This window comes from Streptomyces sp. NPDC048644 (assembly GCF_043199105.1).
Classification (GTDB): domain Bacteria; phylum Actinomycetota; class Actinomycetes; order Streptomycetales; family Streptomycetaceae; genus Streptomyces.
This window is the reverse complement of record NZ_JBICVO010000007.1, coordinates 338,851-396,521: the sequence shown is the minus strand read 5'-3', so window position 1 is coordinate 396,521 and position 57,671 is coordinate 338,851. Positions and strand designations below refer to the sequence as shown.

The window sequence follows — 57,671 nt, the reverse complement described above, 5'->3', positions numbered from 1 at the left end:
GACCACCGGCGGCCGGGTCGTCGTGGTGCCGGACGACGCCCGGTGGGACGCCGCCGCCCAGCGCGCCCTGATCCGCGCGCACGGCGTCACCCACGTCCAGGCCACCCCGTCCGGCTGGCGGCTGCTCATCGCCGCCGGGTTCGGCCCCGAGGACGCCGTCGCCGTGGGCCTCGTCGGCGGCGAGGCGCTGCCCCGGCCGCTCGCCGCGGAACTCACCGCCCGCGTGCCCCGCCTGGTCAACGTCTACGGCCCCACCGAGGCCACCGTCTGGGCCACCCACGAAGAGGTCGACGCCGGCGAAGGCGAGGTCACCATCGGCCGGCCCCTGCCCAACACCACCGCCTACGTGCTCGACGAGACGATGCGGCCGGTGCCGGTCGGTGTGCCGGGCGAGCTGTATCTGGGCGGGGCCGGGGTCGGGCGCGGCTACCACGCGCGCCCCGCCCTGACGGCCCGCGCCTTCGTGCCCGACCCCTTCGGGCCACCGGGCGCGCGGCTGTACCGGACCGGCGACCTCGCGGCCCGCCGTGCGGACGGCCGGATCAGGTTCCTGGGACGCGACGACCACCAGGTCAAGATCCGCGGCCACCGCATCGAACTCGGCGAGATCGAGGAGGCCCTGACCCGCCACCCCGACGTCGCCACGGCCGCGGTGACCGTCCGACGGGACACCACCGGCGAGGAGTTCCTGGCCGGCTACCTGGTGGGCAGCGCCCCCGACCCGTCCGATGTACGCGCCTTCCTGCGCACGGAGCTGCCCAGGGCCATGGTGCCCGCCCGGATGACCGTCCTGGAACGGATGCCGCTCAACGCCGCAGGCAAGATCGACCGCCCTGCCCTGCCTGCCCCCGAACCGGCCGCACCCGACACCCGGGTCGCCCCGCGGACCCCCGCCGAGCAGACCCTGGCCACCATCTGGTCGCAGGTACTCGGCGCCGCCGAAGTCGGCGTCCACGACGACTTCTTCGCCCTCGGCGGCAACTCCATGAAGGCGGTCCTGGTCGCCGCGCGCGCCAGGGACGCCGGACTGCCCGTCACCACCCGCCGCCTCTTCGCCCACCCGACCGTCGGGGCACTGGCCGCCGCGCAGCAGGACGCCCCCGCCCCGGCCCCCGCTGTGGCCACCCGCCCCTTCGAGCTGTCCGGGCTCGACGAGGAGACGCTCGACGCGCTCCGCCACGCCACCGGGCGCCAGGACACCGAGGACGTGCTGCCCCTTTCCCCCCTCCAGACCGGGCTGCTGCTGCACACCCTCGCGGAGACGGGCGACTACGTCCGCACCTTCGCCGTGGACATCGACGGTGCCTTCGACGCCACCGCCTTCGAGGAGTCGTGGGCCCGCATCGTCGACCGGTACGCGATCCTGCGGTCCTCCTTCCGCTGGGCCGGACTCCCGCACCCGGTACAGGTCGTCCACCGCTCCGCGCCGCCCCGCTTCGGCCACGCCGACCTGTCCGGGCTGCCCCCGCACCGCAAGGAGGAGCGCCTCACCGCACTGACCGAGGCGGAAGGACGGACCGTCTTCGACCTCGCCGCCGCGCCGCCCGCCCGCTTCCTGCTGATCCGCGTCGCCGACGACCGCCACCGCTTCGTGTGGACCACCCACCACATCGTCTTCGACGGCTGGAGCCTGCACACCCTGTTCACCGAGGCGTTCGACTCCTACCGCACCCGGCGCGACACCGGCCGCCTCCCCGACACCCCGGCACCGCCACCGTTCCGCGACTACCTGCGCTGGCTCGGCGCACGCGCCGCAGCCGACGAGGCGGGCGCCGAGGCCGCCCACTGGCGCGCCGTCCTGGCCGGTTTCATCCGGCCCACCCCGCTGCCCGGAAGCCGTCCCACCGGCGACACCGACGGGGTCTGGACCGCGCGCCGCACCCTGCCCCCCGGCCTCATCGCCGCCCTGGAACGCACCGCCCGCCGCCACCACGTCACCGTCGGCACCCTCGTCCACACCGCCTGGGCCCTGCTGCTGGCGCGCACCAGCGGCGAAGGGGACGTCGTCTTCGGCACCACAGTCTCCGGCCGCTTCGGCGACGTCGACGGCGTCGAACGCATGGTGGGGCTGCTGATGAACACCCTGCCGCTGCGCGTCGCGGCCCGCCCCGACCGCCCGTTGGCCGACCTGCTCGGCGACGTCCACGCACGCGTCACGGACGTCGCGGGACGCGCCCACGTCGCGCTCCCCGACGTCCGGCGGGCCGCCGAAGTACCCGCGGGACGCGAACTGTTCGACAGCCTGGTGGTGTTCACCGACACCGGCGGCGCCACCCTGCCGTCCGGGGTCCGCCCGGTCGCCGAGACCCGGGCCCGCAGCACCGGCTACCCGCTCGTGCTGGAGGCCGCGCACACCGACGGGCTCACCCTCGAAGTCGGCTGCGCACGCACCCACTACGACCGGTACACCGCCGAGCGGCTGCTCACGCAGACCGCGGCACTGCTGAAGGGCCTGTGCGAGACGGAGCACGGCACCGCGGCCGACGTGCCGATGCTGTCGCCCGACGAACGCGACCAGGTGGTCCACGGGTGGAACGCCACCACCACACCGTTCCCCGACGACCGCACCCTGCACTCCCTCATCGAGGACCAGGCCACCGCCACCCCGGACGCCATCGCCGTCCGCACCGCCACCGACGCACTGACCTACGCCGAACTCAACACCCGGGCCAACCGCGTCGCCCACCGGCTGCGCCGGGCGGGCATCGGCGCCGGATCGCTGGTGGCGCTGTGCACCGAACGCTCACCGGAACACGTCGTCGGCCTGCTCGGCATCCTCAAGTCGGGCGCGGCCTACGTGCCCGTCGACCCCGAACACCCCGCGGCACGCCAGGCGTACCTCCTCGACGACGCGGGCGCGCAGGCGGTGCTCACCCAGACCCGCCTGCGGAAGGGACTGCCGGACGGCGGGGCGACCGGCGCACCCGTCCTGGCCCTGGACGACCCCGCCCCCTGGGCGGACGAGCCCGACCACGACCCGGAACCCCTCGCGCAACCCGCCGACCTGTGCTCCCTCTACTACACATCCGGTTCCACCGGCGCACCCAAGGGCGTCGCCTCCCACCACGCCGGCTGGGTCAACCGGATGGCGTGGATGCAGCGCCGCCACGGGCTGCGGCCCGGTGACGCGGTGCTCCACAAGACGACGCTCACCTTCGACGACGCGGCCGTGGAGATCCTGTGGCCGCTGCTCAACGGCGGCCAGGTCGTCCTGCTGGCGCCCGGCGCGCACCGCGACGCGCACGCCATCGCCGAAGCCGTCGCCGGGCACGCGGTCGTCCACGTGCAGTTCGTCCCCAGCGTCCTGGAGGTGTTCCTCGACGTCCTCACGCCGCGCCGCGCCGCGGACATGACCGCACTGCGGTCGGTCCTCACCAGCGGCGAGGCGCTGCGCCCCGCACTGGTGCGCCGGTTCAGGGAACTCTTCGGGGACCGGGTGAGCCTGGACAACACCTGGGGCGCCACCGAGGTGTCCATCGACTCCACCTGCCGGGTGTGCACCGCCGATGACGCCGCCGCTGAGAGCGGCGCGGTCAGCCTCGGACTGCCCATCGACAACAACACCGTCCACGTCCTCGACGCGGATCTCGCGCCGCTGCCGGTCGGCGTCACCGGCGAACTGTTCATCGGCGGACCGGGGTTGGCCAGGGGCTACCACAGGCGTCCCGCACTGACCGCCGAACGGTTCGTGCCCGACCCGTTCGGGCCGCCGGGCAGCAGGCTCTACCGGACCGGCGACCTGGGCCGCCGACGCGCCGACGGCGCCCTGGAGTTCGCCGGCCGCAACGACCACCAGGTCAAGCTCGGCGGTGTACGCGTCGAACTCGGGGAGATCGAGGACGCCCTGCGCCGGGTGCCAGGAGTCCGCGACGCGGTCGCCGACGTACGGGCGGTGGACGGCGCGCGGCTGCTCGTCGCCTACCTGACCGGCGACGCCGACCCCGACCAGACCCGGGCCGCGCTGCGCGCCGAACTGCCGGACGTGATGATCCCCAGGGCCTTCGTGGTCCTGGACGCCCTGCCGCTCACCGTCAACGGGAAGACCGACCGGGCCGCCCTGCCCGACCCGGAGCCCGACGGCGCGGCGGCCGGCCAGGACGCGCAGGTCGCACCCCGCACCCCGACCGAACGGGCACTGGCGGAGATCTGGGCCCGTGTCCTGCGGGTGCCGCAGGTCGGGGTGCACGACAACTTCCGGGTGCTCGGCGGCGATTCGATCCTGCTCATCCACACCGTGGCCCGCTGCCGCGAGGCCGGCCTGACCGTGACCCCGCGCATGGTGTTCGACCATCCCACGGTCGCGGAACTCGCCGCCGCCGCGGACGCCGAGTCCGCCCGCGGCCAGGTGCCACTCCACGCCGAACAGGGCCGCGTCACAGGGGAAGTGCCCCTCGGACCGATCCAGCACCACTACGCGGAACTCGGCCCGCGCGACCGCTTCAACCAGACTCTGCTGCTGCACGTCGACCCCGCCGTGACCGCCGACACCCTGCGCGCGGCACTCCTGGCTCTCGTCGAGCACCACGACGCGCTGCGGCTGCGCTGGACCCGCGAGCCGGACGGCTGGCACCAGCACCTGGCCGCCGGTACCCCGGACGACGACCCGCTGCACGTGGTGCGCGACCCGGCGGACACCGATGCCGCCGTGGAGGCCGCCCATTCCGGGCTCGACCTGGCCGGTGGCCGCCTGCTGCGGGCCGTCCTGGACGAGCCGTCGGGCCGCCTGCTGCTGGTGATCCACCACGTCGCCGTCGACACCGTCTCCTGGAACATCCTGGCCGAAGACCTCACCACCCTGTGCGGCGGCGGGCGCCTGCCGGCCAAGACCACCTCCGTGCGCCACTGGGCGCGACGGCTCCAGGAGCACGCGGACAGCGAGGAGTTCGCCCCCGAGGCCGCCTACTGGGCGCTGCCCAGGCCCGCGGTGAAACCCCTCCCGGTGGACCGCAGCGGTGCCCGCAACACCGAGGGCCGCTCCCGCACCGAGCGGGTCGTGCTGCCAGCCGTGCCCACCGATGCCCTGCTCCGGCAGGCCGCAGCGGCATACCGCGCCGAACCCGAACACCTCATGCTCGCCGCCCTGGCCGACACCCTCACCGAGTTCACCGGCGGCGACACCTGCGCCATTGACGTCGAACGCCACGGCAGGGAGCCGCTGTTCGACGACGTCGACCTCTCCCATACCGTCGGCTGGTTCACCAGCGTGCAGCCCCTCGTCCTGACCCGTCCCGCTTCCGGTGACACCGCCGACTGGGTCGCCGTGGTGGGCGAGCACGTCCGCACCCCAGCGGGCCGGGGCATCGGCCACGGAATCGCCCGCCACCTGCGACGGACCGCCACCGGACCGTCAGGACCCGAGGCACAGGTCGCCTTCAACTACCACGGCCGCCGGGACGCCACCGGGCCGTCGGGCGCGCCGCTGCGCCCCGTGCCGCACACCCTCGGCACCCCGGTCGACCACGGACAGCGCCGCTCGCACCTCCTAGAGGTCGACTCGGCTGTCCTGGCCGGCGCACTCCACATGGAGTGGCGCTACGCGGGGGACGTCTTCGACCCCGCCACCGTGCGCGACCTCGCCGCACGCACCCTGCGCCGGCTGGCGGGACTGGTGGCGCGCGGCACCGCGCCGCATCCGCCGCGCCGGCCCGCCGAACCGTTCGTCGCGCGGCTCTTCCCCGGGACGCCGGTGCCGCTGCTGCCGATGCTCAGGCACCGGGTGCCGGGCGTGGGCATCGCGGTGATCGCCGACGGCGAGATGCACGGAGCCTGGGGCTTCGGCACCCTGGGGGCCGACGACCCCACCGGAGTGGACGACCGCACCCTCTTCCAGGTCGGCTCGGTCAGCAAACACGTCACCGCGCTGGCCGTGCTGCGGCTGGTGCAGGAGGGCAGGCTCGACCTCGACGCGGACGTCAACACCCGGCTGACGTCGTGGCGGCTGCCAGGCGACGGAGTCACCCTGCGCCACCTGCTCAGCCACACCTCGGGCCTGGGCGCCCAGGCGTACCACGGCCACCGCGCGGACGAGCCGGTCCCCACGCTCCGCGAGATACTCGACGGCCGCCCGCCGGCCCCCACGCCACCGGTCCGCCCCGACGGCCCGCCCGGCTCCCCGTACCTGTACTCCAGCTCCAACTACACCGTCGTCCAACAGGTGTTGGAGGACATCACGGGCCAGGACTTCGCCACCCTGATGCGGGCCCTGGTGCTCGACCCGCTGGGCATGCGCGACAGCGGCTTCGCCCTCGACGCGCACCGGCGCCACGACGGCACGGTCGCCCACAACCACGACGCGGCGGGGCGCCTCTACGCCGAGGGCCCGCACCTGTACTCCGAGGCCGCGGCCGGCGGCCTGTGGTCCACCCCGCGGGACGTGGCCCGGGTCGCGGTCGAGATCCACCGGGCGGTCACCGGCGGCCCGTCGGCCTTCCTCGGTGCCGCGGCGGCGGCCGAGATGCTCCGCCCGCACCCCGGCACCCCGGGCGGCCTCGGCGTGATCGGCAAACCGTACGGCGACCGCCGGTGGTTCGGGCACACCGGAGGCGTGCCCGGATTCCGCGCGCTGACCTGGTCGGATCCCGACCGCGGCCACGGCCTTGTCGTCGCGTCCAACTCCGACGCCGGCGAGGACTTCCTGCGGGAACTGCTGCACGAGCTGGGCGTCGGACTGGAGGACGCACGATGGTGACGATCGACGAAGCCTTCCGCCACTGGGTGGCCCGCACCCCGGAAGCCGTCGCCCTGCACGGCGACGACGGCAGGCTCACCTACCGCGAACTGGACGCGGCGGCCACCCGCCTGGCGGGCCGGCTGCGCCGCCTCGGCATACGGCACCAGGAACTGGTCGGCGTCGCCGCCGTCCCGTCACCGCAGTTCGTGGTGAACATCCTGGCCGTCCTGCGGGCTGGTGCCGCATACGTACCGTTCGATCTGGCCTACCCGGACGACCGGCTGGCCCACATGCGCCGGGACAGCGGCATCCGGGTGCTGATCGCCGACGCAGGCGATGCCCTGCCCGCCGGTCTTGCCGGCTGCCGGGTCATCGACCCGGACCGGCCCGGCGACGACGGAGCCGACCGCGCGCCGCAGCGGCCCGTGCCCGCCGCGCCCGACGACCTCGCGTACGCCATGTACACCTCCGGATCGACGGGGTTGCCCAAGGCCGTCCTGGTCGAACAGCGCAACGTCACCGCCTTCTGCCGGGCACAGGACTTCGCCGCGCGCGGCCTCGGCCGCACGATGCTCCAGAGCAGTTCGTTCTCCTTCGACGCTTCGGTCCTGGAAATCTGGGGCGTGCTCCTCAACGGAGCCTGTCTGGCCTTCCCTTCCGATCACGTACTGGGTGCGGCCGACCTCGCCGAGGCGGTCAAGGCCAGGGGTGCCACCGGCCTGTGGCTGTCGGCCGGACTCTTCCACCAGATCGTGGACGAGGACCCGACGGCACTCGCCCCCCTGCACACCGTCGTCACCGGCGGCGACGTGGTCTCGCCCGCCCGGGTGCGGCGCGCGCTGACAGCCAACCCCGGGCTCACCGTCGCGCACGTCTACGGGCCGACCGAGACCACCGTGATCGTCTGCCGCCAACTCCTCGGTGACCCCGAGCAGTTGGAGTCCCCGCTGCCCCTTGGCACGCCGCTGCCCGGCGTCCGCTTCCACATCGTCGACGCGACGGGCCGCCCGCTGCCGCCGGGGGAGACCGGCGAAATCCTGATCGCAGGGGACACCGTCTCCCGCGGCTACCACAACCGCCCCGAACTGACCGCCCGGCGCTACGTTCCCGAACCCGGAACGGGCCGCCGCGCCTACCGCAGCGGCGACCTCGGCCGCCTGCGCACGGACGGCACCCTGGAGTTCGCGGGCCGCGCCGACCAGCAGGTGAAGGTGCGCGGCTACCGCGTCGAGCCCGGCGAGATCGAGGCAGCCCTCGGCGAGGTATCCGGCGTGCGCGCCTGCCTGGTCGTCGCCCGCCCGGCACCACCGGGCGACAAGCGCATCGTCGCCTACGTCGTCCCCGACCCCCGCACCCCGCCGACCGCGTCCGCCATCCACCGCTCCCTCGCAGGGCGGCTGCCCCGGCACATGCTGCCCGCCGAGTACGTGGCGCTCGACGCCCTGCCCATCGACGCCAACGGCAAGGAGGACCGGCGCCGGCTGCCCGAGCCCCAGTGGGGGCGCGGCATCCTCGCCGCACTCGACACCGTCACCGCCCCGCACACCGCCACGCCCGAGAGGATCTGACCGATCGTGACCGCCGCCCTCGGCCCCACCGGGGTCCAGGTACCGCTCAGCCGGGACCAGGAACGCACCTGGTTCGTCGACCAGATGAGCAGCCACCCGTCGGACTACCTCATTCCGCTACGGCTGCATCTCGCCGGTCCCCTCGACGTGCAGGCCCTGCGCCGGGCGTTCACCGCACTCGTCACCCGGCACGAGGTCCTGCGCACCGCCGTCGTCGCGCACGGCGACGCGCCCGTCGGGCTGGTCCTCCCGCCCGATTCCTGCACCCTCCGCGAGACGGACGCCACCGACCCCGCCGCCCGCGAACACGCCCTCTCCCAGGAGGCCACCACCCCCGTCGACCTCGCCACCGAACCCCCGCTGCGCGCCCTGCTGGTGCGCCAAGGACCCGATGAGCACACACTCGCCCTGACGGTCCACCACGTCGCCGCCGACGACTGGTCCTGCGCCCTGCTCTACGACGAACTCGCCGCCGACTACGCGGCGTTCACCGACGGATCCGCATCCCCGGTGCCCGCACCCGCCGAGCCCTACCGCACCGCCGCCGCCCGGCTCGACATGCGGGCCGCCGCCGAGGCGCGGGACGGGGGACTCGCCCACTGGCGCGAAGTCCTCGCCGACCTCACCCCGTTCGAGGTGCCCGGCGACCGGCCGCGCCCGCCGGTACGCGCCGGACGCGGCACCGGCAGGACCGCCTTCGTGCTGCCGCCCACCGTGGCGGACCGGCTCACCGCGCTCGGCCACACCCTGGGCGCCACCCCCGCGATGCTGCTGACCGCCGCCGTCCAGGCCGTCCTGCACCGCTACACCGGCCGCACCGACGTGACCACAGGCACGACCTACGCACGCCGCGACGACCCCGCCACCGAACGCCTCGTCGGCGTCCTCATCAACATGCTGCCGCTGCGCGGCCTGCCGCACCCGGACCTCTCCTTCCAGGAATACGCCGAGCAGCTCCGCGACGTCGCGCTGGACGCGTACGACCACGCCGAGGTCCCCTTCGACCGGCTGGTCGACGAGATCGCACCCGAACGCGACCCCTCCCGCACCCCCCTCTTCCAGATCCTCGTCAACTTCCGCAGCGGACGCCGCCGCGCACCCCGGCTGCCTGGCCTGACGGTGACGGAACTGCCCCTGCCGTTCGAGGGCGCCAAGTACGACCTCTGCGTCAGCTTCGAGCACCTACCCGACGGCCTGTGGTGCGGCGTCAACTGGGACACCGACCTCTACGACGACGCCACCGTCGACCGGCTGGCCGACTGGCTGGAAAGGCTTCTGCGGCACGTCGCCGAACACCCCGGCACTCGCATCGACGACATCCCGCTGCTGTCCGACGCCGAACAGGAGAACCTGCGCGCCCGGACGCTGCGCCCGCCCGCCGACACCCCGCGCGCGGGCCTGCACGACCTCATCGCCCGCCGGGCCGCGGCCACCCCCGACGCGGTGGCGCTGGCCGCCGACGACGGCACCACGACGACGTACGCGGCGCTGGACGCCGCCGCCAACGCCGTCGCCCACCGCATCGCCGACCACGGAGCGGGGCCCGACGCGCCCGTGGGCCTGCTCGTCGACCGGTCGGCCGAGATGATCGTGGGCCTCCTGGGCATCCTCAAGGCCGGCGCCGCCTACCTGCCCGTCGAGACCGCCACGCCCCCCGCCCGCGTCGCCACCCTGCTCACCGACGCGCGGGCCGCGGTCTGCCTGGTCTCGCCCGACCACGCCGACACCGTGACCCGCGCGGGCTCCGTCGCGCTCACCGTCGACCCCACCGCCGCCGCAGGCCCGCTGCCTGTGACCACGCACCCCGACGACCTCTGCGCCGTCTACTACACATCGGGCTCCACCGGCCGGCCCAAGGGCGTGGCCTGCACCCATCGTGGCTGGGTCAACCGGATGACCTGGATGCAGCGGCGGCACGGACTGCGGGCCGGCGAGACCGTCCTGCACAAGACGACCCTGCCCTTCGACGACGCCGCCGTGGAGATCCTGTGGCCACTGATCGAGGGCGGCACCGTCGCCCTGCTCCCGCCAGGACTGCACCGTGACCCGCGCGCCCTCGTCGACGCCGCGATCCGGCACCGCGCCGTGCACGTGCAGTTCGTGCCCAGCGTGCTGGAACTGTTCCTGGACGAACTGACCCCCGCGGACATCACCGCCATCCGCCGCCACCTGCGCAGCGTGCTCTCCAGCGGCGAGGCGCTCCGCCCCGCCCTCGTCCGCCGGTTCCGCGACGCGTTCGGTGACACCGTCAGCCTCGACAACACCTGGGGTGCCACCGAGGTGTCGATCGACTCCACTTTCCACGTCTGCGGGCCGGGCGACACCGAGGGCACCGGCGCGGTCCGGCTCGGCCGCCCCATGGACAACAACGAGGTACTCGTCCTCGACCACCGGCTCAGCCCGCTGCCGCCCGGCGTCCCTGGCGAACTGTGCATCGGCGGCATCGGACTGGCCCGCTGCTACCTCGGCGACCCGGCCAAGACCGCAGGCGCCTTCGTCCCGCACCCCTACCGGCCGGGCGAGCGCCTGTACCGCACCGGGGACCGTGGACGGCTGAACCCGGACGGCACCTTCTCCTACCTGGAACGGATGGACCGCCAGGTCAAGGTGCGCGGGGCACGCGTGGAACTCGGCGAGGTGGAGGCCGCGCTGCGCGCCCACCCCGCCGTCACGGACGCCGCGGTGGTCACCCGCCGCGCCTCCGGCGACCTGCGCCTGGCCGGGTACGTCGCCCTGGGCGCTCCCGCGGTCACCGCCGCGCAGATCCGCGACCACCTGACGGCCCGGCTGCCCGGATACGCGGTGCCAGGCACCCTCACCGTGCTGCCCGCGCTGCCCCGCTCGGCCAGCGGCAAGCTCAACCCCGGCGCGCTGCCCGAACCCGATCCCACCGACCACCCGCAGACCGACTACCTCGCACCACGCGACGAGGTCGAACGGATCCTCGTGGAGATCTGGTCCGATGTGCTCGGTGTGCCCCGACTCGGCGTGCTGGACGACTTCTTCGGCCTCGGCGGGCACTCACTGCTCGCCACCCGCGCCATCAACCGCATGCGGGGGGTGTTCGCCACCCACCTGCCCCTCAGCGTGATCTTCGAGTGCCCCACGGTCGCCGCCGCGGCGGAACGCACCCACGACCTGGTACTCGCCGAGATCGAGGCCATGTCCGACGACGAGGCCAGGCGCCTGCTCGCCGGCCCCGCCGAGCCCACCCTCCCCGTGGACAGCGAACGAGGTACCCCACGATGAACAACCCGCTGCTGCACGAGGCGTTCCTGGCGCACGCCGCGCGCACCCCCGACGCCCCCGCGCTGCTCTGGGCGGGCGGCACCGTCACCTACGGCACCCTGGAGCGCCGCTCGGCCGCACTCGCCCGGCGGCTCGCCGCCGCTGGTGTCGGCCCCGAGACCCTGGTCGGCGTCTGCGTCGGCCGCGGCCCCACCCAGGTCACCGCCCTGCTCGCGGTGGCGCGCGCGGGCGGCGCGTGGGTTCCGCTGGACCCGGCCTACCCCGAGGAACGGCTGGCGTACATGCTCCGCGACTCCGGCGCCGCCCTGGTGATCGCCGACGCCCCTTCGGCAGCCCAACTGCCCGATGGTGTACGCCTGTTGAACCCCGAAGGGCCCGTACCGGCCGACGCCTCGCCCGCCGACGCCCTGCCCGCCGGGGCGCCCGGACGCCTCGCCTACGTCATCTACACCTCAGGATCCACCGGCCGCCCGAAGGGCGTCCTCGTCGAACACGGCTCCGTCGCCGCCACCGTCGCCGGCATGCGCGTCGCGTACGGCGTCACCGCCACCGACCGCGTCCTCCAGTTCGCCCCGTCCGGCTTCGACTCATCCGTCAGCGAGGTCGGCATCACGCTGACGGCGGGCGCGGCCCTGGTCCTGGCCGGACCCGACGACGTCATCCCGGGCCCCGGCCTGCTGGACCTGCTCGCGGGCACCGGCACCAGCGTCGCCGTGCTGCCGCCGTCCGTGGCCGCCGCCCTGCCCGACGCCGAACTCCCCGCACTGCACACCCTGGTGTGCGCGGGGGAGGCGCTGCCCGCCGAGGTCGCCGCCCGATGGCGCCGCGGCCGTCGCATGGTCAACGCCTACGGGCCCACCGAGACCTCCATCTGCGCCACCACCGGCGTGGTCACCGGCGCCGGGCGACCCGACATCGGGCACCCGCTGCCCGGCGTCCGCGTCGACCTCATCGACGCCGAAGGACTTCCCGTACCGCACGGCGAGACCGGCGAGATGGCCGTATCGGGCGCCGGCGTCACCCGCGGCTACCTCGGCCGCCCGGCCCTGACCGCCGAACGCTTCGTCCCCGTCGCGGGCGGCCGTCGCGCCTACCGCACCGGCGACCTGGCGCGGCTGCTGCCCGACGGCCGCCTCGCCTACGTCGGCCGCGCCGACCACCAGGTCAAGATCCGCGGCTTCCGCATCGAACCCGGCGAGATCACCGAGGTGCTCCGTGCCCACCCGGCGGTCGTGGACGCCGTAGTCGTCCCGCGCGACGGAATCCTCGTCGGCTACGCGGCAGCCCCCGACACCCCCACCGACGCGACGGAACTGCGCGCCTGGTGCGCCCGCACGCTGCCCGCCCACATGGTGCCTGGCGCCGTCGTCGTGCTGCCCGCACTGCCCCTCAACCCCAGCGGCAAGGTGGACCGCGCGGCCCTGCCGCGGCACGGCAGGACCGGCGCCGGCCTCCCCGAGACCCGCGAGGACGCGGCCACCCCGGCCGAACGGACCGTCGCCGCCCTGATGTCGGAGCTGCTCGGCGGCACCGACGTCGGAGCGACCGACGACTTCTTCCAACTCGGCGGCCACTCCCTGCTGGTGGGCCGCCTCGCCGCCCGCCTCCGCACCGACCTGGGCACCGACATCCCCCTCTCCGCCCTGTTCCGGCACACCACCCCCCGCTCCGTCGCGGCCCTCGTCGACGGCGACCCCACACCGGACGACCACGCCGCGCCCGCGCCGCCCCCGCTGCGGCACGCCGACCGCACCCGCCCCCTGCCCCTGTCGTATCCGCAGGAACGCATCTGGTTCCTCGAACAGATCTCACCCCGCAACGCCGCCTACCGGGTCCAGGCCGCACTCCACCTGAGAGGCCCCCTCGACCTCGCCGCGCTGCGGAGCGCGCTCACCGAACTCGTCCGCCGTCACGAGATCTTCCGCACCGCCTTCCGCGAGATCGACGGCGTACCCGCCCAATGTCCCCTCGACATGGCCGCCATCGACGTGGACGTACCGCTGGTGGACCTCTCCGCGCTCCCCGAAACCGCGCGCGAGGACGCCTGGCAGGACCTCGTCACCCGCGAGAAGGCCCGTCCGTTCCACCTCGACAGGCCGCCGCTGGCCCGCTGGGTCGTGGCCCGCATCGCGCCGGACAGCCACCGGCTGCTGCACCTGGAGCACCATCTGGTGCACGACGGCTGGTCGTTCGCCGTCTTCGTCGACGAACTGACCCGCCTGTACACCGAGTTCGCCGCCGATGGGCCCGCCCTGCCCGCACCCCGCTTCCAGTTCGCCGACCTCGCCGCCTGGCAGCGGGCCTGGCTCACAGGACCCACCCTCGACCGCTACCTCGACCACTGGAGCGACGCACTCGCCGGCGCCCCCGCCGCCCTGGAACTGCCCACCGACCGGCCCCGCCCACCGGAGTTCACCTTCCGCGGCGACGTCGTACGGTTCACCCTCGCCCCCGACGAGTACGCCCTGCTGCGCACCAGGGCCAGGGAGGCAGGCGTCACCCTCTACTCGATGATGCTGACCGCGTTCGCCGCCCTGCTGTCGCGCTACAGCGCCCAGGACGACTTCGTGCTCGGCGTCGGCGTCGCCAACCGCAGGCTCACCGAGGCCGAGCGCCTGATCGGCATGGTGGTCAACACCGTGCCGCTGCGGGTCCGCCTCGACGGCGACCCGGCCTTCCGCACCCTGCTCGCCCGGGTGCACGCCACCGCGGTGGAGGGCTACGCCTGGCAGGACGTACCGCTCCAGAGCCTGGTCAAGGCCCTGGCACCGGTGCGGGACCTGTCGCGCAACCCGCTGTTCTCCGCCATGTTCAGCTTCCACGACTCCGCCGTCCCCGACCTCGACTTCGCCGGGCTGCGCGGCGAGGTGACCGTCGAGCACAACGGGTCGGCCAAGGCTGACCTGAACGTCATCGTCATCCCGCGCGCCGAGCAGCGGGTCGGCCTGCGCCCCAGCAGCGAGGACGACTCCCTGACCGTCCTGTGGGAGTACGCCACCGACCTGTTCGACGCCGCCACCATGCAGCACATGGCGCAGGCATACCGGGACCTGCTGCGCGCCGCACTCGACGACCCCGACCTGCCGGTGTCCCGGCTGCCCCTGACCGGCGCCGTCCCGGACGCGCCTCCCGCCGCCGCGGACCGTGGTCCCGGCGTCATCGAACGGGTGGCACGGCACATCGACGAGCACCCCGGCGCACCGGCACTGACGACAGGCCCGCACACCCTCACCTACGGCGAACTGGGCGCCCGCGCCGGCGTACTCGCCGAGCGGCTCACCGCGGCGGGCGCCGGGCCCGAGCGGCCCGTCGCTGTGCGCCTTCCCCCGGGCGCCGACCTGGCCTGCGCCCTCCTGGCCGCGGCGCGTGCGGGCGCCGTCTGCACCGTCGTCGACGCAGACGAGGAAGCGGACCCCGAAGCGGTCCAGGTCACCTGCGACGACGCCGCCGCGCTCCGCGTGGTCGTGGCCTGGCGGGGAACGGGGGAGGAGCCGGACCCCGCGAGCCCGCCGCCCCGCCCCCCGGACGGGCCGCGCGCCGACGCCGACGTACTCGCCGTGGCCGACGGAGCCGAGGTGACGCACGGCGCCGTCCGGTCCGCCCTCGCCGCGATGGACCTGCCGGGCCTCGGCCCGCAGCGGGTGCTCCAGGCCAACCCGGTGACCGGCTCCGTCTTCCTCGTGGAACTGTGGACCACCCTGGCCAGGGGCGGCACCCTCGTCGTGCCGGAGGAAACCCCAGGATCCGCCGCCGCCGTCGCCGCGCTGCTCGGCGCACGCCAGGAACCGCTCACCGCGCTCCTGCTGCCCGACACCACCGCCAACCGCCTGCTCGCGCACCACCTTCCCGACCTCGCCCACGGCACCGAAGCCCTGCTCGTGCTCGGCCGGGACACCGACCCCTCCGTGCTGCGCGCGGCGGACGGCGCCTGCCGCCTGGCCACCGGACTCGGCGCCCCGGGCCTGCCCCTGGCCCTGTCCCGCGCCCACCACCCGTGCCCGGCTGACCGGGGATCAGCCCTCCCCGTCGGCAGCCCGGCGCCGGGCATCACCGCCCGCGTACTCGACGACCGCGGCGAGCCCCTGCCTCCCGGTGTCCCCGGTGAACTGCACCTTGGGCACGTCGATTCGGGGCCGCTGCGGCCGACCGGGCACCGGGCCCGCCGGACCGCGGCCGGCGCGTTCGACGCGCTCGGCCCGGCCGGCGCCTGGCCGACGGTCTCGGGCTTCCGCGTCACGCCCCACGAGACGCGCGCCCGGCTGACCGCCCACCACGCGATCGCCGAAGCCGCCGTCCTGGCCACCGATGGCGAACTGCACGCCTACCTCGTACCGCACGCCGGAGGCCGCACCCCGGACGACGGCGAACTCGTGGAGTTCCTCGCCGAACGGCTGCCCGACTACCAGATACCCGCCCGCTTCGTCACCGTCGCCGCGCTGCCCGCGCCCCCGGGCCCGCGCGCCACCACGCGAACGGTCGCCAGGACGTGACCACCGCTTCGGGCCCCTGCCCCACCACCCCCAAGGAAGCCATGCCCCTCGGCACCTCCACAGCCCCCGACAGGCCGGCGGTCCGCGTACTCGGCGCCCACCGCAGCACCGGCCACCACGGGGAGATCCTGCAAGGCGTCTTCGAGACCCGCGGAGGGCTGCGGCGCGCCCTGATCACCCTGCCCTGCCCGCTGTACAGCTCCCGGGCCGACTTCGCGCCGTCCCCGACCGCCGACCACGTCACCGTGCACGAACCCTGGCGGATCAAGGCGGCCCGCGCCGCGGAACTCGCCCTGCGCACCCTGGGCGGCCCCTGCGCGGGCGGCACGCTCCGGGTGAGCACCAACATGCCGCCGGGCCGCGGCCTCGGCTCCTCCACCGCCGACGTGCTCGCCGCCATCGGCGCGGTCTACGACGCCGCCGGACGCAGCCCCGACCCCACGCAGAGCGCCGCCCTGGCCATCGCGGCGGAGACGGCGTCCGACGCGCTGATGTACCCGGACCGCGCCGTCCTCTTCGCCCACCGCGAAGGCGAGATCGTCGAGGACCTGGGAGGCGGCCTCATGCCGCTGGCCGTGCTCGGCTTCGGCACCAGCAGGGACGGCGCCGGCGTCGCCACCCTCGACCTGCCCCGGGCCCGCTACACGGTCTGGGAGATCGAGGCGTTCCGCCCGCTCCTCGGCATGGCCAGACGCGCGATCCGCACCGGCGACGCCGGCCTGATCGGCAGGGTGGCCACCGCCAGCGCCCGCCTCAACCAGCGACACCTGCCCGTTCCCGGTCTGGACGACCTGCTCAGGGCCGGTGAGGCGGCCGGCGCCGCCGGACTCCAGGTCGCGCACAGCGGTGACGTCGCCGGCCTCATCTTCGACCCCCGGCTGCCCGACCTCGCCACCCGCACCGACGAGGCCCGCAAGCGGCTCGACGCGCTGGGCATCCCGGAGACCTGGTACTTCACCACCAAAGGATGAGAAGCAGATGCCTTCGCCCGTTCTGTCCGCACCCAGCGACTCCGTCGTCGAAGCGACCGTCCTGCCCCGCCTGATCCGCCTCGGCCCCAACCTGTGCGCAGCCGCGTTCACCCTGATGAAGCTGCTGCCCGCCCGGTTCATGCTCGACCGGGCCGAGCAACGCGGCGAACTCGGCCCGGGAACCACCGTCCTGGAGACCTCGTCCGGCACCTTCGCGCTCGGCCTGGCCATGGTGTGCCGGCTGCGCGGCTACCCCCTGGTGATCGTCGGCGACCCGGCCATCGACCCCGCACTCCGCCGCCGGCTGCTGGAACTCGGCACCCGCGTGGAGATCTGCGCCGAGCCAAGCCCGGACGGCGGCTTCCAACGGGCCCGCCTTGACCGGCTGGAGGAGCTGCGCGCCCAGTACCCCGACCACTACGTCCCGGGCCAGTACCACAACCCGGACAACCCCAACGCCTACGCCGCCGTCGCCGAGCAACTCACCGAATCACTCGGCGTCGTGGACTGCCTGGTCGGCCCCGTCGGCTCCGGCGGATCCACCGGCGGCACCGCCGCCTTCCTCCGGCTGCTCAACTCCGACCTGCGCCTGATCGGCGTGGACACCTCACCGAGCGCCATCTTCGGCCAGCCCGACGGCCCCCGCACCGTGCGCGGCCTCGGCAACAGCCTGGTCCCCGCCAACGTGCGGCACGCCGCCTACGACGAGGTGCACTGGGCGGGCGCCGCCGAGGTCTTCCGCGCCACCCGCGAGCTGCACGCCCGGCACGCCCTCTACATGGGGCCCACCAGCGGCGCCGCCTTCCTGGTCGCCCGCTGGTACGCCGAACGCCACCCCGACGCCCAGGTGGTGGCCCTGCTGCCCGACGAGGGCCACCGCTACCAGGACAGCGTCTACCAGGACGAGTGGCTGGCCGCGCAGGGCTTCACCGACGAGCCGCCCGCCACCGCGCCGCGCACCGTCACCCACCCCGGCCTGGCACTCGGCGGCTGGGCCCGGATGGACTGGCACCGCCGCAGCCTGGACGACGCCCTGCGCGCACCTGACGCCCCCGGCACCAGGGAGCCCCGATGACCCCGCCGCCCCTGGTCCTGGTCGAGTCCAACACCTCAGGAACCGGGCGGCTGTTCGCCCGCCGGGCCCGGGACCTGGGCGCACGTCCCGTCCTGCTGGCCGATGACCCCGGCTGCTACGCCTACGCCCACACCGACGGCATCGACGTGGTCCGCGCGGACACGTCCACACCCGCCGGTGTCCTCGACGCGATTGCCGCGCTGCCGGGACCGCCGCCCGCCGGCCTGACCACCAGCTCCGACTACTTCGTGCCGGTCGCAGCCGCCGCGGCAGCGGCGCTCGGCCTGCCAGGACCCGACCCGGCCGCCGTGGCCCGCTGCCGCCACAAAGGCAGCCAGCGCGCCGCGCTCGCCGCGGGCGGGGTGCCGGTGGCCGCCCACACCCACGTCACCTCCGTGGACGCCGCGCTCGCCGCCACCGACCTGACCGGCCTCCCGGCCGTACTCAAACCGGCCGACGGATCCGGCAGCACAGGCGTACGGCTGTGCACGACCCGGGAGGAGACCGCCGAACACGCCGCGCGGCTGCTGGCCCGCACCCGCAACGAACGCGGGATGCCGACCGCGCCCGGATTCCTGGTCGAGCAGTACGTCGAAGGGCCGGAGTTCTCCGTCGAGGTGTTCGCCCACACCCCGGTCACCGTGGTGGCCAAACACCTCGGCGCCGCACCGCACTTCGTGGAGACCGGACACGACGTGCCGGCCCCGCAGGACGCCGCACCGGCCGATGCCCTGGCCACCACCGCGGTCCTGGCGATCAAGGCACTCGGCCTCGGCTTCGGCGCCGCCCACGTCGAACTGCGCACCGGCCCCGAAGGACCGGTCCTGATCGAGGTCAACCCGCGGCTCGCCGGGGGCATGATCCCCGAACTGATCCGCTCCGCGCTCTCCGTCGACCTCGTCCGCGCCCAGGTCGCCGCGGCACTCGGCCGCCACGAGGACGTGGCGCCGCGCACCGCCCTGCACTCCTCGCTCCGCTTCCTCGTCGTCGACACCCCGGCGACTCTCGGCGAGCCCGCCGTCCCCGCCGAACCGGCGCCCCACCTCACCGAACAGACCCTCACCGGCCGCCGCGGCGAACGGCTGGTCCCGCACCACGACCACCGCGACCGCGTCGGACACGCCATCGCCACCGCCCCCACCGCCGCGGCAGCGGCGCACGCGGCGGACACCGCACTGGCCCGGCTGCGCACCGCACTTCACCCCCTACCGAAGGCCACCGCATGACCGCCCCCACCGCCACCGGGCGGCTGACCTCCGCCGTCGCCCCCGCCGCCGCCGACATCCTCTTCGACCGGCATCTGCGCCCGCCCGCCGACCCGGTGGCCGCCGAACTGTGGCCCACCAGCGACGTCGACCGCGCCCACGTCGTGATGCTCACCGAACAGGGCATCGTCCGCCGGGAGACGGCCGCCGCGCTGCTCGCCGGCATCGACGCCCTGCGCGCCGACGACTTCGCCCCGCTGCGCCACCGCCCGGCCCCCCGTGGCCGCTACCTCGCCTACGAGGGCTATCTCGTGGAAACCCTCGGCGAGCGGACCGGCGGCGTCCTGCACAGCGGCAGGTCCCGCAACGACCTCAACGCCACCGTGCTCCGTCTCCAACTGCGGCGGCCCTACGACCGCCTGCTCACCGAGACCGACGCACTCGGCCGCGCCCTCACCACCCAGGGTCACCGCCGGCACACCGTCGTCATGCCCGCTTACACCCACCACCAGCCGGCGATCCCCACCACCTACGGTCACTACCTCGCAGGCGTGGCCGCCGCCCTCGTACGCGACCTCGACCAGCTCGAACACGCGGGCAGGGAACTCGACGAGAACCCACTCGGTGCGGGCGCGGCCGGCGGCACCACTCTGCCCGTCGCCCCGGGCCGCACCACCGAACTCCTCGGCTTCACCGCACCGTTGGGCAACTCCCTGCACGCCGTCGCCTCCCGCGACCTCGTGCTGCGGCTGCTGTCCGCCTGCTCCGTCCTGGGCGTGCTCCTCACCCGCACCGCCCACGACCTCCAGTCCTGGACCAGCGCCGAGAACCCGCTGCTGCGCCTGCCGGACGACCTCGTCGGCAGCAGCTCGATGATGCCGCAGAAGCGCAACCCGTTCCTCCTGGAAAACATCCAGGGCAAGGCCGCGGCGGCCATCGGCGCCCTCACCGCCGCCACCACCGCCATGTCCACCGCCCGCTTCACCAACGCCATCGCCGTGGGCACCGAGGCCATCGCCCCCCTGTGGCCCGCCCTGGAAGCCACCACGGACGCCGTACTGCTGCTGCGGCTGATCGTCGAAGGGGCACAGCCCGACGACGGCCTCATGCGACGGCGCGCCACCGAGGGCCACACCGCCGCTACCGCCCTGGCCGAACGCCTGGTCGTCGCCGGAGTGCCGTTCCGCACCGCCCACCACGAGGTGGGCGACATCAGCCGGATCGCCCTCACCGCCGGACGGCCCTTCGACGAGGTCGCCGCCGAACGCCTGGCCGGCCACCCGCCCGAGGTGCTCGCGGCCCTCGACCCCGCCTCGATCGTCTCCGCCGCCACGGCGGGCGGAGGCCCGGGACCTGCATCCGTGCTCGCCGCCCTCCAGGACACCACCGACCGCCTCGACGCCCTGCGCACCCGCGCCGCGGACCGCCGCGCACGGTGGCAGGCCGCCGGAGAAGCCCTGACCGACGCCGTGTCAGCCGTGACCAACCGACCGTGAGGACCACTCGATGAGCCCTGTTGTCGAACTGCGCAGCGACACCTTCACGCTGCCCACGGCCCGCATGCTGGAGGCAGCCACCCGGGCCCGCCTCGGCGACGACGTGTACGGCGAAGACCCGACCGTGCGCGAACTGGAGGAACTCTCCGCCGAGTTGCTCGGCAAGCCCGCCGCCTGCCTGATGCCCAGCGGCACGATGGCGAACCTGGCCGCGCTGCTCACCCACAGCCCGCGCGGCGGCAAGGCCGTGGTCGGTGCCGAGTCCGACATCTACGTGTACGAGGCGGGCGGCGCCGCGGTGCTCGGCGGCATCGTCTACGAGCCGGTGCCCACCGCGGCCGACGGCAGCCTGCCGCTCGACGCCGTCGCGGCGGTCTGCGAAGTCGACGCCGACGACCCGCAGTTCGCGCTGCCCGCCGTGCTCAGCGTCGAGACCCCGAACAACAGGCGCGGCGGCGTCCCGCTGTCCCTCGACTACCTTGCCGGGGCCGCCGCCCTGGCCCGTGACCACGGCATCGCCTTCCACCTGGACGGCGCCCGGATCTTCAACGCGGCGCTCGCGCTCGGCGTACCGGCCGCCGACATCGCCGCGCACGCGGACACCGTGCAGTTCTGCCTGTCCAAGGGGCTGTCCGCCCCCGTCGGCTCGATGCTGGTCGGCGACGAGGCGTCCATAGCCACCGCCCACCGTTACCGCAAGATGCTGGGCGGCGGTATGCGCCAGGCAGGACTCATCGCCGCCTGCGGCATCGTCGCGCTGACCGAGATGGTCGACCGGCTCGCCGACGACCACGCCCACGCCGCCCGGCTGGCGTCCGGCCTCGCCGAGATCGACGGCCTGCGCCTCGACCCCGAGCCGCCGCGCACCAACATGGTTCTCTTCGCCGTGGACACCGAGCGCACCACGCACACCACCGCCTCCTTCCTCGCGGGCGCCGAGGAACGCGGCGTGCGGATCGCCGAACTGGGCCGCGACCGCATCCGCGCCGCCACCCACTCCGGCGTCACCGCCGACGACGTCGACCACGCCGTCCAGGTGCTCGCCGACGTCATGGCCGCCGCGCCGCGAGCCGCCCGGTGAGCGTGCCGGGCGAGGCCACCGCGTCCCGCCCGGCCGGCCTGTTCGCGCACCGGGCGTTCCGGATGTTCTGGGCGGCGGACACGGTCGGCCAGTTCGGCACGTACGTCGGCAATACCGTCCTTCCCCTGGTGGCCGCCACGACGCTGGCGGCCACCCCGCTGGAGATGGGCCTGCTCGGCGCCGCCGAGACCGCCGGCTACCTGCTGATCGGGCTGCCCGCCGGGGTGTGGGTCGCACGGGCCAGACAGCGGCGTCTGATGCGCCGGGCCGGCCTCGCCCGCGCCGCACTGATGTGCACGATCCCGCTGGCCTGGTGGTACGGCGCGCTGTCCGTCCCCCACCTGGTCGTCGTGGCCCTGCTGTGCGGTGTCTGCGCGGTCCTCTTCGACGTCGCCTACCAATCCCACCTGCCGGTACTGGTCGACCGCGACCGGCTCCTGGAGGGCAACGCCAGACTCCAGTCCAGCCAGTCACTCGCCCAGATCACCGGTCCCGGACTCGGCGGCACCCTCGTCCAACTCGCAGGCCCCGCCCTGCCGGTGGCCGGTACGGCGCTCGGTCACCTGGCGGCGACGGTGCTGCTGGGCCGGGTGCGCGGGCCCGACCCTGCGGCACCCGGCCCCGGCGGGCACCGGCCGCTCCTCGCCGAGATCCACGCGGGCCTGCGCTTCACCGCCCGGGAGCGCACCCTGCGCGCGATCACCGCCTGCACCGCCACCGCCAACCTGTTCAACGGCGTCCTGGGCGCCGTCCAGGTGTTCTTCCTGACGCGCACCCTCGGCCTGTCCGACGCCGCCGTCGGCGCGACGCTGAGCGTGGTCGGCGTCGGCGGTGTACTCGGGGCGCTGTCCGCACACCACGTCGTGCGGCGCGTCGGCCAGGCGCGGGCCGTATGGCTGGTGCCGCTCGCCACCTTCCCCTGGCTGCTCCTGGTGCCCGTGGCAGGCCCGCAGCTGCTCGCCCCGGCACTCGCCGGGCTCCTCGTCACCGGGTACGGCTACGTCGTCTACAACGTCGCCCAGGTCAGCTACCGGCAGGCCGCCTGCCGCGATGACATGCTGGCCCGGGTCAACGCCACCGTCCGCTTCATGGGCTTCGGCGCCCTGACCGCCGGCGCGCTGCTCGGCGGCGCACTCGGCGAACTCCTCGGGGTGCGCCCGACGTTGTGGATCGCCGCGGCGGGATCCGGTCTCGCCGTGCTCTGGGTGCTGTGCTCGCCACTGCGCGGGATGCGGGACTTCGCACCGGCCGGCGAACCGTCCGCCTGAGGCCGGGCGCACCGCAGGAGGATGCCCGTCCCGTGCGGCAAACATCCGCTATTCCCGTTTCCTTCCCCGTGGGCCTTGGTGACCTGCAACTAGGTGAGCGGACCGGTGCGAGCGGACCGGCCCCGCACCCGTCCAGAATCGACGACGAGGACAGCGGGCCGCCGAACGCGCGGCCCTGCCCGATGACTTCGAGAAGGAGTGTGCACACCATGACACAGCAACTGCCTCTCGTGACCGTGGAGCACGGCACCGCACCCGATGACCCCGACAGCGGCTGGGGAGGCTGCGCGCCGGCCCCGCGGTACGCGCCGTCCGGCAGGCGGTGACGACGCTCGGGTGAAGGGGCGGACGGCGCGCCGCGCCGGGTCGTCCGGCCGGACCGCTGCGCGTGAGGAGGACGGACGGAATGCCACTGCCCGACGGTCAGCTCGACCTGCTCCTCCTGGACGTGGAGCTGTCCCTGGCGGCGTACGGCCGCGACCAGCTCGTCGTGGTGTGGCCGCGCGGCGCGGACCTCTTGGCCCGGAGTGTGACGGACCGGCCCGCCGGATCCCCGGTACCCGACAGTGGCCGCGGCCCCCCGGCCCGCGCCCTCGCGGCCCGGCTGTCGGCCCGGTTCGCCGACCGGCTCGGCGAACCGGTCACGGTCGCCTGGCGGACGCTCGCCGGGCAGCCGCCGGACGGCCGCCCCGAGGTCGCGTACCGGACGGAGTGGGACACGCTCCTGCTGACCGTGCGAGGCGCACTGCGGCTCAGCGCGAGCCCCTTCGACGCCGGCGGGCGCGGCTCCACGCCCCTCGCCCGTGCACGGCCCGGCCCGCTGAGCGTGCGCCTGCGCACGGGCGGGGCCGTCTACGCGCCCCGCGGCTTCATGTGCGAGATGTCCGAGGCCAGCGCACCGACGCTGCTGCTCGAACTGTCCCTGCCCGGCACGGAATGAGCCCCCGCCGCCGTGGCCCGGACCGGCTTCCCGGCCGCGCTCCGGGCCACCGCCCGTCATCGTGGCCAGGTCGGCGTCGGGCAGCGGGTGAAGCCGCGGGATGCGGCCGTCCGTTGGCTTCCAGCGCACCGTTGACGTGTGCACGTGACCAGCCTCACACTGTGCGCGATCTCATCCTCCACCCCAGGAGCACCTGATGCGCGCTCGTACCGCAGCACTCGTCTCCGTCACCGCCGCGTCAGCGATGCTGACGATGACGCAGGCCGGCGCCAGCCCGACGGAAAAGGCCGAGACCCCTGCCCAGTGGTGTACGAGCCAGGGCGGCGAACCGGCCACATACGTCCCCTGGGTGGGCCAGCAGGGGCAGGCCCTTCCGCTGGGCGGGGAGCGCGCATTCTGCCGCTGGGTCGCCAAGGACAAGAGCGAAATGGTCATCGCCGCCGACACGCTCTCCGCCGGCAAGCCCACCCTCGCCGCACTCGCGTACGTCAACAAGCCCAAGCCCCAAGGCGGCGGCACCGGCCAGCCGGCCCACGACTACTGCACCCAGCTCGGCGGCACCTGGAAGTACAGCGACAAGCCCGACGTCGGCGGCTGGGCCGAGAAAGGCGCCGGGAACAAAAACCTCCACGACCCGTGCATGTTCGCCGACGGCTCCGCCATCAGCGCCTGGGGCCTGCTCTACCACACCAACGGCATCATCCGCGGCGCCGACCTGACCAAGAAGTTCAAGGCCGACATCCCGAACTGACCGCTGAGCGGGCCTTCTTGCGCTGCTCAGCAGGCAAAGACCCCGCCATGGAGCGACCGATCCCCACACCTTCGGCATCGATCGTGATCCCAACCCGCATCTGCAGGGCGAAGCCCGCCATCACGGCGGTGAGTACGGTCAGCGAACTTGCCGACCAGCCGGTTGCCCAGGACACTCCCGCTCAGTAGCAAGTGAGTCGTGGGCTTTCCGTGTGGCGGCGTGCACGCGACTCGAAACGATCGGAGATTCAGCTGTGATGCGCTGCAGGAAGTTCCTCTTCACGGGACTCGCGTCATTCTCTCTCCTGGCGACATCGTGCTCGGTGGCGTACGAGCCGCTGCCACCGGCACCTCACTTCACGGCCAGTGAGCTGTCGGGCGAGTGGCGCGGCCCTGAAGGCGCTCGTCTCTCCCTGGGGAAGGCGGGGGAGTTGACAGCAGTGCGACTTCGAGGGCAAGAAGAGGACTTCGAAGATCACTGGAGTATTTCCGGAAAGGGGAGTTGGCGGATCCTCGATTCCTACGAAGGTGGCCGCACCGTAGCCGAGGGGCAATTCGTCCAACTGGTCATAAGGAGCGGGAGATCGCGTGCTGCGCAGGTCGGACAGGCGCAGATCGACGGTTCCGACACCACTCCGGCAGGTCAGAGGAAGAGCCCAACCGCCTACACGTGGGCGCTGAGCGTCGAGAGGGAAGGAAAGGGGCTACGCCTCTACTACGTTGTGGGTGACCCCGACGCGCGATGGCTTTGCCGATTCACCCACACGTAACGAGAATGCGGCGCGTCATACGAAGCCGGGCCACGTACTCGTACAGGCGCCGCCGCACCGGACCCTGCAACGCTGCGATCGCGTCGATGTCTTCCACTCGGCCATTGGAGGAACAGCGCAGGTTGGAGAGAGGGCGACGGACCCCGACGCCTGATGGATGCGTCGGGTGGTGCGGCGTCGCCGACCGCCCCGCCGGGTCACCCGAGGTGCAAGTCGTGGTTGTGGCGGCTGTCGAAGAAGACCAGGGGGGATCCCTGGGTGGCCGGGCTGTGGGAATGCACCCGGGCGACGAACAGGGTGTGGTCGTGCACCTCCACCTCCCGCGTCACCTCGCACTCGAACCGTGCGAGGCTCCCGTCGAGGGTGGAGACGCGGTCGCCGGGTACGAACACGGGCTCGCATGACGGGTTGCGTCGGCCGCTGAAGTGCGTGGCGTACTCCCGTTGTTCGCGGGCGAGCACGCTGACGCCGTACCAGCCGCTCGCGGAGATCAGCCCGTGGGTCCTGCCCCTCTTCAGGGAGATCATGACGGTCGGCGGGTCGAGGCTGATGGAGGTGAAGCTGTTCACGGTCGCGCCGTGCGTCCCGCCTCCGGTGTCATCCGCGGTGACCACGACGATGCCTGTCGCGAACAGGGCGACAGACTTGCGGTAGGGGTCTGCATCGGGCCTTGCCATGGACGGTTCCCGCACGGCACTCCTGTTTCCGGGGTCCGGTATCACTGCGCTCCTTCGCGTTGCGGCCCCGGTGCCGGTCGGTCCCTTTCGCCGTCGTCATGGGTGAGCGCCGGGCAACGCGGCACCGGGGTGCGGAGGTTGGGTCGTCGTAGGAGGGGGAGTCGCGAGTTTCGCCTCACACCCCCGTTATAGGTAAGGGTAGGCTAACCTGAATCGGTGAACTTTGGGGCGGTGCGCACCGAGCGGGCCCGTCCTCACCATCCGTCATCGACCTGGAGATACGCCCATGGCAGCCGGATCCACCACCGCGCCCCCCGTCCAAGCGGCGTTCCGTGTCTTCCCCGTCCAGGTGGAAGACGCCGTACGGCTCACCCCGCACATGGTGCGGATCACCTTCGGCGGCCCGGCGCTCGCGGATTTCCGTACGGGCCACCGTGACCAGCGCGGAAAGATACTCCTTCCGGTGGCGGGCCAGACCGAACCACTCGTGCCGGAAGACGTGAACGGGGCCGGGTGGTACGCGGCTTGGCGGTCGATGCCGCCCGAGACCAGGCCCGTCCTGCGCACCTACACCTTCCGTGCGCAGCGCACCGAACCGGACGAGGTGGACATCGACTTCGCGCTGCACGGCGAGGGAGGTCCGGCCGGTCGCTGGGCCGCCGCCGCGCGCCCAGGGGACCGCGTTCTTCTCGTCGGACCGGCCCGTGAGGACGCCGGCGGCGTCGACTTCCGGCCGCCGCCCGGCACCGGTTCCGTGGTCCTGGCCGGCGACGAGACCGCGCTGCCTGCGATTGCCTCGATCCTCGAAGGGCTCCCGCCCGAGCTGCCCGTCCGCGTGTTCGCCGAGGTGTCGGGCCCCGACGAGGAGCAGGCGCTGCCCGGTCCTGCACAGGTCCGCTGGCTGCACCGCGGCCATGGTCCCTCGCCGCTGCCGGAGGCGCTGCGTGAGGCCGAACTGCCGTCCGCCGCACCGTACTTCTGGCTGGCAGGCGAGGCGTCCGTGGTCAAGCGGCTGCGGCGCCATCTGGTCTCCGAACGGGACATCGACCGCGGAGCGGTGTGCTTCAAGGGCTACTGGCGCCGCGGGCTGACCGAGGACCAGGACGACAGCGCCGCGGTGCCCGCGAGCAACTGAACGCCGTCGGCCCCCGTGTCCGGCCCCTGGAGGGCAGGACACGGGGCCTTCGTGTGCCTACGCCCTGGCGCCGGACCAGGCCGCCCACAGTGCGGCGTATCCGCCGTCCGCGGCGACGAGTTCGTCGTGGGTGCCGTGCTCGACGATGCGCCCGTCGGACAGGACCAGCACACGGTCGGCGCGGACCGCCTGGGTGAGCCGGTGGGCCACCACCAGCGCGGTGCGCCCCTTGAGCGCGCGCTCGGCCGCCGCCTCCAGCACGCGCGAACCGGCGCTGCCCGCCTCGGCGGTGGCCTCGTCGAGCACCGCGACGGGCGGGTCGGCCAGCACCAGGCGGGCCAGCGCGAGCTGCTGTGCCTGGACGGCGGTGAGCCGCAGACCGCCCTGCCCGATCCGGGTGTCGAGCCCTTGCGGCAGTCCCCGCGCCCAGTCGAGGGCGTCCACCGTCTCCAGCGCGTCGAGCAGTTCGCTCTCGTCGGCCGCCGGCCTGGCCAGCCGCAGATCGTCGGCGAGCGAGCCGGCGAAGACATGCGTCTCCTGATTGACCAGGGCCACCGTGCGCCGCAGCACCTGCTCGGGCATCTCATCCAGGGGAGTGCCGCCCAGCAGCACCCGGCCCTCGGTGGGCCGGTGCACCCCGGCCGCCAGGCGCGCCAGAGTGCTCTTGCCCGCGCCGGTCGTGCCGACCACGGCGACGCGCTCACCGGCGACGAGACGGATGTCCGCCCCTCGCAGCACCTGGTGACCTGCGACGTAGGAGTGGCTCACGCCGCGCAGTTCGACGGTGGCGCCGGAGGCGATGGCCGGGTGCTCGGGCGTGCCGTCGTCGGACTCCTTCAGTCCGACGAGGCCCATCACGCGGGTGGCGGCGGCCCCGGCGGACTGCACCTCGTCGAAGGACGACAGCAGTCCGTTGATGGGGTCGAACAGCCGGTGGAAGTAGAGGGCGGCGGCGCTCGCCGTACCGATGCCGACGTGGTCGGTGCGCACCAGCACGTAGCCGACGACGAGCAGCGCGCTCAGACCGGTCCACTCGGCGCCGTTGAGCTTGCCGAAGAAGCGGGTGCCGATCCGGGTGGAGCGCAGCGCGAGATCGCGGGTGACCCGGGAGCAGCGTGCGGCGGCGGCGAGGCGTTCGGGTATCAGCCGGAAGGCCCGGACGGTGTGTGCGCCGTCGACCGATTCCAGGATGGTCTGCGCCTGCTCGCCCTGCGCGATCCGCTCGGCGCGCCGTACCGGGCGGGACGTGCGCAGCAGCCAGCGGACGGCATACGTCTGGAGCGGGATCACCAGCAGCGCGGCCAGCGCGAAGTGCCAGTCGAGCAGCAGCAGCGCGATCATGGTCAGGCCGATCTCCAGGACCGCGCCCGCCAGTTGGGGGACCAGGCTGCGCACGGCATCGGCCAGCAGCGCCATGTCGTTGCTGACCCGGGAGACCAGGTCGCCCATGCCGGAGCGTTCCAGCCGCTCCAGCGGCACGGCGAGCGCCCGGCCGAGCGCGCTCTCACGGATGTCGGCGAGTATCTCCTCGCCGCTGCGGGCGACCAGCGCGTTGCCCCAGCCGCTGCAGAACGCCTGGACGAGGCAGGCCACGGCGACGAGGGCGACCGGGCCTGTCACCGCGGAGGTGTCCCGTCCGCCGGCGGCCACCAGGTCGACGACGTGGCCGAGCACCCGGGGGACGACCAGTCCCGCCGACACCCCGGCGACGATCAGCACCAGGGCGGCGATCGGACGCACCGGCCGGGCGCGGATCCGGCTCAGGAGGCCGGCGCGGACCTCGGCTGCGGTGGCGGTCGGCAGCAGTTCCCGGCCGCCGCCCGCGCTCGTGTCGGATGGGTCCTGCACGGACGGGGTCATGCCATCACCGCCGCATGGTAGGAGGGCTGGTCACAGGTCAGTTCGCGGTGCGTACCGGTGGCTTGGACGGCTCCGTCGGCCAGCAGCACCACCCGGTCGCAGCTCTGGAGCAGGATCGGGCTGGTGGTCACCAGGACCGTGGTCCTGCCGGTGCGCATCTCGCGCAGTCCGGTCGCGATCTTGGCCTCGGTCGCCGCGTCGACCGCGGTGGTGGGTTCGTGCAGCACGAGGACGGGCGGGTCGGCGGCCAGCGCGCGGGCGAGCGCCACGCGTTGCCGCTGGCCGCCGGAGAGCGTCCGGCCGCGTTCGCCGATGCGGCTGTCCGCGCCATCGGGCAGGGCCCGGACGACCTCGTCGGCGTCGGCCGCTGCCATGGCGGCTGCCACCCGCTCGGGCCGGCCGGAGACCGCGACGTTCTCGGTGACGGTGGCGTCGAAGAGGTCCGCGTCGTGGTCGGCCACCAGCAACGCGCTGCGGGCCGCGCCGAGTTCGAGGTCCGCCAGCGGTATGCCGCCCAGGGAGATGCGGCCCTCGTCGGGCACGGTGCGCAGTGCGAGCACATCGAGCAGGGCGGCGGCGTCCGCGGGGTCAGGGGCCACGATCCCGAGGGCGGTGCCGGACTCGATCCGCAGGTCGAGACGCAGGCCAGGACCGTACTTCACCCCGTCAATGGCCAGTTCCTCGGGGGGCGGCGGGGGCGCGGTGCGGTCCCCGCCCGCCACCGCGTACGGCTCGGAGAGCAGGGCTGCCAGCCGGCCGGCCGAACCGCGGGCCCGTGCGCGCAGGCTCATCGCGCCGCCGAAGCGGTTGCTCGGGCCGATCAGGAACTGGGCCAGCCCCACGGAGGCGACGAACTCGCCGATGGAGATGGTGCCTTCGACCGTGAACCGGGCGCCGACCCAGGTCACCACGGCCAGGAAGAGCCCGTTGAGCAGCAGCGTGACCGCCCGGTAGCCGGCGTCCCAGCGCGCGGCGCGCACGGTGGCGGCGAGCGCGCTGCGACTGGCGGTGCGGTAGCGCCCCTGGGCGGCGGACTCCGCGCCGATCCCCTTCAGGATGCGCAGGCCGCGCACCAGGTCGGCCGCGGTGCCGGTCGCCTTGGCGACCTGGGCCTGTTCGGCGCTGCCCTGTGCGCTCAGGGGCTTGGCCAGCAGCCGGGTGGCGGCCAGCAGCGGCACCAGACCGAGCAGGACCAGCAGACCGAGCGGCACGGAGGTCAGCAGCAGGGCGACGGCGCCGAAGGCGAGGGCCGCGAACGCGCCGGAGCCGATGACCCAGGCGCGGTTGCCCAGGCCGATGCGGAGCGTGTCGGATGTGGCGGTACTCAACAGTGTGCCCGAGCTGCGCGCCCCGTTCGCGAAGCCGCGGGGGTCGAGGATCCGGGCGACCGCCACCATCCGCAGGTCGTGGGCGGCGCCCTGGCTGCCCTGGCGGTTCCAGCGCCCGCCGAGCCGCATGGCGGCGGTCAGCGCGAGGAACAGGGCGGCCAGCAGCCCGATCCACAGGGCCAGGTCGCCGACTCCGCCGCCGCGCACCGCGTGGTCGACGACCGCGCCGATGAGCACCGGGACCGCCGCCTCGCACATCTGGTGGAGTGCGGTGAAGACGGCGGCTCCGACGATCCAGCGGCGACGGCGCAGGAACGCCCAGCGCAGTACGCCCCGTTCGGTGGGTTCGGGTCCGGCGCCGATGTCGTCTTCGGCTTCCTGGTGACCCCGCGTCGCCGCGTCGGTCACTCTTTCCGGTTCAGCCTCGGCCGTGCGGGCCACCATAGGTCTCCCCAAGCGTCTGTTGTCGTCGGCATGTCGGGTTCTGGGCAGGACGGTGATGCCACCGGCCGTAGTTGTGACGGAATGTCAGCGGCCCCGGCGCCACTGGCGGGACAGCAGGAAGACCAGATAGATGCCGCCCACCGCCCCGGTGGCCACTCCGACCGGGAGTTCCGATGACAGCGCCCGCTGGGCGGCGAGGTCACTGACCGGCATCATGAGCGCCCCCATCGCGGCTGCCGCGCCGATGCCCACACCAGGTGCCCGGGTCAGCCGCCTGGCCACCTGCGGGGCGGCCAGCGCGACGAAGGTGATCGGCCCGGCCGACGCGGTGGCCACCGCCACCAGGGCCACGGCGATGAGCACCATCAGCAGCCGGGTGCGTTCCACCGCCAGGCCGAGTGCGTGGGCGCTGTCGTCGCCCATTTCGAGCAGGTCGCCGCCCCGGTTGAGCAGCAGGACGAGCGGCAGCAGTACGGCCATCGCCACGGCGAGCGGTACCACCTGGCTCCAGCCGCGGCCGTTGAGGCTGCCGGTCAGCCACACCTGGACGGTCACCGCGTCGTTCAACGAGGCGCGGGTGAGCAGCCATTGGTTGAAGGCGGTCAGCATGCCGGTGACGCCGATGCCCACCAGGATCAGCCGGAAGCCCTGCACCGAGCGGCGCCGGAAGGCCAGGAGGTAGACGGCGGTGGCGGTCAGCAGGCCGCCGGCCACCGCACCGGCGGAGACCGCGAGCGGTGAGCCGTGTGCGAGGACGAGGGCGATGACCGCGCCGGTGGCGGAGCCGGTGCCGAAGCCGATGACGTCGGGGCTGCCCAGCGGGTTGCGGGTGATGCTCTGGAAGACCGCGCCGGATGCGCCCAGCGCGCCGCCCACCAGGATTCCGGTGAGCAGGCGCGGCAACCGCAGTTCGTCGACGACGAAGCGGGTGGCCTGGTCACCGCCGCCGAGCAGGGCCCGCACCACGTCGCCGACCGGAATCCGGTAGTCGCCGGTGGTCAGGGTGTAGAGACCGGTGCAGGTCACGGCCGCCAGCAGCGCCACGCACACCACCACACTGCGGATCCGCACCCGCACCGTCACCAGATCGGCGAGGCGCAGGACGCGGAAGGGGCGGGCCGCGGCCGGTGGTGCGGCACCGGCCCTGCGGGGCGAGAGCACGGTCACAGCTGCGTGATCCTTCCGCTGCGGGCGAGAGCGATGAAGACCGGAGCGCCCAAGAAGGCGGTGACGATCCCGACTTCGAGCTCTCCCGGCCGCGTCACGATCCGGCCCAGGACGTCGGAGCCGATCAGCAGGACGGGGGCCAGGAGCATCGAGTAGGGCAGCACCCAGCGCTGGTCGGGGCCGGTGAGGGCGCGTGCCAGATGGGGGACGGCGAGACCGATGAAGCCGATCGGGCCGACGGCCGCGGTGGCGGCGCCGCACAGCAGGGTGACGGCCACGGCGCCCAGCAGCCGGGTGCGGCCGATGTGGGCGCCCAGGGCCCGGCCGGTGTCCTCGCCGAGCGCGACGGCGTTGAGCGAGCGGCTCAGACCGAGCGCGAGCAGCACGCCCAGCGCGATGAACGGCAGCACCTGCCACATGACGGTGCTGCTCCGGCCGACGACGGATCCGACGTTCCAGTAGCGGAATTGGTCGAAGGCCGCCGGTTTGAGCATCAGTACCGCGGTGGTGAACGCCGTCAGGGCGGCGGTCACCGCCGTGCCGGCCAGCGCGAGCCGCACCGGGGTGGCGCCGGACCGCCCGGCGGAGCCGAGGAGGTAGACCAGCACGGAGACGAGCGCGGCACCGGCGAAGGCGAACCAGATGTAGGACAGGGTGCTCTGGAGGCCGACGTAGCCGATGCCGAAGGCGATGGCCGCGGAGGCGCCCGAATTCACCCCGAGAAGACCGGGGTCGGCCAGCGGGTTGCGGGTCAGTGCCTGCATGAGCGCTCCGGCCAGACCCAGGGCCACCCCGACCACCAGGCCCAATTCGGTGCGTGGCAGCCGCTCCTGGCGGATCACGAGCTGGTCGTTGCTGCCGTCGAAGCGGAACAGGGCGTCGAACGCCTGCGACCACGGGATGGACTTGGCGCCGATCACGATGCTCAACAGCACGACGAGGCCGAGGAGTCCGAGGCAGACCACGAGTCCCGTGACGCGGGTGGACGTGGCACGCCGGCGGACGGCGGGCCCGGGTTCGGCCTCGACTTCGGCCGGGCGTATCGGAGTTGCTGCGGACTGGGACACGAAGGGTGAGGTTAGCCTAACCTTCTCTCCACCAGCAATGCATGGCGCCGGCTCGCGCCTCCTGCCGTGCTGCCCGCCCGCAGCGCGGTGCACCGAGAAGGGATCTTCCACCATGAACAGCCCCACATCCGCATCGAGATCGCGCCGCACTCTCCTGGGCGCCTGCTCCCTGTTGCTCGCCGCCGGGACGCTGACCGCGTGCGGGCAGTCGGCGGACAGCGACGCGGATGCGGCGGGCGGCGCCGCCCCCAAGGCCGACGCGGGCGCCTTCCCTGCCACCGTGCACACCAAGTTCGGCGACGCCGAGATCCCCAAGACCCCGCGCCGGGTGGTCGCTCTGGGGTGGAGCGACCAGGACGCGCTGCTCGCCCTCGGGGTGAAGCCGGTGGCGATAGTGAAGACCGAGGACAGCTTTGCGCACGGCGTCGGCCCGTGGGCGCAGAAGGCGCTCGGCGGCGCCCGGCCGCAGGTGCTCAACACCACGGACGGGTATCCGATCGAGAAGATCGCCGCACTGCGTCCTGACCTGATCGTCGGCGTCCAGTCCGGCCTGACCGCCGCCGACTACACCAAGCTGAAGCAGATCGCGCCTACCGTCGCCTACCCGGCCGGGCGCGAGGCGTACGGCACTCCCTGGGAGGAGCAGACGAAGCTGATCGGCAAGGCGGTTGGCCGCGGCAAGGAGGCCGAGCGGGCCGTCGCGAACGTCAAGGCCGGCCTGAAGAAGGACGCCGAGACCTACCCGCAGCTCAAGGGCAAGACCTTCCTCTACACCTTCCCGCAGGCGGCCAACGGGCGTGTGGTGCTGTACAAGGACGACCGGACGAAGGTGCTGGAGCAGGTCGGCCTCAAGCTCGATCCGCTGGTCGGCAAGGCGGCGAAGATGAACACCTTCGCCAACTCGCTGAGCATGGAGCACCTCGACGAGCTGACGTCGGACGCCTTGATCGTGTGGTTCAACACTCCGAAGGACCGTCAGCAGTTGGAGTCCAACGCGGTGTTCAAGAAGCTGCCGTCGGTGCGCAGCGGCGCCTATGCGCCGGTCGACCGCACTCTCTCCCAGGCCAGCAGTGCGCCGAGCGTGCTGAGCATCCCGTGGGCGATGGACAAGCTGCTGCCGAAGCTGGCCAAGTCCCTGGGCTGACCTGCGGATTCACCCGCGGCGTCGGGACCGCGTGCCCGCCGGGTCCGGCGCGGCGCGCGGCCCCTCGCGGTGCCCGCGCTCGGGCCGTTGGATGCCGTGACTCCGATTCCCTTTCGGGCATGACCACTTGACGACAACGAAAACCAAGGCAAGGCTTACCTAAGTTCGTTCGCCGCCCCGTTGTCGGGCTCTGCGGCGCCCGTTGCCCTGTCATGCCCGCAGGTCGCACCTACCTGTCCGCCTGGAGGACCGTCATGCCGCTCGACCATTCGGAGATATTCGCCGGTCTTGACCCCGATGACTCCAACAGCATCGTCAAGGCGTTCGCCGCCAACTCCGCCTTCCGCGCAGCCGAATGGGAGGAACTCACCACCGAGGACAACCCCTACCGGCGCCCGGTCCGTCCCGACGACCTGGCCTGGCTCAACTACAGCAAGCCGATGCCGGCCGCCAAGGCACTCAAGCTGAGCGCACTCCTCGGCCACCGCATGCTGCGCAACGTCTACGACAGCGGCCTGCTCTACCTGCCGCCCACCGCCGGGACGGCCCCCGAGACCGACGGCGCGGCCTTCTACAACGACCGCAACCGGATACTCTCCGCCCTCGCCGCGCCCGTACTCGAACGGCACCTGTTCACCCTGCTCGACGGCGCACGCAAGCCCCTCGGCAGCAGCGACCTCACCCACCTCAAGCGCGAGGTCCGCGAGCACCACCAGCAGCGTCTCGCGGAACCCGGCAGGGCCTTCACCACAGCCCTGGGCACCAAGGACCGCAAGGCGGCGGCCACCTTCGTGATGCTCCAGCTCAGCGCCTTCCTGCCGGCCGCGCGCGCCGCCACGGGCCGCGCCGCACTCGGCGAGTACGACGCCACGCACCCCGGCGTCCGCACCCTGCTCCTCGACGACTACCGCACCTGGGCAGGCCAGCACGAGGAGTACCGCGCCCTGCTGGAAGCCGCCGAGCTGAAGCCGACCGCAGCCGCCTACTGGCAGCTCTACCTCGGCACCTCGCTGGCCCGCGGCAACCACCTGCACTGGCTGTCGCACAACCGCGAGAAGTACCCCGAGTTCCTGGGCGCGATGCTCCACCACAAGATCGAGGAGGCGGCCGACGGGCCGCGCTTCGCGGAGGTCTTCGAGGACGGACTCGGCCTGCGCACCGGCCTGTTCGACGGCCTCGGCGCCCTCCGGGAATCCGACCTCGACGCACTCGTCGACCGCCTGGTGCTGCCGCTCAAGGCCCTGTACGGCGATCAGGCGGTCGACCGCTTCCACCAGGGCTTCGCCGACGCCCGCTGGTTCGCCCAGCTCTGGGACGAGGACCTCACCGAGCAGCTGCTCTGGGCCGACAGCATCGAGCTGCACCAGCGCAAGGCGGAGGCGCTCAGCAAGCACATCGACGACAACCGGATCGAGGTGGACCTCGACACCTTCGTGGAGAGCAACGAGGAGACCTCCACGACCCATGTGCACAACGAGCACCGGCTCGTCATGGTCGAACGCGGCCAGATGCACTTCTGGAACAACACCACGCACAAGATCGAGTTCAACGAGGGCGACAAGGTACTCATCCCCGTCTCCCGGCTGCACGGCTCGACGGTGCTCTCCGGCGAGTGCACCTACCACCAGCCGATCATCCCCGAAGAGATGTACCAGCAGTTCTGACCCTCGACCACCGGCCGGGCGCCCCACCGGCGCCGCGCCCGGCCGGTGCCGTGCGCGCCAACGCCGCACCACGCGCTGCCCGTTCGCGCCGGCGTACCCGCCGGGCCGGGCGCGCCACGGCCTTCCCGGGATGGAGTTCCAGCAGTGCCCACCCCCCTTGACAGCAATCGCAAACCCGCCGACCCCCTCGACGAGGCGGAACTCGCGGCCTGCACGATAGGCACCACACCCGCGTGGGGTCCTTCCGTCGCGCGGGACCTGATATCGACCCTGCTCAGCAGTGAGAACCCGTTCCCCTGCACCTTCGCGGTGGCCGCCGCGAAGAAGCGCGCACTGCGCTACGGCTTCGTCGAGAGCCCGCACGATGACGGTACGTGGGGCCCGCTCGTCGACATACTCCGCGACTACCTGGACTGCTACCAGGACCTCGGCAAGGACACCTCGCTGGTCGTCTTCTTCCGTCCTGACGACGAAGTGCTGTCCCTGGACGACTACTTCCAGCGGTTCTGGTCGGTGCTCCAGTTCCTGCACGAGAAGGACCCCGAACCGTGGCCCGCCGGGGTGCCCACCGACCCCCAAGAGCTGATGTGGGAGTTCAGCTTCGGCGGCACCGAGATCTTCGTCGTCTGCAATACCCCAGGTCATGTCACCCGGCACAGCCGCAACAGCCAGGGATTCATGATCACTTTCCAGCCGCGCTGGGTCTTCGATGGCCTGGAGGCCGACAGCCCGCGCGGCGCCAAGGCGCGGCAGGTGATCCGCAACCGCATCCGCCGGTTCGACGGCATGGAACCCGCGCCCGAACTGGGCAACTACGGCGAGGAAGGCAACCTGGAGTGGCGCCAGTACTTCCTGGCGGACACCCCCGAAGGCACCGTACCCGCCTGCCCCTTCCGCGCCGGCCGGGAGCACCGCCCGCCCCTGGCGGCCGACGACGAGACACCGGAGCGCCCACGATGAAGCCGACCGACGACACGAGCGCCACCCCCTCCGCGGCCACCGCCCCCGACGGCACGGACGCGTACGCCGCCGTCGTCAACGACGAGGGCCAGTACGCGCTGTGGCCCGCCTGGCGCCCGCTGCCCGCCGGCTGGCACGGCACCGGCGTGCAGGGGGACCGCGAGGAGTGCCTCACCCACATCGAGCGCGTGTGGACCGACATGCGTCCCCGCAGCCTGACCGCCGAGCCGGGACAGCCGGCCGGCTGAGCCGCCCCGCCGACCCACCCGCCGCACCCGACCAGAGAAATGGAAGTCGCCCGTCATGATCGATCCTGCCGACGGACAGCCGCTGACGGGTTCCCAGTCGGGCATCTGGTACGCCCAGCAGCGCGACCCGGACAGTCCGGCGTACAACTGTGCCGAATACGTCGAGCTGTCCGGACCGCTGGACGCCGACCTCTTCGCGGCGGCGCTGCACCGCGCCGTCGCCGAGGCGCCCTCGCTACGCCTGTGCTTCACCGAGCGCGGCACCGGCGCCGAACCCGTCGCCGTCCTGGCGGGCGACACCGCCGATGACGCGGGTGCCACCTTGCTGCGGATCGACGCGAAGGACCGCCCCGACCCGCTCGGATACGCCCTGGAGTGGATGCGCGACGACCTGCGCAGGCCGGTCGACCTCGGCACAGGACCGCTGGTGCGCAACGCCCTGATCCGGCTCGGCGCCGACCGGCACCTCTGGTACTTCATGTGCCATCACATCGCCCTGGACGGCTACGGCTTCAGCATGGTCGAGAGCCGGGTCGCCGACCTGTACACCGCGTCGGTGCGCGGCGACGAGACGCAGCTCCCGCGGTTCGCCGGGCTCGACGGGCTGCTCACCGAGGAGGCCGACTACCGGGCATCGGCCCGCTTCGACCGCGACCGGGACCACTGGCAGGCGGCGCTCGCCGGGGCGGCGGAGCCGGCCGGCCTGGCCACCGGGACCGCCCCGCCCTCGCCCGGCTTCCTGCGCACCCGGCGGACCCAACCCGATGCGCTGCGCACCGCGGTGGAGCGGGCCGTCGATGAACTGCGCACCACCCGGCCGGAGTTCCAGCTCGCGGCCGTCGCCGCCTATCTGCACCGGGTCACCGGAAGGACCGACATCGTGCTGGGGCTGCCGTTCGCCGGCCGCCTCGGCTCGGCCGCCGCCCGCATCCCGGCCACCACCGTCAACGTCCTGCCGCTGACGCTCTCCCTGGACCCGTCGCTGACCCCCGCGCAACTCGTCAGGCAGGTGACCCTACGGCTGCGCGACGTCCGCAGGCACGCCCGCTACCGCGGCGAGGACATCCGGCGCGACCTGCGCCTGCCCGCCACCGGACGACGGCTGACCGGCCCGCTGGTCAACGTCGGGATGACGGCGCCCGACCTGCGCTTCGACGGCCATCGGGCACAGGTGCACCACCTGTCCGCAGGACCGGTGGACGACCTCACCATCAGCTTCCGCGAGGACCCGCACCGGGAGAGTGCCGACCTCGCCGTCGACGCCAACCCGGCGCTCTACGGCGAGGCGGAAGCGGCGGCGCACCACGCCCGCCTGCTGACCTTCCTGGGCTCGTTCGCCGCCGCCCCGCAGTCACCCATCGGCCTCCTGGACACCGTGGCCGACCAGGAACGCGCGGACGTGCCCGAACTCGCGGCCACCACTGACGCGGCGGACGCCGCCGGCCCGCAGCAGACCGGCGCCACCCTGACCGAACTGGTGGCCAGGCAGGTGCAGGCCCGCCCCCACGCGGTCGCCGTGGTGGACGGCGCCGACCGCCTCACCTACCGCCAACTCGACGCACACGCCAACCGGCTGGCACACGAACTCCTGGCGCGGGGCGTGGGCCGGCAGGACCTGGTCGCTCTGGCGCTGCCCCGCTCGGCGGAGCTGGTGACCGCGATCCTCGCCGTACTCAAGACGGGCGCCGGGTATCTGCCCCTCGACCCGCACCAGCCCGCCGCCCGCACCGCCGCCGTACTGCGTACGGCCCGCCCGGCGCTGCTCGTCACCGACACCCACCCAGCGGAAGGGCTGCCGGTGGGGGAGGAGGGGCAGGACCGGCTGGCCCTGGACGATCCGGCGGTGCGCGCGGCGGTCGTCGGCCACCCGGCGACCGCGCCGTCCGTCGCCGGGGCGCGCGACACCGACTGCGCGTACGTCATCCACACATCGGGTTCCACCGGTGTGCCGAAGGGGGTGGTGATCCCGCACCGCAACGTGGTGCGCCTGCTGTCGGCGACCCGCCGCTGGTTCGGGTTCGGCGCCGCTGATACCTGGACGCTGTTCCACAGCTATGCCTTCGACTTCTCCGTCTGGGAACTGTTCGGCGCGCTGGTGCACGGCGGACGGCTGGTGGTCGTGCCGTACACCGTCAGCCGCGCACCCGCGGAATTCCTGCGGCTGCTCGTGGACGAGCGGGTCACCGTGCTCAACCAGACCCCCACCGCCTTCGGGCAGTTGGCCGCTGCGGACGGCCAAGAACCCGATGCCGGAAAGAATCTGACCCTGCGTCATATCATTCTGGGCGGCGAGGCACTGCGTCCCGCCGCGCTCGCCGACTGGTACCTGCGGCACGCCGAAGGCGCCCCGCGGATCGTCAACATGTACGGCATCACCGAGACCACCGTGCACGTCACCCACCGGGAACTGGGCCCCGCCGACGCCGCCCCCGACGCCACAGGTCTGATCGGCTTCCCCCTGCCGGACCTGCGGGTACGGCTGCTGGACAGCGCGCTCTGCCCGGTACCGCCGGGCGCCGTCGGCGAGATGTACGTGGCGGGCGCGGGGCTGGCCCGCGGCTACCTCGGGCAGCCAGGTCTGACCGCCGAGCGGTTCCTGCCCGACCCCTACGGCCCGCCAGGCGCACGCATGTACCGCAGCGGCGACCTCGCCCGCCGCGACCCGCACGGCCGCCTGGACCATCTGGGCCGCGCGGACGACCAGGTCAAGATCCGCGGCTTCCGGATCGAACCGGGCGAGATCGAGGCGGCGCTGCTCAGCCACCCCGCGACGGCACAGTCCGCGGTCGTCGTCCGCGCGGACCCCGCCATGGGCGACCGGCTGGTCGCCTACGTGGTCCCGCACCCGGACACCGAAGCGGACCCCGCCGAACTGCGCCGCCACGCCGCCGGCCTGCTCCCAGGACACATGGTGCCGGCCGCCGTCGTGGTGCTCGACAACCTGCCGCTGACCGCCAACGGCAAGCTGGACCGCGCCGCGCTGCCCGCACCCGGCGCCCTCCCCGGCAACCGCGCCGAGCGCCGCTCCGCCGACGTCCGGGAACAGGTGCTCTGCGGGCTCTTCGCCGACCTGCTCGACGTGGCGCAGGTCGGCCCCGATGACGACTTCTTCGAGCTGGGAGGGCATTCGCTGCTGGCCACCCGCCTGGTCGGCCGGGTCCGTGACGCGCTGGACACCGGCATCGGCGTCCGGGACCTGTTCGAGGCGCCGACCCCCACGGCGCTGGCCGCCCGCCTGGACACCGCGGCCCCCGCCCGCCCCCGGCTGGTGCCGGCCACCCGCCCCGAGCGGACACCCCTGTCCTACGCCCAGCGCCGGCTGTGGTTCCTGCACCGCATGGAGGGGCCGAGCCCCACCTACAACATTCCGCTGGCGCTGCGGCTGACCGGCCCGCTGGACGCCGACGCGCTGCGCGGGGCGGTGGCGGACCTGGTGGCCCGGCACGAGAGCCTGCGCACGGTCATTCCGCCGGACGACGGCGACCCGCACCAACTCGTGCTGCCCGCCGGACAAGCCACCGTCGAATGGGACGTCCTGGACGTCGAACCGCAGAACCTGGATGCCGAACTCGCCGCAGCCGCCCGCTTCTCCTTCGACCTGACCGGCCATCTGCCGCTGCGCGCACGGCTGTTGCGCGCGTCGTCCGACGACCACGTGCTGCTGCTGTTGCTGCACCACTCGGCAGGCGACGACTGGTCGCTCGCCACGCTGGCCGACGACCTGGCCGACGCCTACACGGCCCGGCGGGAAGGCACCGCCCCACGGCGCGCCCCGTTGCCCGTGCAGTACGCCGACTACACCCTCTGGCAGCGCGAACTGCTCGCCGACGAGGGCGACCTGACCACCGCTCAACTCGCCTTCTGGGCCGAGCGACTGGCCGGCATCCCCGACCAGCTCGACCTGCCAACGGACCGCACCCGCCCGGCCGTCGCAGGCCACCGCGGCGCCTGCGTCCCGGTCCACATCGACGCGCACCTGCACCAGGAACTGCGGGCCCTGGCGCAGCGCTGCGGGGCGACGGTGTTCATGACCCTCCAGGCCGGGCTCGCCGCCCTGCTCACCCGCCTCGGCGCCGGGAGCGACATCCCGCTCGGCAGCCCGGTGGCGGGCCGCGCGGACCGTGCCCTGGAGGACCTGGTCGGGTTCTTCGCCAACACCCTGGTCCTGCGCACCGACACCTCGGGCGACCCCGGCTTCGCCGAGCTGCTGGCCCGGGTGCGGGCCGGCGACCTCGCCGCCTTCGACCACCAGGACGTGCCGTTCGAGCGGCTGGTCGAGGAGCTGCGCCCGACGCGCTCGCCCGCCCGCCACCCGCTGTTCCAGGTCATGCTCTCCTACGGTGCCGGGCGCCCCGACCCACGGCTGCCGGGGATCTCGGCCCGGCCGGTCCGGGTGCACAACGGCTCCGCGAAGTTCGACCTGACCCTGTCGCTGAGCGACACACCGGGCGGGGACGGCATCGAGGGATTCCTGGAATACGCCACCGACCTCTTCGACGAGTCGACCGCCCAGACCCTCACCGAACGGCTGCTGCGGCTGCTGCGGCAGGCCGTCGACGATCCGCAGCTGCCCCTCAGCAGGCTGGAGGTACTCTCCGACGCCGAGCGGACCACGATGGTCCACGACTGGAACGACACCGCCGCACCGGTGGACCCGCGCAGCTTCCCCGAGATGTTCGAGGAACAGGCCCGCCTGCACCCGGACCGGGAAGCACTGATCGCAGGACCGCACCGCCTGACCTACCGTCAGGTCAACGTCCTCGCCAACCGCTTGGCACACCGGCTGGCCCAGCTCGGAGCCGGACCCGAGGAAACCGTCGGCATCCACCTGCCACGCAGCGCCGAGATGGTCGTGGGCCTGCTCGCCGTGCAGAAGGCCGGCGGCGCCTTCGTCCCGCTGGAACCGACGTGGCCCGCCCTGCGGATCGCCGGCATCGTCGACAACGCGCGGCCGGTCGCCGTCCTCACCACGGCAAAGGACGCGGACGGCCTCCCGGACACGGTGACCCCCGTCGAACTCGACCTGACCGGCGACTGGTTCGCAGGACAGCCCGAGAGCGACCCGGGCGTCTCCCTCGCCCCGGAAAACCTGGCGTACGTCATCTACACCTCGGGGTCGACCGGCACCCCCAAGGGCGCCATGATCCGGCACCGGGCCATCAGCAACCGGCTGCCCTGGCAGATCGGTCTTCTCGGCCTCACCCCGGACGATCCGGTGCTGCACAAGGCGCCGCTGACCTTCGACATCTCCGTCAACGAGATCTTCCTGCCGCTGGCCGCCGGCGCGCCCCTGGTGGTCGCCGACGCGGGACGCGAGGGCGATGTCGCGCACCTCCTGGAGCTGATCGGACGCGAGCGGATCGCCTTCGTCTACATCGTCTCGTCGATCCTCGACATCATGCTGGAGCGCGACGACATCGCGACGGCCGGCGCCTCCCTCAAGCACGTGTGGTGCGGCGGCGAAGTGCTCACCCCCGAACTCTTCCGGCGCTTCCGCGACCGGCTGGGCGACGCCACCATGTACCACGGCTACGGGCCGGCCGAGACCACGATCGGGGTGACCTGCCAGGTCTACCGCGGCGACGCCGAAGCGGGCATCACCATCGGCCGTCCGAACCCCAACACCCGTGTGCATGTGCTCGATACGGCGATGAACCCGGTGCCGGTCGGGGTGCCGGGCGAGCTCTACCTGGGCGGCGTCCCGCTGGGCCGCGGCTACCTCGGCGACCCCCGGCGTACCGCGGTCTCGTTCGTCCCCGACCCCTTCTCCGGCGAACCGGGTGCCCGGCTGTACCGCAGCGGCGACCTGGCCCGCTACCGCGCGGACGGGAACATCGAGTTCCTGGGCCGGGTGGACAACCAGATCAAGATCCGCGGGGTGCGGGTGGAGCTGGAGGAGATCGAGTCCGTACTCAGCCGCCATCCCGGCGTCCGCCAGGCCGTGGTGCTGGTACGGAAGGGCGGCCCCGGCGGCGACCACCTGGCTGCCTGGTGCACACCGGACACCGCGCAGCCGACCGTGGCGGGCGACGCACTGCTGGCCTGGCTGCGCACCGCACTTCCCGAGTACATGGTGCCGCGCGAGTGCCACCTGGTGCCCGCGTTCCCGCTGATGACCTCGGGCAAGGTGGACCGCAAGGCGCTCGCCGCCCGCGCGGACGAGGCGGCGGCATCCGACGGCGCGCGGGCCGCAGGACCGTACGCCGAGCCGCGCAACGACACCGAGCGCATGGTCGCCGAGGTGTGGGAGCAGGCCCTCGGCGTGCGACAGGTCGGCGCACACGACAACTTCTTCGACCTGGGCGGCCACTCCCTGCTGCTCGCCCGGGTGCAGACGGCGCTGCGCACCCGGCTCGGCTGGGACGTCCCGGTGCTCGATCTCTTCACCCGTCCGACGGTGTCCGGCCTCGCGGAATACCTCGACAACCGTGACGGCCAGGCCCCGCCAGGCGCCTCGGGCGCGGGCAGCCGCGAGGCACTCGGCGTCCTGCTGCCGCTGCGCACCGATGGCGAGCTGCCACCGCTGTTCTGCCTGCATCCGGCGTCCGGCCTGAGCTGGCCGTTCGCGGGCCTGCGCCAGCACATCGACGCCGACCGCCCGCTGTACGGCATCCAGAGCCGGGCGCTGACGGGGGAGCTGCCGGCGGCCGGCTCGCTGGAGGACATGGCGGCCGAGTACATCGAGCACGTCCGGCAGGTCCAGCCGCACGGCCCGTACCACCTCGTCGGCTGGTCGTACGGCGGCGTCGTCGCGCACACCATGGCCACCCGGCTGCGCCAGGAAGGGGAGCAGGTCGCCCTGCTGGGGATGCTCGACTCGTACCCCCGCTACCCCTGGGAGAAGCTGGCCGACGACCACGAGCAGCAGGCACTGCGCTCCCTGCTCTACATGTCGCACTACGACCTGTCACAGCTGGACGACGAGCCGCTGGACCGTGAGCGCGTCATGGCGGTCATCGCCGAACGCGGCGGGGTGCTCTCCGAGCTGGCGGCGCCCACCATCCAGGGGGTGATGGACACCTTCGTCTCGTCGGCGGAGCTCCAACAGGGCGTGACACACCGGGTGTTCGACGGCGACCTGCTGTTCTTCACCGCCACCGTCGACCCCGTGGACGCGGCGCTGACCCACCGGGACTGGAAGCCCTACGTGGACGGCACGATCGAGAACCACAACGTCACCTGCCGCCACAAGGACATGACCCGCAACGGCCCGCTGGCGGAGATCGGCCGCCACCTCGACCGCAGGCTGCGCGACCTGCGGGGCTGAACCCGTCCGGCGAAGCGGGGCCGGGCCCGGACAGCGGGCCCGGCCCCCGCACGGCCTGCCCCGCCGCCCGGTGCCTGTCCGGCCGATCTTGTACGGCTCTAAACTGCCAGGGGCGGGGCCCGAGCTCCGCTCCCGCTCGCCGCCAGTACAGGAGCCCGCAGTGACGACCACCTTCGTCAGCTTTTCCCTCTTCGCGCTGTTGGTGACGGTGGCTCCGGGGCCCGACACCCTCCTGGTACTGCGCAACTGCGTGCGCGGCGGGCGCTTCTCGGGCATCGCGACCGCGCTCGGCGCGTCAGCGGGCTCGCTCGCCTGGGCAATGGCCGCGGCCGTCGGACTGGCAGCGGTGCTCCAGCGCTGGGACGCGGCGTTCGCCGCGGTCCGCCTGGCGGGTGCCGCCTACCTGATCTTCCTGGGTGTGCAGAGCCTGTGGGCCTGCCGCCGCGGTGCCGGAGGCGGTCCGGAGCTGCCCGGCGAACCGTCCGTCCCCGCCCCGACCACCGGACGGGCCTTCCGCCAGGGGCTGTTGAGCTGCCTGCTCAACCCCAAGGTGGGCGTCTTCTTCGTGGCGGTGGTCCCGCAGTTCCTGCCCGACGGCCACTCGACGCTGTCGGTGACCCTGGCCTTCGGCGTCATCGACGCCGCCATCGCCGCACTGTGGCTGACGCTGGTGGCGGTGTTCGCGGCCCGGATGCTCACCTGGCTGCGTCGCCCGCGGGTGAACACGGTCCTGGAGCGGACCGCCGCCGCCGTCCTGATGGCACTGGGCATCGCCACGGCCGTCGAGAGTTCCTGATCCCCTGCCTGGACGGTTGGTTGGCGGCTGCTGCCTTCAAGCGCGACTGGGACGGCCTCCACGCGCCGGATGTGAACACGGCGTCGGAGCCGCCCGGCCGGCCCCTCGCCGGCCCTGCGGTGTATTTCCGCGAAGAGGAAGTGGAATGCTGAACTACCAGTTCAGCATTCGGACCGGAGTATACGCATGGCCGAAATTGCACGCCCTCGTGCGGCACGTCCACCGTGATGCGTTCGCAGGCACACTTCGTGGTGGCCGAAATCGACACTTACTGATCCGTAAACCTCCGTCCCGCATCAAGACTTCTTCAAGAAGCTGGTTGCTTGGGTCGATCGGAGCGGCTACTGTTTCAAATGTTGCGATTGTGAGTTCGGGGGATTTCGGGCCTTGGAGGGGGGTCCTTTCGATTGGCTTTGCAAGCCTTGCTGCCGCGCTGCGGCCGAATGGCAATTGAAATCGTGGCAGTCCCGTGGTGAATGGGGCTTTCATCGCGACGGTTTTCGCGATGGTGGCCGCCCCGGGACCGTCATTCATGGTGTTGGTGAATGAAACCCTGCGTTTCGGACGCGGGGCCGGCTTGGTGACAATTCTCGGTAGCAGTACCGGATTGCTCATGTGGGCGGCGACCTCCGCCCTGGGACTGGCCGCCCTGACACAGACGTCCGAACTGGTGTTCACCGTCTTCAAGCTGGCCGGCGCAGCCTACCTCTGCTATCTCGCGGCGATGACGGTGCGCAACCGGCGGAACTTCGGGCACCAGCCGCCGGAAGCGCCGGAGGGGCACGACACGGCAACCCTCTGGCGGTCCTACCGGTCGGGCTTGGTCACCAGTGCCGCCAATCCCAAGATGGCCACCGTTTACCTGGCCCTGATCCCGCAGTTCCTACCCGCCGGCGGCGGCTCGCCCGCCGATGTGATCACGCTGACCGCAGTGCAGATCCTGATCAGCGCCGCCTGGTACGCGGTGGTGGTCACGCTGGTCGGCCTGGCCCGGCGGCTGCTGGCCATGCCGGCGGTACGGATGGGGCTGGCCTGGGTGAGCGCAGCGGTCCTGCTGCTGCTCGGACTGCGCACCGCAGTGATGACGAGTTCCATGCTTTAGCGCAACGGCTGGAAAAGTGAAGAACGCTCCAGGGGAGAGAAATCTTGACGCCTCCAGAGAAGGTTGAATCCCGGGTACGCGAGATCATCGCGGCCGTACTCGGTCCGGCCGCACCGGCCGAGATCGGACGCGACGACGAGTTGCACGCGATCGGCATCGAGTCGCTCAGTATTCTTGAAATTGCGGTCCGAGTCGAAGAGGAATGCGGCATCAAGATCGGCGACAGCGAGCTCTTTCAGGCTTCGCTGACGCGGGTCGGCGATCTCGTGAAGTTGGTCCAGTCGCACGTTGACAATTCCTAGGAACAAGGATCGGAAACGTCATGCTGAATTCGGCAGAGACCTCGCTGACCGCTGAAGAAATCGTTCCCACGCACTGGTACAACGTGCTGTCCGACCTCAACGGCGTCGAGGACGCGGCGAAGCTGCGTCAGGCACGGCCGGAGACCCGCAAGGACGGCGCCGCGGTCACCCCGCAGATCCCGCTGTCGATGTACCGGCAGAGCATGGGCCGGGAGCGGTTCGTGGAGATACCGGAGCGGGTGCGCGAGGAGTACCTGCGCTGGCGGCCGACCCCGCTCCACCGGGCCCGGCGGCTGGAGCGGTTGCTCGACACCCCGGCCCGCATCTACTACAAGTACGAGGGCACCAACACCACCGGCAGCCACAAACTCAACACGGCGCTGGCCCAGGCCTATTACTACAAGCAGGCCGGCATCACCAGCCTGACCACCGGCACCGGTGCCGGCCAGTGGGGCTCGGCCCTCGCTGTCGCCTGCCGCATCTTCGGCCTCGAGTGCACCGTCTACATGGTCCGGGTCAGCTACGACCAGAAGCCCTACCGCCGGATCATGATGGAGATGAACGGGGCCAAGGTCATCTCCAGCCCTCATGAGAACTCCGAGGCCGGGCGCGCCGCGCTGGCCCGCGACCCCCACACCGACGGCAGCCTGTCCATCGCCAACGCGGAAGCCTTCGAGCACGCCCGCCAGGTGGAGGGCTGCAACCTCTCGGTGGGCAGTGGGGAGAACCACGTCCTGCTGCACCAGACGGTCATCGGGCAGGAGGCGATCCGGCAGTTCCGCGCCATCGGCGACTTCCCGGATGTCGTGATCGGATCGGTCGGCGCGGGCAGCAACTTCTCCGGCATCACCCTGCCGTTCTTCCACGAGAAGGTGCGCGAGAACCTGGACACCCGGTTCGTCGCGGTGGAGCCGGAGGCATGCCCGAAGCTCACCAAGGGCCGCTACGCCTGGGACTACAACGACTACACCGGCATCACGCCGATGACCAAGATGTACACCCTGGGCCACACCTTTGTCTCCCCGGGCATCCACGCCGGCGGTCTGCGCTACCACGGCGCCGCTCCGCTGGTGAGCGCGATGTACCACCAGAAGCTGATCGAGGCGGTCGCCTACCCGCAGCGCGCGGTGTTCGAGGCCGGTATCACCTTCTCCCACGAGGAGGGCATCATCCCGGCCCCCGAGTCGGCGCACGCCATCCGGGGCGCGATCGAGGAGGCACTGCTGGCCAAGAAGGAGGGCAGGGAGAAGGTCATCCTGTTCAACCTCAGCGGTCACGGGTTGCTCGACCTGTCGGCCTACCACCAGTTCCTCAACGGAAACATGACCGACATGGCGGCCTCGGACGAGTCCATCGCCGCATCGCTCGACCGCCTGCCGGTCATGGACGACCTCGGCGCAGCAGCGCGCTGAGGGCGAGGATGGGGGGCAGGTCGTGCGACACCTGACTGACGAGGTGCTGAACGTCGCGATCGTGGGCACAGGGCCGCGCGGGATCTCCGTGTTCGAGCGGATCCTGGCCAACCTGACGGCCGAGCCGGAGCCGTCGAGCGTCCGAATCTGGTTGATCGACGCGGTGGAACTGGGGGCAGGGCGGATCTGGCGGACCGGCCAGGAAGCCTGCTTCCTGATGAACACGGTGGTCGGCGAGATCAGCATGTTCTCGGGAGTCTCCGAGGCCGAGCCGAGCCGGCCGGGCGCCGGCCCGTCCTTCCAGCAGTGGCTGCGCACCCAGCCGGACCCGGCGCTGTCGGGTCTGGGCCGCGACGACTACGCACCGAGGTACGCCTACGGCAGGTACCTGCGCTATGTGTACGACGTGGTGCTGCGTGGCGCGTCCGGGCTCGGCGAGGTCGTCGAGGTGGCCGGCAAGGTGACTTCGCTGCGCGAGGACGGGGACAGCTACGAGCTGCGCGTGTCCACCGCCGACGACGAGCTGACCGTGACCGCCGACGCCGTGGTGATCACCACCGGGCACGGCCGGGCGGAGCTGTCCGAGCAGCAGTCCGAGCTGGCGCGGTTCGCGCAGGACCGGCCCGAACTGCGGTACTTCAGCGGTGACTCGGCCGCCGACCTGGGACTCGCCTCGGTCGCGCCGGGCACCGCGGTCGGTGTGGTGGGACTCGGCCTGTCCTTCTACGACGTCCTGATGTCCTTCACCATCGGTCGTGGCGGGAAGTTCAAGGAGAGCGTCGGCGGGGCGATGTTCTACGTCCCCAGCGGCAACGAACCTTCTGTGGTGGCCAGTTCGCGCACCGGGTTACCGATCCACTCGCGGGGCCGCAACCAGAAGGGTGTGACCGACCGTTCGGCGCCGAAGTTCCTCACCTCGGCCGCCATCGGCCGGCTGCGCGAACGCAACGTGGCACAGCGAGGCAACCCGGCCCTGGACTTCGACCGGGACGTGGCTCACCTTCTGCACGCTGAGATCAACTATGTGTACTACACCACCCAGGCGAGGACCCAGCACGGGCCGGAACGCGCCGATGCCGTCGGCGCCGAGTTGCTCGCCCTCGGCCCGGAACCGGAAAGCTGGCCCGAGGTGGCATGGCGCCACGGACTCCAGGACGTGGAGCTGGTCGACCTCGACCACCTGTCCCGGCCCTTTCAGGGCAAACGTTTCGCCTCCGGTGCCGGTCTGATCGCCGAGGTACGGCGCATCATGCGCGCCGACATCGTGGAGGCCGGCCAGGGCAACGTGGACAGCCCGCTCAAGGCCGCGCTGGACGCCATCCGCGACTCCCGCGAGGTCCTGCGGCACGCCGTGGACTTCGGAGGACTGACCCCGCGCTCCCATCGGGGCGACTTCCTCGGCCGGTTCGTCTCGCGCACCTCACTGCTGTTCACCGGACCACCACTGGAACGCACCGCGCAGTTCCTGGCGTTGATCGACGCCGGAGTGCTTGAAGTGGTGGGGCCGGACGTGGTGCACGGATGCGACGCCGAGCGGGGCCGGTTCTTCCTGGAGTCACCCGCCGTCGCAGACTCGCGCAAGCACTGCGACGTGCTCATCGACTCGCGGATCCCGACCGCAGGTCTGACCCGCAACACCGATCCGCTGATGAGGCAGCTGGTCGACGAGAGGATGGCCGTCGGGTTCACACATGCCACCACGGAAGACCGCTTCGAAACCGGCGCACTGCACATCACCCCGGCCGAGCGCCGGGTGATCGCCGCCGACGGCCGGCCGCACCGGGCCCTGTACGCGCTGGGCATCCCCACCGAAGGGGCGTGCTGGTTCACCCAGATCGGCAACGGCCGGCCCGGCGTGCAGACCTCGTTCTCCAGGGACGCCGACGTGATCGCACTCAGCCTGCTGCGCCGGGCCAAGTCCAACGCCTTCAAGTGATCGGGGGAAAAGTTGTCCGGACAGGACGAGGCGTACCGGGACTTCCGGGCCGCACGGGACCTGCTGTTGCACCACGCCGATGACCAGGACGCCGCACGCAACGCGTTCCAGTGGCCGCGCCCACAACGGTTCAACTGGGCGATCGACTGGTTCGACCGGATCGCCGAGGGCAACGACCGGGTGGCCCTGCGCATCGTCGGGCAGGGCGACCTGACCTTCCAGGAGCTCTCCCGCCGCTCCGACCAGGCCGCCGACTGGCTGCTGGCACAGGGCATCCGCCGGGGCGACGTGGTGATGCTGCTGATGGACAACCGGATCGAGCTGTGGGAGCTGATGCTCGCACTGATCAAGATCCGGGCCGTGGTCGCACCCGCCTTCATCACCATCTCGCCCGAGGAACTGCGCACCAGGATCGGCAGGGCCGGAGCCAAGCATGTGATCGCCGACCACCGGATCGCTCCCGGGCTCGCGGTGGACGGGCTCCGTATCAAGATCATCGTCGGTGCGGAACATGAGGGCTGGGTCGACTTCGCCACCTCGGCCGAGCACCGGGGCACCTTCGTACCGGAGGGCCCCACCGACGCCGACGAGCCGCTGTTCTACTACTTCACCTCCGGTTCCACCTCACGGCCGAAACTGGTGGTGCACTCGCACGTCAGCTATGCCATCGGGCATCTGGCGAGCATGTACTGGAACGGGCTGCAGCCGGGTGACGTCCACCTCAACGTCTCTGCCCCGGCGTGGGCCAAGTACCCGTGGAGTTCGCTGTTCGGACCCTGGAACGCCGAGGCCACCGTGGTGTCCATGGACACCGCCGAGGCGACCCCGGAGCGGCTGCTGGAGGTGCTGGGGTCCGGCACGGTCACCAGCTTCTGCGCACCGCCCAGCATCTGGCGGGCACTGATCCGCACGGGGCTGCCCGACGGCCTGCCCGGCTTGCGAAACGCGGTCAGCGTCGGTGAACCGCTCATGGGCGATGTGGTCGAGCAGGTCCGCCTGCTGGCCGGGGTGACCGTCCGCAACGGGTTCGGCCAGTCCGAGGTCACCGCCATGGCCGGCGTCACCGCCTCCTCCCCGGCCGACCCGATATCCATGGGCCACCCCCTGCCGGGATACGAACTGGTGGTGGTCCGGCCCGGCACCGACGAGCCGGCCCAGGAGGGCGAGCTGTGCCTTGACCTGACCAACGAACCCGTCGGCATGATGCGCGGCTATCTGGACCCGGAGGACAATGCCGCCATCCATACTGCGGGCGGCCTCTACCGGACCGGTGACCTGGCCCGGTGGGACAGCGACGGATCCCTGGTCTATCTGGGGCGGCGCAAGGACGTGTTCGAGGGGCCCGACGGGGAGCCGATCGCCCCGCTCGAACTGGAGCATGTGCTGGTGCTGCACCCTGCTGTCGCCGAACTGTCCGTGGTACCGGTGTCCGAGGGCACGGCACTCGTACCCAAGGCGTACGTGGTGCTGTCCGCCGGGTGGAACGCCACCCGCGCCACCGCCGAGGTACTCTTCGCGCACCTGCGGGAACGCCTGCCCGCGCCCAAGCTCGTACGGTTCCTGGAGTTCGTGGACGATCTGCCGCGCACCGAATCGGGGAAGGTCCAGCGCGAGGCGGTCCGGGTGCTGCGCAGGTCCCGCAACGTCGAGTTCGCCGGCTGGTGACCTGAGTCGCCTGGAGGGTGGCTCGCTCCGGACTGGGCAGCGGCGCGAGGACCGATTCGTCCGCGGCGGCCATCGCGGCGTCGCGCCCAGCGATGGGCGCGATGCCCGCCTCGGTTGCGAAGACGCATTTGCTGCGTTCGTTGACCCTGAGCTTTTCGAGCGGACCGGTGGGAGTGCGTTCCGGCTGGCCCATGTCGAGAATTTCCCACAGGCCCAGGATCCGGAGCCGAGCCGCCGCCGCGCACTACGACGTGAGGCCGTCGAAGGCGATGGGCAGGTGCCGGGGCCCTCTGAGGACCGCGTTGCGACGATACGGCGGCGGGTCATCGATCAGGCGGGGGTTGTCGAGCCGGCGGACGAGCTCGGTCAGCGCGATCTGGGCCTCCAGCCGGGCCAGGGGAGCGCCGAAGCAGTTGTGGATGCCGCTGCCGAAGCCCAGGTGCTGGTTGTCGGGGCGTTCGGGGATGAAGCGGTCGGGGTCGTGGAAGCGCTGGGGATCCCGGTTGCCGGAGGCGAGCAGCAGCCACAGCGAGGCGCCCTTGGGGATGAGGGTGCCGGCGATGTCGATGTCGGCCAGCGTGGTGCGCTGCGGCAGCAGTTGGACGGGGGGCTCGAACCGCAGCAGTTCTTCCACGAGCGGGACCGCCAGACCGGGGTTGTCGCGCAGCCGCTGGAGGACGTCGGGATTGCGCAGCAGGGTCAGCATCCCGTTGGTGATGAGGTTGACCGTGGTTTCGTGGCCGGCGATCAGCAGGAGAGCCGAGGTGCTGATCATCTCCAGTGGCGACATCCGGCCGTCCGGCCCGTGGTCGTCGGCCATGGCGGAGAGCATGTCGTCGCGGGGTGCGCGGCGCCGCTCCTCGATCAGTCCGGCGAGATAGGTGGCGAGATCGGCGCGGGCCTGCCGGATGGCCCGCAGTTGCGTCTCGCGCTCCTCGGGCGTGCCCTGGACGGGGTCGAGGCCGGCGGCGAGGGTGTCGGCCCAGCCGTGGAAGTGCGCCTCGTCCTCGCGGGGGACGCCGAGGAGCCGGCAGATCACCGTGACGGGGAAGGGGTAGGAGAAGTCGTCGACGAGGTCGATCCGGTCCCGGTCCCGGAAGCCGTCGATGAGGCCGGAGACGATCTCACCGAGTTCTCCGCGCATGTCGAACACCCGGCGGGGGGAGTGCGGGGGCCCGAAGGGCCGCATCGCCAGCCGGCGCAGTCTGTCGTGCTCGGGAGGGTCGAGCCTGAGGAACGTCGGCGGCAGGTTCGGGTCCTCCTCCTGCCCCAGGAACTCGGCGGCCTCGGCGCTCAGATTGCGGGCGTCGGAGCTGACCCGCGGATCGTGGAGCAGGCCATGAATCTCCCAGTACGTGCTGACCAGATAGGGGCCCGCCTCGTCCCGCACCACCGGCGTCTTCCGGAGTTCGGCGTAGAGCGGGTACGGGTCGGCGCGGTGGGCGTAGTCGGTGATCTGGCGCAGGAGTGCGACCGACGTCATGGCGGATTCCTTCCGGGTGCTGCGGCAGGGAGCTGTCGTGAGAGCGCGGCGGAATCAGGCGCGCCTGGGGGTGAACGAGATGCGCCGGTCGGCCGGTGAGTGGCCGCTGAGGGTGACGGTGGGGCCGTGGCTGGGGAGCGAGGGGTCGGGGAAGCCGGCCGGTACGGGATGCATCCCTTCGGGCCGCCGGTCGACGGTGGGGAAGCCGGCCGGGAACGGCGCGGCCTGCTCGATCTGCCGCTCGTAGAACTCCAGCCCTTTCGCCTGGTCGAAGGTGACGGCGGCGATGACGCGGCCTTGGTGGCCGTAGGCCGCGGTGAAGCGGTGCTCGGCGAGTGACCCCTGGGTGATGAGGATCTGGTCGGCCATGGGCGGGACGCCGACCGACTTGATGTTGACGCCGAACTGCGCGGACCAGAAGGACGGCATCCACACGTGCGGGCGGCGGTCCGAGCTGGCACTGATCATGTTGTGGGCCGCGGTCTCGGCCTGCGCGACCGCATTGCCCCAGTGCTCCAGCGAGAGGAACTGGTAGCCGAAGAGCGGATGCGGGGAGCGGGCGACGTCACCGGCGACGAAGATGTCGTCGGTGACGATGCCCCGCACGTCGAAGGCCCGGCATCCGGCGTCGCAGGCGATCCCGCGCGGCCCGGCGCCGAGGTCGGATCCCGCGAGCCATTCGGTGTTGCGGGTCGCCCCCAGGGAGGCGACCACCACGTCCACCTCCAGCGCCGTGCCGTCCGAGAACTGCGCCCGCCGCACCCGACCCGCGGCGTCCCCTTCCAGAGCGGTGACCTGTACCCCGCACCGCAGATCGACACCGTGCTCGCGCTGGAGGGCCGCGGCCACCTCACCGATCACGCCGCCGAGCGCACCCACCAAAGGAGCCGGACCGCGTTCCGCGACGGTGACGGGCAGCCCCCGCTCACGGCAGGCCGAGGCGATCTCGGAGCCGGTGAACCCGGCGCCGATGACCAGCACCCGGCGCGGACCGGCCGTCAGCCGGTGATGCAGCTTGGCCGCGTCGTCCTTGGTGCGCAGGACGAACACCCCGTCCAGGTCGGCTTCCAGGTCGTTCGGCCAGGGGCGGGAACGGACGCCGGTCGTGATCAGCAGCCGGTCGTACCCGACCGCTTCGCCGTCGGCGAGCCGCACCTGCTTGTCCACCGGGTCAAGACCGGTGGCCGCGACGCCGAGCCGCCACCGCGCGTCGATCGCCCGGCGCCGTGGCAGCGCCGTGTGGTCGTAGGGCACCCTGCCGAGCAGGACCTGCTTGGACAACGGCGGCCGGTCGTACGGCTCGTGGGGCTCGTCACCCACCATGGTGAGCGTGCCGGTGAAGCCCTCCTCGCGGAGCGTCTCGGCGGCCCGCAGCCCCGCCAGAGAGGCACCGACGATGACGATGCGTCCCTCGCGCCTGAACTTCCCCAGATATCCGTTAACCGACACGGGAGGCACCCGCCCGTGCCGTGGCCTGCGCCACGCCATCGGCCTCGACGGTGATGGCCTTGACGGGGCAGGCGTTCGCCGCCCGGAGCACGTGCTCGCGTTGCGCGTCGTCGGCCTGCGGGTCGTACATCAGCGCCTCGTCACCGTGCATGGCGAACACCTCCGGGGCGAGGAAGGCGCATTGCGCGTACCCCTGGCACCGGTTGAGATCAACGACGAGCCTCATGAGGTCTCCGCTTCTTCGCGACGTGGTCGTGCGCGCTGCCGTAGGCCACGCCGGCGGGCAGCCCGGACGCAGGCTGTCCCGGTCCAGAATGGAAGGCCCCCTGGCGAGGTGCACTCCCACCGGTCCGACGGGGTGAGGCGCCAGGCGGGTCACCCGGCCATGTGGCGGGTGATGAGTTCCAGCAGGCGCAGTACGGCCGGGTCCGCGTCCGGGCGGTGCACGGCGACCAAGGAGGTCTCCAGATAGGGCGACGCCCCGCGCAGCGGAACGAGGGCGACCTCGGGGACGAGGAAGTCGCGCAGGCGGTCGGGCAGCAGGCTGACGCACAGCCCGGAGGCGACGTAGCTGAACAGGCCGGTGAGGTCGTCGGACACCGCGCGGCTGCGGGGGGTGAACCCGGCTTCGCGGCAGGCCAGTTGGACCTGATGGGCCAGGGTCGGCAGGGCGGTGGCGTCGGGGAGTACGAAGCCGTCGTCGCGCAGGTCGCCCAGAGCGACCTCGTCGGCCTCGGCCAGCGGGTGATCGTGCGGCACCGCAGCGGCGATGCGCTCGACGGCGAAGTCCCGGCCGACGAGGTCGGCCGACAGGTTCGAAGGGTCACGGAGGAACGCCAGGTCCAGCGTGCCGGAGCGGGCCATCTCGGCGAGGGCGGCCGGCGAATCCTGGTGCAGGTGGATGCGCAGACCCGGCAGTTCCTCGGCCGCAGCCCGCAGGAGATCGGGCAGGTAGTGGTGGCTGAGGATGCTCACATATCCCAGCCGGACGTCGCCCTCCAGGCCGCTCGCCACCCGCCTGGCCCGCTCGACGGCCGCGGACTGGGCGTCGAGGAGGCGCTGCGCGTCCACGGCGAAGCCCTCGCCCGCCGCGGTCAGACTGACGCCTCCCGGGCCCCGCTCGAAAAGCCGCACGCCCAGGCCACGCTCAAGGCGCTGGATCGACTGGCTGAGCGGCGGCTGGCTCATGGAAAGCCGTTCTGCGGCGCGTCCGAAATGCTTCTCATCGGCCACCACCAGGAATTGCTCCAGCAGCCGCCTCGTCAAATTGATATCCGTAGCCATATTGCTCATGACCTCAACATATATTGGACGGACATGCATCCAGAGGTGTCCCATGGGTCGTGGGCGTTCCACAGCACACAGCGGCGCCCTTCCCGGAGAAACCGATGGGGGACAGCTCCGCCGCGGTTTCCGCGGCACACAGCTACCCACCCGCCGGTTCGGTGGCCCGTCTCCCTGGAGTTCCTGATGCACAAGCACGATGTCGCGCGGCTCTTCACCACCCCGGTGGACTCTCCGGCCTACGCGCCCACCCGGTACCGCTTCACCAACCGCGAGTACCTCAACATCCACTACCGCACCGACCCGGAGGCGCTGCGCCGGCTCGTCCCGGAGCCGCTGACCGTCACCGACCCGGTGGTCCGCTTCGAGATCATGCGGATGCCCGACGTCACAGGGCTGGGCGACTACACCGAGGCCGGTCAGCTCATCGCCGTCGAGCACGAGGGCGAGGCGGGCGAGTTCAACCTCGCGATGTATGTGGACAGCGTCCCGGCGATCTCCAGTGGACGCGAGTACAGCGCCTATCCGAAGAAGGCCGGTTCCCCCGCCCTCTACGTGGACTCCGACACGCTGGTCGGCACGCTCGACTACGGCACCCTGCGGGTGGCCACCGCCACCATGGGCTACAAGCACCACGCCATGGACCTGGAAGCGGCCCGTGCGGAGATCTGCCCGCCCGGCTTCATGATCAAGACGGTCCCGCACTACGACGGCACCCCGCGCATCTGCGAGCTGGTCCGCACTCAGGTCACCGACGTCACCGTCAAGAGCGCCTTCACCGGCCCCGCCCGTCTGGAGCTGTTCGCCCACGCGATAGCCCCGCTCGCGGACCTGCCGGTCCTTGAGGTCGTCGGCGCCTCCCACCTCGTCACCGACCTCACCCTCAACCCCGTCGCGCCCGTTTACGACTACCTCGCCGACTGAGGTGCCGGAGGCCGGCCGAGCCCCCCGCCGTCGGCCACTCCCGTAGGCGTCCGCGACGAAGCCCACACGCGCGCCTCTTCGAGAAAGCTTCGAGATCATGACTCCCACCCCTGAGCCCGCCCCGGACTCCTACCAGCGCGCCGCGATCATCGGCGGCGGCGTCATCGGCATCTCCTGGGCCGGTCTCTTCCTCGCCCGGGGCATCGACGTCGTCATCAGCGACCCCCGCCCCGATATCGCGGACCTGGTCCTGGCGGGACTTGACGAGATCACCCCCGCCCTGGCCGCACTGGGACTGCCCACCGAGAACCTCGCCGGCCGGCTCACCTTCGAAGCCGGCCTGGCCACCGCCGTCGCGGGCGTGGACATCGTCCAGGAGAACGGCCCCGAACGCCTGGCGGTCAAGCAGCAGATCTGGCGGACCGTCGAGCAGGCAGCCCCCGCCCACGCGCTGCTGGCCACCTCCACCTCCGGCATCCCGGCCACCGCCATCGCCCAGGCGATGCGGCAGCCCGAACGCCTCGTCGTGGGCCACCCCTTCAACCCGCCGCACCTCGTGCCGCTGGTGGAGATCGTGCCCGGCGAGCAGACCTCCGCGGCCACCGTCGAGCAGGCCAAGACCTTCTACCGCGCGCTCGGCAAGCAGCCGCAGGTCCTGCACAAGGAGATCCCGGGATTCGTCGCCAACCGCCTGCAGTCCGCCCTCTTCCGCGAGTGCGTCCACCTCGTCGCCCAGGGCGTGGTGACGGAGCAGGAACTCGACGACATCGTCACCGCGTCCATCGGCATGCGCTGGGCCGTCGCAGGTCCCTTCCGCACCTTCC

The 57,671-nt window shown here is 72.5% G+C and carries 35 protein-coding genes (2 of these 35 only partly in view); 26 read left to right on the top strand and 9 right to left on the bottom strand.

Annotated elements, in window-relative coordinates; all coding sequences use genetic code 11:
* From ACGFNI_RS18930 to ACGFNI_RS18875, 12 genes are all read left to right on the top strand, one after another.
* A protein-coding gene (locus tag ACGFNI_RS18930) for an amino acid adenylation domain-containing protein (protein ID WP_393685116.1) crosses the window boundary here: on the top strand, nt 1-6,688 show its 3' portion. It extends 5,333 nt beyond the left edge of the window; only the last 6,688 of its 12,021 coding nucleotides appear in the window; its start codon lies beyond the left edge, outside the window; the stop codon is at nt 6,686-6,688.
* Entirely contained in the window at nt 6,682-8,238 is a 1,557-nt protein-coding gene (locus tag ACGFNI_RS18925) for an amino acid adenylation domain-containing protein (protein ID WP_393685114.1), read from the top strand. Before ACGFNI_RS18930 ends, ACGFNI_RS18925 begins: the two co-directional genes overlap by 7 nt.
* Nucleotides 8,239-8,244: 6 nt before the next feature.
* Nucleotides 8,245-11,487: an amino acid adenylation domain-containing protein gene (locus ACGFNI_RS18920; RefSeq protein WP_393685112.1), complete on the top strand. Its 3,243-nt coding sequence runs from the start codon at nt 8,245-8,247 to the stop codon at nt 11,485-11,487.
* Nucleotides 11,484-15,977 (top strand): amino acid adenylation domain-containing protein, encoded by a 4,494-nt coding sequence (locus ACGFNI_RS18915; RefSeq protein ID WP_393685110.1) that lies wholly within the window; start codon nt 11,484-11,486, stop codon nt 15,975-15,977. Before ACGFNI_RS18920 ends, ACGFNI_RS18915 begins: the two co-directional genes overlap by 4 nt.
* Complete coding sequence (locus ACGFNI_RS18910; protein WP_393685109.1) at nt 15,974-16,948, top strand: GHMP kinase; 975 nt, start codon at nt 15,974-15,976, stop codon at nt 16,946-16,948. The genes ACGFNI_RS18915 and ACGFNI_RS18910 overlap by 4 nt, the downstream gene beginning before the upstream one ends.
* A 7-nt stretch (nt 16,949-16,955) precedes the next feature.
* The gene (locus tag ACGFNI_RS18905) at nt 16,956-18,023 is read left to right on the top strand and encodes a pyridoxal-phosphate dependent enzyme (RefSeq protein ID WP_393685108.1); all 1,068 of its coding nucleotides are present in this window, start codon (nt 16,956-16,958) and stop codon (nt 18,021-18,023) included.
* Complete coding sequence (locus ACGFNI_RS18900; protein ID WP_393685107.1) at nt 18,020-19,249, top strand: ATP-grasp domain-containing protein; 1,230 nt, start codon at nt 18,020-18,022, stop codon at nt 19,247-19,249. Before ACGFNI_RS18905 ends, ACGFNI_RS18900 begins: the two co-directional genes overlap by 4 nt.
* A complete protein-coding gene (locus ACGFNI_RS18895; protein WP_393685105.1) occupies nt 19,246-20,724 on the top strand; it encodes an argininosuccinate lyase in 1,479 nt (492 codons plus the stop codon). The genes ACGFNI_RS18900 and ACGFNI_RS18895 overlap by 4 nt, the downstream gene beginning before the upstream one ends.
* A gap of 10 nt (nt 20,725-20,734) precedes the next feature.
* Nucleotides 20,735-21,805 (top strand): GntG family PLP-dependent aldolase, encoded by a 1,071-nt coding sequence (locus ACGFNI_RS18890; RefSeq protein WP_393685103.1) that lies wholly within the window; start codon nt 20,735-20,737, stop codon nt 21,803-21,805.
* Nucleotides 21,802-23,073: an MFS transporter gene (locus tag ACGFNI_RS18885; protein ID WP_393685101.1), complete on the top strand. Its 1,272-nt coding sequence runs from the start codon at nt 21,802-21,804 to the stop codon at nt 23,071-23,073. Before ACGFNI_RS18890 ends, ACGFNI_RS18885 begins: the two co-directional genes overlap by 4 nt.
* Nucleotides 23,074-23,479: 406 nt before the next feature.
* Nucleotides 23,480-24,013 carry a hypothetical protein gene (locus ACGFNI_RS18880; protein ID WP_393685099.1) on the top strand — a complete coding sequence of 178 codons (534 nt, stop codon included), beginning with the start codon at nt 23,480-23,482 and terminating at the stop codon, nt 24,011-24,013.
* Between the two features lie 196 nt (nt 24,014-24,209).
* Nucleotides 24,210-24,764 (top strand): hypothetical protein, encoded by a 555-nt coding sequence (locus tag ACGFNI_RS18875; protein ID WP_393685097.1) that lies wholly within the window; start codon nt 24,210-24,212, stop codon nt 24,762-24,764.
* Nucleotides 24,765-25,730: 966 nt separating this feature from the next.
* On the opposite strand, the gene ACGFNI_RS18870 is transcribed toward ACGFNI_RS18875, so the two are convergent.
* Complete coding sequence (locus ACGFNI_RS18870) at nt 25,731-26,210, bottom strand: flavin reductase family protein (protein ID WP_393685096.1); 480 nt, start codon at nt 26,208-26,210, stop codon at nt 25,731-25,733.
* Nucleotides 26,211-26,496: 286 nt separating this feature from the next.
* Here ACGFNI_RS18870 and ACGFNI_RS18865 point away from each other — a divergent pair, with 286 nt between their 5' ends.
* Nucleotides 26,497-27,345, top strand: coding sequence for a siderophore-interacting protein (locus ACGFNI_RS18865; RefSeq protein ID WP_393685094.1), 849 nt, complete (start codon nt 26,497-26,499; stop codon nt 27,343-27,345).
* Nucleotides 27,346-27,402: 57 nt separating this feature from the next.
* Here ACGFNI_RS18865 and ACGFNI_RS18860 read toward each other — a convergent pair whose 3' ends face one another.
* The 4 genes from ACGFNI_RS18860 to ACGFNI_RS18845 all read right to left on the bottom strand — a co-directional run bounded on the left by ACGFNI_RS18860 (nt 27,403) and on the right by ACGFNI_RS18845 (nt 33,211).
* On the bottom strand, nt 27,403-29,205 hold the full coding sequence (locus ACGFNI_RS18860; protein ID WP_393685092.1) for an ABC transporter ATP-binding protein: 1,803 nt from the start codon (nt 29,203-29,205) through the stop codon (nt 27,403-27,405).
* Nucleotides 29,202-30,941, bottom strand: coding sequence for an ABC transporter transmembrane domain-containing protein (locus ACGFNI_RS18855; RefSeq protein ID WP_393685090.1), 1,740 nt, complete (start codon nt 30,939-30,941; stop codon nt 29,202-29,204). The genes ACGFNI_RS18860 and ACGFNI_RS18855 overlap by 4 nt, the downstream gene beginning before the upstream one ends.
* Before the next feature lie 120 nt (nt 30,942-31,061).
* Nucleotides 31,062-32,144 carry a FecCD family ABC transporter permease gene (locus ACGFNI_RS18850; protein ID WP_393685088.1) on the bottom strand — a complete coding sequence of 361 codons (1,083 nt, stop codon included), beginning with the start codon at nt 32,142-32,144 and terminating at the stop codon, nt 31,062-31,064.
* Nucleotides 32,141-33,211 (bottom strand): FecCD family ABC transporter permease, encoded by a 1,071-nt coding sequence (locus tag ACGFNI_RS18845; RefSeq protein WP_393685086.1) that lies wholly within the window; start codon nt 33,209-33,211, stop codon nt 32,141-32,143. Before ACGFNI_RS18845 ends, ACGFNI_RS18850 begins: the two co-directional genes overlap by 4 nt.
* Before the next feature lie 112 nt (nt 33,212-33,323).
* Between ACGFNI_RS18845 and ACGFNI_RS18840 the strand changes: the two genes are divergently transcribed.
* The 11 genes from ACGFNI_RS18840 to ACGFNI_RS18790 all read left to right on the top strand — a co-directional run bounded on the left by ACGFNI_RS18840 (nt 33,324) and on the right by ACGFNI_RS18790 (nt 51,707).
* On the top strand, nt 33,324-34,355 hold the full coding sequence (locus tag ACGFNI_RS18840) for an iron-siderophore ABC transporter substrate-binding protein (RefSeq protein WP_393685084.1): 1,032 nt from the start codon (nt 33,324-33,326) through the stop codon (nt 34,353-34,355).
* 254 nt (nt 34,356-34,609) lie between these two features.
* Entirely contained in the window at nt 34,610-36,019 is a 1,410-nt protein-coding gene (locus tag ACGFNI_RS18835) for a hypothetical protein (RefSeq protein WP_393685082.1), read from the top strand.
* 144 nt (nt 36,020-36,163) lie between these two features.
* Nucleotides 36,164-36,979 carry a YqcI/YcgG family protein gene (locus ACGFNI_RS18830; protein ID WP_393685080.1) on the top strand — a complete coding sequence of 272 codons (816 nt, stop codon included), beginning with the start codon at nt 36,164-36,166 and terminating at the stop codon, nt 36,977-36,979.
* On the top strand, nt 36,976-37,227 hold the full coding sequence (locus ACGFNI_RS18825; RefSeq protein ID WP_393685078.1) for an MbtH family protein: 252 nt from the start codon (nt 36,976-36,978) through the stop codon (nt 37,225-37,227). The genes ACGFNI_RS18830 and ACGFNI_RS18825 overlap by 4 nt, the downstream gene beginning before the upstream one ends.
* Nucleotides 37,228-37,282: 55 nt before the next feature.
* Entirely contained in the window at nt 37,283-44,494 is a 7,212-nt protein-coding gene (locus tag ACGFNI_RS18820; protein WP_393685076.1) for an amino acid adenylation domain-containing protein, read from the top strand.
* A gap of 160 nt (nt 44,495-44,654) precedes the next feature.
* A complete protein-coding gene (locus tag ACGFNI_RS18815; RefSeq protein ID WP_393685074.1) occupies nt 44,655-45,290 on the top strand; it encodes a LysE family translocator in 636 nt (211 codons plus the stop codon).
* A gap of 505 nt (nt 45,291-45,795) precedes the next feature.
* Nucleotides 45,796-46,392: a LysE family translocator gene (locus ACGFNI_RS18810; RefSeq protein WP_393685072.1), complete on the top strand. Its 597-nt coding sequence runs from the start codon at nt 45,796-45,798 to the stop codon at nt 46,390-46,392.
* Between the two features lie 44 nt (nt 46,393-46,436).
* Nucleotides 46,437-46,694, top strand: coding sequence for an acyl carrier protein (locus tag ACGFNI_RS18805; protein ID WP_393685070.1), 258 nt, complete (start codon nt 46,437-46,439; stop codon nt 46,692-46,694).
* 20 nt (nt 46,695-46,714) lie between these two features.
* Nucleotides 46,715-48,106 (top strand): TrpB-like pyridoxal phosphate-dependent enzyme, encoded by a 1,392-nt coding sequence (locus ACGFNI_RS18800; RefSeq protein WP_393685068.1) that lies wholly within the window; start codon nt 46,715-46,717, stop codon nt 48,104-48,106.
* Between the two features lie 22 nt (nt 48,107-48,128).
* A complete protein-coding gene (locus tag ACGFNI_RS18795) occupies nt 48,129-50,042 on the top strand; it encodes an FAD/NAD(P)-binding protein (RefSeq protein WP_393685066.1) in 1,914 nt (637 codons plus the stop codon).
* Between the two features lie 12 nt (nt 50,043-50,054).
* Nucleotides 50,055-51,707 (top strand): AMP-binding protein, encoded by a 1,653-nt coding sequence (locus ACGFNI_RS18790; protein WP_393685064.1) that lies wholly within the window; start codon nt 50,055-50,057, stop codon nt 51,705-51,707.
* Between the two features lie 244 nt (nt 51,708-51,951).
* On the opposite strand, the gene ACGFNI_RS18785 is transcribed toward ACGFNI_RS18790, so the two are convergent.
* The 4 genes from ACGFNI_RS18785 to ACGFNI_RS18770 all read right to left on the bottom strand — a co-directional run bounded on the left by ACGFNI_RS18785 (nt 51,952) and on the right by ACGFNI_RS18770 (nt 55,932).
* Complete coding sequence (locus ACGFNI_RS18785) at nt 51,952-53,190, bottom strand: cytochrome P450 (protein ID WP_393685063.1); 1,239 nt, start codon at nt 53,188-53,190, stop codon at nt 51,952-51,954.
* A gap of 54 nt (nt 53,191-53,244) precedes the next feature.
* On the bottom strand, nt 53,245-54,639 hold the full coding sequence (locus ACGFNI_RS18780) for an NAD(P)/FAD-dependent oxidoreductase (RefSeq protein ID WP_393685061.1): 1,395 nt from the start codon (nt 54,637-54,639) through the stop codon (nt 53,245-53,247).
* Nucleotides 54,629-54,865 carry a ferredoxin gene (locus ACGFNI_RS18775; RefSeq protein WP_393685059.1) on the bottom strand — a complete coding sequence of 79 codons (237 nt, stop codon included), beginning with the start codon at nt 54,863-54,865 and terminating at the stop codon, nt 54,629-54,631. Before ACGFNI_RS18775 ends, ACGFNI_RS18780 begins: the two co-directional genes overlap by 11 nt.
* A 149-nt stretch (nt 54,866-55,014) precedes the next feature.
* Entirely contained in the window at nt 55,015-55,932 is a 918-nt protein-coding gene (locus ACGFNI_RS18770) for a LysR family transcriptional regulator (RefSeq protein WP_393685057.1), read from the bottom strand.
* A gap of 177 nt (nt 55,933-56,109) precedes the next feature.
* On the opposite strand from ACGFNI_RS18770, the gene ACGFNI_RS18765 reads away from it, so the two are divergent.
* Nucleotides 56,110-56,847 carry an acetoacetate decarboxylase gene (locus ACGFNI_RS18765; RefSeq protein ID WP_393685055.1) on the top strand — a complete coding sequence of 246 codons (738 nt, stop codon included), beginning with the start codon at nt 56,110-56,112 and terminating at the stop codon, nt 56,845-56,847.
* A gap of 97 nt (nt 56,848-56,944) precedes the next feature.
* A protein-coding gene (locus tag ACGFNI_RS18760; RefSeq protein WP_393685053.1) for a 3-hydroxyacyl-CoA dehydrogenase family protein crosses the window boundary here: on the top strand, nt 56,945-57,671 show its 5' portion. The gene runs 254 nt beyond the window's last position; only the first 727 of its 981 coding nucleotides appear in the window; it begins with the start codon at nt 56,945-56,947; the stop codon falls past the right edge of the window.

Coding starts and splice junctions, on each gene's coding strand:
- ACGFNI_RS18925 (WP_393685114.1), top strand. CDS start 6,682: ATGGTGACGATCGACGAAGCCTTCCGCCACTGGGTGGCCCGCACCCCG.
- ACGFNI_RS18915 (WP_393685110.1), top strand. CDS start 11,484: ATGAACAACCCGCTGCTGCACGAGGCGTTCCTGGCGCACGCCGCGCGC.
- ACGFNI_RS18905 (WP_393685108.1), top strand. CDS start 16,956: ATGCCTTCGCCCGTTCTGTCCGCACCCAGCGACTCCGTCGTCGAAGCG.
- ACGFNI_RS18900 (WP_393685107.1), top strand. CDS start 18,020: ATGACCCCGCCGCCCCTGGTCCTGGTCGAGTCCAACACCTCAGGAACC.
- ACGFNI_RS18895 (WP_393685105.1), top strand. CDS start 19,246: ATGACCGCCCCCACCGCCACCGGGCGGCTGACCTCCGCCGTCGCCCCC.
- ACGFNI_RS18890 (WP_393685103.1), top strand. CDS start 20,735: ATGAGCCCTGTTGTCGAACTGCGCAGCGACACCTTCACGCTGCCCACG.
- ACGFNI_RS18880 (WP_393685099.1), top strand. CDS start 23,480: ATGCCACTGCCCGACGGTCAGCTCGACCTGCTCCTCCTGGACGTGGAG.
- ACGFNI_RS18875 (WP_393685097.1), top strand. CDS start 24,210: ATGCGCGCTCGTACCGCAGCACTCGTCTCCGTCACCGCCGCGTCAGCG.
- ACGFNI_RS18870 (WP_393685096.1), bottom strand. CDS start 26,210: ATGGCAAGGCCCGATGCAGACCCCTACCGCAAGTCTGTCGCCCTGTTC.
- ACGFNI_RS18865 (WP_393685094.1), top strand. CDS start 26,497: ATGGCAGCCGGATCCACCACCGCGCCCCCCGTCCAAGCGGCGTTCCGT.
- ACGFNI_RS18860 (WP_393685092.1), bottom strand. CDS start 29,205: ATGACCCCGTCCGTGCAGGACCCATCCGACACGAGCGCGGGCGGCGGC.
- ACGFNI_RS18840 (WP_393685084.1), top strand. CDS start 33,324: ATGAACAGCCCCACATCCGCATCGAGATCGCGCCGCACTCTCCTGGGC.
- ACGFNI_RS18835 (WP_393685082.1), top strand. CDS start 34,610: ATGCCGCTCGACCATTCGGAGATATTCGCCGGTCTTGACCCCGATGAC.
- ACGFNI_RS18825 (WP_393685078.1), top strand. CDS start 36,976: ATGAAGCCGACCGACGACACGAGCGCCACCCCCTCCGCGGCCACCGCC.
- ACGFNI_RS18820 (WP_393685076.1), top strand. CDS start 37,283: ATGATCGATCCTGCCGACGGACAGCCGCTGACGGGTTCCCAGTCGGGC.
- ACGFNI_RS18810 (WP_393685072.1), top strand. CDS start 45,796: ATGGTGGCCGCCCCGGGACCGTCATTCATGGTGTTGGTGAATGAAACC.
- ACGFNI_RS18800 (WP_393685068.1), top strand. CDS start 46,715: ATGCTGAATTCGGCAGAGACCTCGCTGACCGCTGAAGAAATCGTTCCC.
- ACGFNI_RS18785 (WP_393685063.1), bottom strand. CDS start 53,190: ATGACGTCGGTCGCACTCCTGCGCCAGATCACCGACTACGCCCACCGC.
- ACGFNI_RS18775 (WP_393685059.1), bottom strand. CDS start 54,865: ATGAGGCTCGTCGTTGATCTCAACCGGTGCCAGGGGTACGCGCAATGC.
- ACGFNI_RS18770 (WP_393685057.1), bottom strand. CDS start 55,932: ATGAGCAATATGGCTACGGATATCAATTTGACGAGGCGGCTGCTGGAG.
- ACGFNI_RS18765 (WP_393685055.1), top strand. CDS start 56,110: ATGCACAAGCACGATGTCGCGCGGCTCTTCACCACCCCGGTGGACTCT.